This window comes from Actinomadura rudentiformis (genome assembly GCF_008923185.1).
Taxonomy (GTDB): domain Bacteria; phylum Actinomycetota; class Actinomycetes; order Streptosporangiales; family Streptosporangiaceae; genus Spirillospora; species Spirillospora rudentiformis.
In genome coordinates this window covers 1-56,757 of sequence record NZ_WBMT01000018.1, presented here as the reverse complement: position 1 = coordinate 56,757, position 56,757 = coordinate 1, and the positions used below count along the sequence as shown (strand labels likewise).

Below are 56,757 nucleotides of genomic sequence, written 5' to 3'. Positions count from 1 at the left end.
CTCAGGGAGGGATTGTCACCGACCTTCGTCGCCAGGGACCAGGGTTCCCCTCCGAACAAGAACCCCGGGTAATGGTCCAGCCCGCTGGGCAGCGTGAACCCGAGGTCCAGGCGCGTGAACACGGTGTCGACGACGTCGAGCTGCGCGGCGGTGAGGCAGCTGCCAGGCTGCGGCGCCCCCGTGCACTTCAGGGTGCGCACGGCCTTGAGAATCTTGTTCTGGCAGCCACGGTAGTCGCTGAGGACGGCGTCGGCGATGCCGTCGCGCGAGTCGCAGGCATGCGCGGACATGCGTCCCAGCAGATTGATGTCGGCGGTGGTGAAGCCACCCGCTTTTCCGTTGCGCTCGACGGCCTGGAGGGTGGCGATGAAATTGCCGAACAGCCCGGTCCATCCGATGACCGGCACGCGGACGAAGACACCGTCGATGTCGCCCGGGAACCGCTGGGCCATGAGCAGCCCCTCGCGTCCTCCCTCCGAGCCGCCGACCCAGAGCCGTTTGCGGGGCCGTTCACCGTAGTAGTCCTTGGCGATCTCCTCCGCCACGTCGTGGACCTTCTTGTAGGCGTCAGTGGCGAAGTTGCCGAACATCTCCGCATTGAGCGCGAAGTCGAACGTCGCGCCCGCCCGTTCGACGGGGTCGGGTGAGTTGTAGCGCGGGCTTGCGGTGATGAGGTGGCCGGAGTCGGTGCCCACGGTCATGTAGCCGCGCATCAGCGGGGTGAGAACATCGCCGGCGTTGGCGTCGATGCTGATGTACCCGGTCGCATCGGTCAGACGGCCGTTGAACCCGCCTCCACCGAACTGCGTGGACGAGCCGTTCCACTCGGTAGGCAGGTTCACCTCGAACCCGATCGGTTGCGCGCCCTTGGTCACCGGTGCGATGTTGCCGGTCAACCGGCAGAAGGCGGGCTTGGCCGGTGTCACGACCGCCGAGGAGTTGCCGGCGTTGCGCACAGGCTGCCTGCCGGCGGTCAGGACCGCGTCGGAAGCGGCATGGTGCACGGCTGAGGTCACTGTGGCGTCGGCCCGGAGCATCCCAGGCGTGCCGATCTTGTTGGCGGGAATGGTGGCGCCCCGCATGGCGGCGCAGGCCACTTGCGGATCGGCCACGGTCACCGTGTGAACTCCGTTCCGGGAGACCGCTCCTGCCGGGTCGGCGACGGCGGGAGCCGCCATCGCGGACGTCACCGAGATCGCTACTGCGAGGGCGCTGAAACGGGCTGCTCTCACGGGCACACTCCTTGGGCGAGGGCTCGGCGTACCCAGACCGCGCGGGCCACCGTCACGGCGGCACAGCCGACCTGGAATGTTGACGTCCACGCCGGACCGTGTGAGACACGAGCACCAGCCGAACGCACAGGATGGCCATATCCCTCGTGGGGACGAAGCCCGATCGTGCGACAATACTATGACGACACGCACGAATTGTGTCAATAATCACTCGGGTGCTCGTGCGCGACCCGGGCGGACGATTCCACCCCGATGCTGGTGGCGACACCTGCCAGCACGGCCTGGGTGACGCCGGCCCGCTGCAGTTCGGCGTGCAGGGAGATACCGCCGAAGGCACTCCCCGGGGACCTCACTTCGGTGCGCTCGGGGGCGTCGCCCAGGATGCCGACCAGCGCCACCGGCCCCGTCACTGGACGGCGTAGGGCTCCGCAGCGGTTTCCGGTTCTTCCCGGTCCTTCTTCTTCGGTTTCTTGGTGTGGCCTGGAGGCGTCTTGGTCTGGCCTGGGGGCGTCTTGCTCTGGCCTGGAGGTAGTTGCTCCGCGGACTCGGTCGGCGTAGGGCCGGCGGTTGGCGTGCCCGGGACGCCCGGTGACGCGCTGGGGGCGACCCGCGGAGATCGCCCGTCCGGCGGCCTGGTCGTGGTGGTGTTGGGCGTGGTGGAGACAGGTGCCCCGGCGGACTCGGCCGTGGACCAGACGGAGCCCGGGGACAACGGGGCCGTGCCGCCGGACGGGCCGTCGACGATGAGCCGGTCCGAACCGGGCGGCTCCTTGGTGCCGGAGCCGAAGTCGGTGGCGCCGACGACGGCGATGAGCAGGACGGCCACCACCGTGGAGCCAATGGCGGCGAGCCCGGGTCGCAAGCTCGGCAGACGGCGCGGCTCACCGCCCGGAACGCCGTCCGGCTCGGGCGGCGGGTCCCACAGTTCAGCGATCGCCGCGGCGGCCGCCATGCCGTCGTCACCGGCGGCGGCCCGCGCGGCCAGCAGGATGTTCAGCAGGTCGGCGGCGCGCGGCCGCACGGCGGGCTCCTTGGCCAGGGCGGCCGACACCAGACCGCCCAGCGGCTCGGGCAGGCCGTTCGGCTCCGGCGGCATGCTCATGATCCGCTCGGTCAGCACGGCGGCGTCGCGGCCACCGAACGGGTGCCGTCCGGTCGCCGCGTACGCGACCAGGCAGCCCCAGCCGAAGACGTCGCTGGCGGGGGTGGCCGGGCCGCCCGCCAGCCGCTCCGGCGCGATCCAGCCGGGACTGCCCATCACGATGCCGGTCTTGGTCGGGCCGCCGACCACGTCCATTTCGGAGGCGAGACCGAAGTCGATGACGCGGGGGCCCATCCGGGCGAGCAGGACGTTGGCGGGTTTGAGATCGCGGTGCACCAGCCCGGCCTGGTGGATGGCGACCAGGGCGGCGGCGACGCCGATGGCCACCGCCTCGACGCTGCGCTGCGGCATGGGCCCGTGCCGCTGGACGACCTCCGACAGCGGCGGGCCCGCGACGTACTCGGTGACGAGATAGGGACGGTCGCGGTCGCCGGCGTCCTCGATCACGCGTGCGGTACAGAACGAGGCGATCCGCTGCGCGTACAGCCCCTCCGCGCGGAACCGCCGCCGCGCGTCGGTGTCGTCTTCCTGCCCGGGGGTGAGGGTCTTGACGGCGACGAGCCGCCCGCCGGAGTCCCGGCCGAGGTACACGACGCCCATTCCACCCGCGCCCAGGCGGCCGAGCAGGCGATAGCGCCCGATCTTCCGGGGATCCTTGGGGCCCAGCGGCCGTGCACCTGCGGGCACGCCGCGGTCTCGTTCGCTCACGCACGCCCTCCTTCGACTGGTCGGCTCACCCTTCCATACGGCCCGTTCCGTACGGCGCGATCATCAGTCTTAACCACTAACTGAAGATAAATCAGTAAGTGGCCTTGGTTTGCCACGGCGTCCTTTCCAGGGAGACGCACGATTTAGCGACTGCGGGACGCATGGATTGTGTTTTTGGGTGGCTCCTCGTCTTTTTCGCCACGGATCGGCTGGAGGGAGTCGCGGTTCGCCGCGTTGTCGCCGCGGCGGAATCAGGTTGCGTTCAGCGCATTTCGGCGGGCAGGAGCAGCACGGTAGTCGCGGGGGCGCAGCCCGTAGCGGTTCTTGAACGTCCGGGTGAAATGCGAAGCATCCTTGAAACCGACGCTGAACGCGATGTTCGCCACGCTCCACCCGGCCTGGCGCGGATCGGCGAGCAGCCGCGCAGCCCGGTCGAGACGCTGCTCCAGAATCCAGCGGAACGGTGAGGTGTTCTCGTCCCGGAACAGCATGTGCAGGTAGCGGACCGACACCCCGAGGGCATGGGCCACCATCGCGGGCGACAAATCCGGGTCGGCGATGTTGTCGATGATGTAACGGCGGGCACGGGCGAGATGTGCCGCTCGCGGCAGGTCGAGCCCGGTGTCGAGCCGTTCAGCCAGCGCGGCGGCGACCAGGTCCAGCAAGATGCCGCCGACCCGCGACAGCACGTCCGGCGACAGGCCGGGCACCTGAACGGTCAGCGAACGGAAGAACGTCGACAGCAGCGCGCCCGCGCCGTGATCGCCGCGTACCGGCGTCGCCGTCGCGTTCCGGGGCAGGGGGCAGCGCGCCTCGAACAGCGTCCGGGGCACCTTCAGCACGAGCAGCTCGAACGGGTCGAGACCAGCGATCCGGCAGGGGCGGGCGCTGTCGTAGACGGCGAGGTCGCCCGGCCGCAGCAGCGCCTCACGCCCGTCCTGGGCCACGGTGATGCGGCCCCGGACGGCCAGGTTCACCAGGTAGTCGTCCTCGGAACTCCGGCGGACCAGCAGCGGCGGCCGGTCCACCGCATGCGGCTCGGAGACGACCTTCGCGACCCACATGCCGTCCAGCGCCTCGGCCGATACCTCGCCCCGGAAGCCCACGACGCGCCGCTCCGGCGTCTCCAGGTCGAACGGCACGAAGGTGGCGCAGACGACCTCGCGCCAGTACTCCAGCTGCTCGCGTTCATCGACCGTCGTGGTGGAGAAGGTGAGCGTCATGGTGGCCACCTCGCTGCGGATCCGTGACCGGGTGCGCTCAGGGTCGATTACCGGTGCAGCGGCAGTCAACCCCTGGCCACGGGCCCGGCCGTAGCGTCGAAGACCCTGAAACGGAAGAGGTGAGCGGACATGACCACCGCCGAAGAGCTCATGGCACAGACCGTGGCCAACGAGGCGCGGACCGACCGGATGCGCGACAAGTACGCCCTCGAGGAGGGCTACATCAGCGATGACAGCACCCCGTGGGTGCCGTTCGTCCCCAACGTGTTCATCAAGCATCTGACCTTCGACGTGCGCAGCAGCAGCGCCGCCAACGTGCTGTGGGTGCAGGCCGGCGGCATGCTCGGACGGCACCGCCACCGCGGCCCCGTCTCTGGCTACGTCCTGGAGGGCAGCTGGCGTTACCTGGAGTACGACTGGGTGGGACGCGCGGGCGACTTCGTCCGCGAGAGCCCCGGACGCACCCACACCCTCTACTCCGAGAACGGCATGAAGACGTTCTTCTGGCTCAACGGGCCGCTGGAGTTCCTGGACGAAGAGGATCGCGTCACCGAGGTGGTCGACGTGTTCTGGTTCATCGACCACTACGAGTCCCACTGCGAGAAACACGGCATCAAGATCAACGAAAGGCTCTACCTGTGACGGCGACCCTGGCCGACCGCCGCATGGACCTCGTCCGGCGGCACGTCCAGGTGGAGAACGCCCAGGACATCGACGGGCTGCTGGCGACGTTCAAGGCCCCTCGGAGGCCGCTTGGCCCCCGCCGTCCACTGACCGTTCAACCACCAAGACCAGCCGTTTCGTTGACACTCCCTCGGGCGTGGGCGGAACAAGCGAAGGAGGCGGCGCCACCGCTGGGCACTGCCTCCTCATTTACTTCTGACCATGTCGATCAGCGTGCGGCAGTACTGATCGTCACCGCCGTCGGCACTCAGATCTGACCGAGTCGGCCGCCTGTGCTGCTCGGCCGCCTGTGCTGCTCGGTCGCCTGGGGAGTGTCGATGAGCTCATCCCAGCTTGCGCCGCCCCGCTCTCCGTAAGGGCCAGTCCAGGTCAGCCGTAGAAGGTGACCAGGTCCCGCAGCGGTAGCGGCCCATCGGGGAACTCGCGTGCGAAGGTGTTGAAGTCGAGCGTCTCGTCCACCGCGGCCAGCAGGACCTTGACCAGTTCGGCCGCCACCACTCGGTCAACGATCGGGCCGTACACCTGCCGCATCTGCGGCACTCGCGCGGCCGTCACATGCCCGATGACCGGCGCGTGCCTGGCTTGCGGCGTGCCGGTGAACGGGTTGTCGTACATGAACCCCGTCGGCGTGAGCTCACGAGGCACGCCGAGCCTCTCGAACTCCTCGCTCGCCTCTTGCAGGTACTGCGCGCCCAGCCGCAGTGGCCCGAAATCGAAGCGGGTCGACTCGCCGTATTCGATGACGTCCTGCCAGACGCGGGCGTAGGCGTCGCCGGCCTCCGGGTCCTTGGGCCGACCGCCGAAGATGTCGTCGACGGCCTCGACCATCGTCCGAGACGCCTCCATCTCCCCACGCGCGTCAATGGCCGCGGCGCGCTGGCGGCTCGTTTCCACCGTGCCGGGTGCGGGATGCTGGATCCAGCTGCCCAGGTTCTGGATACTCACGCTGTAGATCGTGAGCTGCGTACTCATCGGTCTCCTCTGCCCCAGTGGTCCCGTCCCCTCGTAGACGCGATCAAGTGACCCGCGGTTCCCGGCACTCAGGTCAAGCGGGAGCCGACGGCACGGTCCATAAGGCCCGGATCCGGCCGTCGACCGCCGCGCGGCCAGAACGCAGCCACCGGAAGCTCACTCCCAGGAGAGCCGAACACAGTGCACCACCGCGCCGCAGTCGCCGGCCGCGTTCAGAGCCGGATGATCTGAACCGGCCCATTGGGCTGTCCGGTCCTTGCTGATCAGGGAAGGGCGGCTGCTCGAACGTCACTGTGGGACCCCTCGAAGAAAGCGGCGCTCTCCGCATCCGCCGGGTAGTACGACTCGATCGCGACCTCGTGCAGCGTGATGTCCATCGGGGTACCGAACGTGGTGATCGTCGAGAACAGGCGCAGTTCTCGCCCGTCGATGCGAATGATCATCGGGATCACGACATCGGATTCGGCCGATCGGCTCGACGCGTCCTCAGCGTTGGGCTCCAGCAGTTCCTCGTAGAGCGCTGCGAGTTCAGGGTCGGGGGCGACCGCGAGCTGGCGCCTGATTCGGGAGCGAAACACCGCGCGTACGTCGGCCAGGTTGACGACCAGAGAAGCGAACCCGCGCGGGTCCAGTCCCAGCCGCACCAGGTTGATCGGCGGCCGTAGGAGGTCGGGATCGACGTCGGCGAAGAACGGCTCGACCGCACGGTTGGTCATGACGATGTTCCACCGGCGATCGAAAGCCAGCGCCGGGTACGGCTCATGCGCGCGGAGCACCCTTGCGATGGCATGCCGTGCCGCCGACAACGCGTCGTCATCGAGAGGCCGCTCGGTGTACCGGGGTGCGAAGCCGGCCGCGAGCAACAGCCGGTTACGCTCCCGCAACGGCACATCGAGCTGGTCGGCAAGCCGAAGGATCATGTCGGCGCTCGGGTTGGACTTGCCCGTCTCGACCAGGCTGACGTGACGAGCCGAGACGTCGGCCGCGATCGCAAGATCGAGTTGGCTGAGTCGCCGGCGATGCCGCCACTGCCGCAAGAGCTCCCCGACCGTGTGCACGGTCATCGAGAGTACTCATCGTGGAGCCGTACGCCATGAAATGCGACTTCATCGACAACCGCTGCGACCGTGGAAACACTGCGTCCATGACCACAGACAACAAGAGCATCGTTCAACGGGCACTGGCGGAACTGATCGAGACGGGCAGCACCAACGCGCTTGAACCGCTGCTGAGCGACGACTTCGTCCACCACCGACCGGACTCCACCTCCTCGACCAAGGCGGAATGGCTCGCCGCCGTCCACGCGGCGCTCACCCCGCTCGCCGAGATGCAGGTCCAGGTCCACCACCTGCTGGCCGATGGTGATCATGTCGTGGTGCACTCGCGCCGGCAGCTGCCCGATGCCGGGCCGGAGATCGCGGTCGTCGATATCTGGCGCCTCGACAACGGGCTGATCGCCGAGGGCTGGGAGATCATCGAGCCGGTGGCCCACGCGGCCGCCAACCTGGCGTGGTGGCAGCCCGCTGAATCCCTCTAGAAGAGCCGCACCCATCCGAAACTGCGAACGGCACGCACGCCAGCACAACCATCGCCAACGCCGAGTTGCAAGTCACCTGCGACTACATGGCGAAGCAGGCTGTCAACGCGCACGTCCGATCTGACCGGTCGACCGCCATCATCGCCCGCTACCGGGCAGGCCATAGGTTCAATGCCTCTGGCGGGCGGCTGGTCGCACCGAAATGCCTCGTTCGCGTCTGACCCACTAGCGTTCGCGTCTGATCCTGCCTAGCAAAGGTCAACCAGCAGGCCAGGGGCGCACCCCTGGCCCGCACACCTTAAGAGCCGCATGCTTACGGAACGTGCACGGCAGAGCTGACGACCTTGAGCGGTCAGGGAGTCTTTCTGGTCGAGATGGTTGTGCAGGCTGACTTGGTGGACGGCTCCGGCTTGATGTCGGCGTCGACGCTGAGGGCGAGCGGGATGCCGAGGCCGTCGGTCAGGACATGATGCTCAGAGCCCGGCCGGCCACGGTCGACCGGGCTCGGCCCGGTTTGGGCCGCCTTTCAACGCCCGCACGTGCGAGCTGTCGATCACCGCCCCTCGACCAGTCCAGGTGACCAAGAACTCCCACCGGATCCCGGTACGCAGCACGAACAAGATCCCGCACAGCACCCTGCGATCGTCCAACCGCCTGCGGCCGTTGTGGCGCTTACCGCGCTCCACCTTTGGCAGCAGCGGCTCGATCCGCTCCCACAGGCTGTCGGGCACGATCCAGGGAGGTTGCTCGCCCTTACGCATGCCCCCACGAACAGCCAACTACTACCGCATGTCGTTTCATATACGCATTCTGTTATGACCTCTTAGGAGGTTTCCTCGTATTGGGTGCGTTCCACGACGCCGCCTGATGAGCGTGGGCGCGTCCGCATCACGCTGTCCAAGAAATGTGCGTGGTCATCACCCCGCGTGCCCGCTAGCGTTGCGGCATGGTGACGATCTCGGAGGTGGCCAAGGCGGCGGGCGTGTCACCGAGCACGGTGTCCTACGTGCTGTCCGGGAAGCGACGCATCTCCGAGCAGACGCAACGGCGGGTGCGGCAGGCGATCGACACGCTGGGCTACCACCCGAACGCAGGCGCCCGTGCCCTGGCCAGCCGCCGCACCCGCACGCTCGGCCTGCTGGCTCCCGCCTGCGACGACCTCACCGCCGGGGTCATCCGCCAGTTCATCAACGCGATGCTCACCGCGGCCCGCGGGCACGACCACGACCTCGTCCTGCTCAACCCGGCGGAAGGAACGCAAGGTATCCGGCGAGTCACCGTGTCCGCCCTGGTCGACGGCGTGATCGTGATGGACGTCGACAAGGCCGACTCGCGCGTGGGGCTTCTGGAGGAACTTCGAACGCCGACCGTCATCATCGGCGTGCCCGACTCGCCCGGCGGTTTGCCGTGCGTGGACCTGGACTTCCAGCACGCCGCCCGCCTGGCCGTGCAGCACCTCGCCCAGCATGGTCGACGGCATCTGGCCCTGCTGGAATCACCCGCCCACCGCAAGAGCTACGCCGTCCGCACCCGCACCGGCTTCACCACGATGGCACGTTCGCTGGACTTGAGCTTCACCGCCCACCGTTGCCATCCCACGCCAGACGACGTCCGCGCCTGGGTGGACGCGCTGGAACGCGACCACCCCCACACCACCGGCATCGTCGTCCAGAACGAGGCCGCCCTTCCCCATCTGCTGACCTGCCTGCGGCAACGCAACCGCCAGATCCCCAATGACATCTCCATCGTGGCGATCTGCCCCCGGGCCATCGCCGAACAGCAGGAACTGCCCCTGACCTACGTCGACATCCCCGCCGCCGACCTGGGCGCCGCCGCCGTCGACGCACTCCTTCAGACCACCCCACCCCCACCCGTTCAACTCCTGTCGCCCCGCCTGTACGAACACGCCAGCTGCTCCGACCTCCTCACCCCTTGACACCGCCACCCAAAGTTCGGCACCTTCCGCACGCCACAAACCCGGACAGCACCGCTCGGCCCGCCGAGCCTGAGCGGAAGGCCACCATGACGCTGAAAATGCGGCGATCCAGCACAGTGAAACGTTCCTGGCCGCTACCGCATTAGGTCGACGTGCCCGCCTTGAGTCACGATGGCGCGGCATCCCCACGCACCGATCGCCTCCGGCGGCACCGCGTCGGAAAGCCATATCTCAACCTGGGCAGCGGCATAAGGAACCGCCTCGCGAAGGGGCACGCACCTTTCGGAGATCCGTCTGATCAGGCGATCCGGTAGCCGACTCCTCGCGCCGTCGCGATGAGCGGCGGGTCGCCGAGCTTACGCCGCAGCCGGCCTACGGTGACCGTGACGGTGTTGGTGAAACCGTCGGCGTTTTCGTCCCATACCCGCTCGAGCAGGGTCTCGGTGCTCAGGAAGCCCGGGCTTGCCCGCAGCAGCGCCTGGAGCACGGCGAACTCCTTCACGGAGAGGTCGAGTTGCCGCCCGTCGCGGACGACTGTGCGGCGTAGCGGGTCCAGCGTGATCCCGGCCACGTGCAGCATGCGGGGACGCGCGTCCGGTTTGCGGCGGGCCAGCGCCTGGATGCGCAGGATGAGTTCCGGGAAGTGGAAGGGCTTGGCGAGGTAGTCGTCCGCGCCCAGGGTCAGTCCGCTGACCCGATCGCCGGGCGCGCCGGCCGCGGTCAGCATCAGCACCATCGGCCGGTCCGCCCGCTCGGTGATCATCTGGCAGAGGGTGTCGCCGTGCAGGCTGGGCAGGTCTCGGTCCAGGACCACCACGTCATAGTCCGTGAGGTCCAGCTTGGTGGCGGCGGTGAACCCGTCGTGGGCCAGGTCGACGGCCATCCCCTGGTCGCGTAGCCCTTCGGCGACGACCTCGGCGAGGGCGTCGTCGTCTTCGACCACCAGGATCCTCATGCCGCCCTCACCGGTGCCTTCGCGGGCGGGAGGGTGATCGACACGCGCAGGCCGCCCTCGGGCCGGGCGAGCAGGGCAAGCCGGCCGCCGTGGGCGGCGGCCACGGCCGCCACGATCGACAGGCCCAGCCCCGGGGAGCCGGTGCGGTCGCCGCCGAGCCGCTCGAAGGGCTGCGCCAGCCGCTCGACCTTCCGCTGGTCGAAGATGGGCCCGCCGGTCTCGACGATCAGCGCCGTCTCCACGTTCGCGGACCCGGTGATCTGGATCCATCCGCCGGTCTCGTTGTGGGTCACGGCGTTGTCAACGACGTTGCCCACCAGCCGCGCCAGCAGCGCCGGGCTGCCCACGGTCGCCGTTTCCGGCGGCACGTCCACCGTCACACTCAGCGCCTTGCGCCGTACGTCGGTGGATCTTTCCCGCAGCGCGGCGTCGATGAGGTCGCCGAGGTCGACCGGTGCGGCGTCGGCCAGCGCACCGTGCTGCGCCCGGGCCAGCACGAGGAACCCGTCGAGCAGGTGATCGACCCGGTCGAGTTGCCGGCGCAGGCGGGCCGCGAGCGCCACCGTCGAGGCGGCCGCGCCGGGCTTGGCGACCGCGACGTCCACCGATGCCCGCATCGTCGCCAGCGGCGTACGCAGCTCGTGGGAGGCGTTGGCGACGAACCGCCGCTGCGCGGTGAACGATGACTCAAGCCGTCCGAGCAACCCATCGATGGTGTCGGCGAGGTCCTTCACCTCGTCCGCCGGACCGGTGACGGCCAGCCGCTGATCAAGGCTGTCGGCGGAGATACGCCGGGTGACGGCCGCGATGCGCCGCAACGGCCGCAGTACACGCTTGGCCAGCACCCGACCGAGCAGCAACGAGACGATCGCCATCACGATCAGCGCCAGCAGCGAGCCGACCAGCAGCCGACGAGACTGCTGTGCATGTACCGCGGCCAGTTGGCCCTCCAACTCCTGGACGCGCTGTTGCGTCGCGGTGAGGCCGCCCTGGCCGGGGATGTCGCCGGCCGGGGCGACATCGCTGAGGCTGCTTCCGGACAGCAGGAAGGCCAGGCCGAGCAGCCCGACGCCCGACAGGAGGAACACAACGGCGTACAACATCGTGAACCGTGCTCCCACGGTCCCACTGCGCAGCCCGATCATGCTGCAAGCATGCCCTGCGAAACCTAACACCAGCATGACGGCGCCGGTTCGGGCCGGGTTACACACCGATCCGTATAACCGACGGCATGTCGACCACCGAACTCCTCCGGCGGGAATGGACCGCGTTCCGCCGCCCAGGCCGCCTGATCGCCCTGGCCGCCGCGGCCTTCGCCGTCATCGCACTCGGCCTGCTGTTCACGCTCAACGTCCGCTCGTCCTGCCCGGGTGGCTGCCCGGCCGCGCCCGTCGCCGGTGACGGCTCCGTCGTCAGTGACCAGTTCTGGTTTCAGCATCGTGACCTGGGCCGCGAGGGCGACATCACCGTCCGGATGACCTCGATGACCGGAACGATCACCTATCCACCGCCGAAACACGACCGGATCGTGTCCGGGCTGGTGCCGTGGGCGAAGGCCGGGATCATCGTCAAGGACGGCATGCGGCAGGGCTCGCAATACGCGGCACTCATGATGACCGGCGGCCACGGTGTTCGCTTCCAGCACGACTACCGGAACGACGTCGCCGGCAGGGCCGGCGACGTCTCGGCGCAGTCCCCCCGCTGGCTGCGCCTGACCCGATCCGGCAACACGATCACCGGCTCCGAGTCCGCCGACGGCCGCCAGTGGCACACCGTCGCGGCCGCGACCCTCCACGGGCTGCCGGACACCGTCCAGGTCGGCCTCTTCGCCACCTCCCCCGGCGACCTCACGCTCCGCAAGACCGGCCTCGGCGGCGCGATCGAGGAGGCGCGGTTCACCCAGGCCGTCGGCGTCTTCGACAACGTCACCGTCAACGGCGCCACCAGCAAGTGGGGCAGCGACCCGATCGGCCAGATGAACCACACCGACTGGGAGAAGCACCACAACGCATCGGGAGCCGTGGAGAAGGACGGCGTCATCACCGTCAGCGGCACCGGCGACATCGGGCCGCTCGGTGAGGGCGCGCGTATCGTCGACAAAACGCTGCCCGGCCTGCCGATCGCGCTGATCATCCTGGTGATCGTCGCGGCACGCTACGGCACCCGCACGGCCGGCGAGGCGGCATGCCGACAAGTGATCGTCGCCCGGGCGCTCGTCGTCGCGGGGGCCGGCTTCGTCACCGGTCTGGTCGCGGTCGGCATCGTCCTCCCGGCGGGCCTGGCGGGCCTGGAAAGCAACGGCACCGTGGTGCCGTCGCTGCCGGCACTGACCGGCGCCCGGGTGATCATCGGCCTCGCGGCAGTGCTCGCACTGTGCGCCGTTGTCGCCTTCGCACTCGGTGTGCGGCTGCACCGCGGCTGGTCAGCGATCCTCACCGGAGTGTCACTGATCGCCCTGCCCTATGCCGTCACCGCGTTCCCGCTGCTCTCCGACACGGTCTCCGACTGGCTGCTGCGGCTCACGCCCGCCGCCGGCTTCGCGGTCAAGCAGACGATGGTGGAATATCCGCAGGTGACGGCACACTACGCGCCATCGGCCGGGTACTTCCCGCTCCCCGGGTGGGCTGGGCTCACCCTGCTCTGCGCGTACGCGGCGGTCAGCATACTGATCGCCGTCGGCCGTGAGCAGGCCGAAAAGACCGACCGGCGATAGTGGACGGTGCCGGGCACGATCTCCCCACGGGCCACCAGCGACAGAACCTCGATCATTCGGCCCTCCCGATGGCGGCGGACGATGGGCGGCCGGCAGTGGTCAACGGTGGATAGAGGGTCTCCAGCGTCTCGGCCGGCACCATTCCCTGGCCACGTGGTGGTCGCCGAGGTCCTCCACGGTGGCAAAGCCGCGTTCGGCAACCAGGATGGGCCGTTGTGAACGCCCGTACGATCTCCGGAAACGCCGGACCACCGGCCGCGAAGTTCAGCAGGCTGACACGCAGCACGCCGGTGATCCCCGACGCGATCTCCCGTGCCTCCGCAAAGGCCAGGTGTATCTGTTCGAAACCCGGACGCAGCCGGCCGCCCACGCGAGTCTCCATGGCACGGATGGTCTGGCTGACGCGCGACTGGGACAGGTACATCCGCTCCGCCGCGCGGCCGAAATGCAGATCCTCGGCCAGCGTCAGAAAGATCTCGATCTCCCTGAGCTCCACTCGTTCCTCCACCGTGAGGAGGACAAGATTAGGGAGGGCCCGACGTCGTCCCCTTGACGAACGCTGTCATCCCCCTGCCCTAGGCTCCCTGGCCATGCAGATCGATGACTGGTGGGGCCTCATCGAGCGGGCACGCACTGCGGTCGGCGATCGGGCCGATGACAGGAACTCGCCCGATGACCCGCTGCCCGGTGCGCTGACAGATGTGCTCGCCGCACTGGAGCCGACGGAGATCATCGACTTCTCCCTGAAGGCGACCGAGGTGACCGACTCCGCGTACCGGCATCCACTGTGGAATGCCGCCTACCTCATCGAAGGAGGGTGCGGGGATGACGGCTTCATGGACTTCCGCGACGGGCTGATCTTGCTTGGAAGGGAGACGTTCACCCGTGCCGTGGCCGATCCCGACTCCCTGGCCGACCTGCCCGTGGTCGTCCGGATGAGCCGCGATGAGAGCGGCTGGATCGGCTTCGAATCGCTGGACCATCCGATCAGTGAGGCATACCGAAGGTCCCAGGGCGAGACCGAATCACTTGACGCGGCTTTGGAAACCGCGATACGCGCGATGACGCGTCCCCACCAGCCGGCCGGCGACAACTGGGATGTCGAAGACGACCACGAGATGCGGCGCCGCCTCCCCCGGCTCTCGGCGCTCTTCCTCGACTGACGTGTGATCGCCCACTGAGCCCCTACCGGGACGGCGTCACCATCTGGCTGAACGACATCGAGGGTGTAGAGAGCGATCCTTCTCAGCTCGTCACTGCGGGCACTGGACAGATCGAAGGGCGTTGTCTTCAGATGTCCGATCTGGCTTACGGCCCACCAGTTTCCTTCACCCGTGAGCTCCCCGCGAGGGACACCGAAACCTTAGAACCTGGGGGCCACGTGGTTAGTTCCTGGGGGCCTGTCTGCGGCCGAAACGGGTCACTACCTTGATCACGGGACACGTTTTCCGCAGGAAAGAAGGATTCGAATAGTGAAGTCAGCAATTCGCACTGCCGTCATCGCCGGGGCGCTCGTTTCGGCTGCGGGGCTTGCCGCTCCGGCCGCCTCCGCCGGCACAACGAGCGCGAAGGCGCCGACCGCTCGGGCGGCGGCCCAGACCGGGTCCGTCGAAGCCGCGGTCAAGTGGGGGCACTGCGAGCACAAGAAGCCTGAGGTCTGCAGCAAGCAGTGGACCTACAACGTGTTCCCCAACAAGGTGCGGAAATTCCAGGGCATCGCGGTGAACAAGGGCACGCGCACCATCAAGGGCCGGATGGGCGCGTACTTCGTGAATCCCAAGAACGGCAAAAAGTACTTCCACTGGAACGACGCCAAGACGACGACTCTCAAGCCGGCCAAGGCGGTCAAGTCGAAGGTCTACAACTGCCCGAAGGGCTGGACCGCGCAGGCTGTCTGGGACGCCAAGCCCGGCAGCAACTGGTTCAGCGCACCGATGAAGTGCAAGGGCGTGTAGCTCATCGCGCAGACCCGCCGGTCTCCAGGGCCATGATGTGATGGCTCAGCCGCCGAAGGCCCGGTCCTCCTGCACAGCAGGGCCGGGCCTTCGCTGATGTGGCCCCCTCGATGGCCGGCACCATGTCGAGCCGGCCGTTGCCAAGCCTCACGCTTTCGCCGTAGAGGTCGCTGCTCAGGTCGAGCACCGGCGAGGCGATCCCGGCCGCGCGCGCCCCAGGAGTTCCGCGCCTGCCTGCGCCGCTGGTTCGATCGCTTCCTCCTCGATGCCCGCCGGCCATCAACGACGAAGGATTGATTCGTGCCTAGCGCGGCGTTGCCGCACGCCTCAACGCATCCCGGCCAGGAACGTGCCCCGGCGCCTGGACTCGGCGCTGAACCTGCACCTCCCGAGCTGTCGAATCCCTGTATGGGAGGGGTGAGGTCGAGTGAGGCTCGACCGGAGGGAGAGCGGTCGCCGCGATGATCTGAGCATCCGAGCATGGAAGGGCGCCTCATGCATCGCGACATGCCAGGTCCGGGCCGCCTCAGAAGGGTTCTCAGCCGGGTCGTCCCGCACTTGCTCCGCGCTTTGGCCTATGCAGGCGCAAGCGCATGGATGTGCGGGCCTGTCGTCGACTATTTGAGGGGGACGGGCCAGGAGCCGGACGGCACCGATCCGGATCGCGTCACGCCCTACGCGGATCTCCCCGAGCAGGATCGGCGAATGCTCCAGGAACTCGACGCGATGGTCGAGGCTGAGGACGCCCCCTGAACGGGCGGATAAGAAGGAGCTGCCATTATGTCCACCGCTGTCACGCAGGATATCGCCATCTTCCTGGGGTTCGATGGGAACGCCGAAGAGGCGATGAACTTCTATACGTCGCTGTTCGAGGATGGCGAGGTCCTGCAGGTCATCCGTGCTCGCGCGGAAGACCCGGGGTGGGCCGAGGGAACGCTGCAGTACGGCATCTTCCAAATCGCGGGCCAGCAACTCGTCTGTATGAACACGCCGCCTCCGGACAGCCCGTTGCACCGCACGGCGCGCTGGCAGGATTTCACGGTGAATCCGGCCGTCACGCTGTACGCGCAGCGTCATTCGCGGGAAGACTTCGACAAGCTCTACGACGCGCTCAGCGAAGGCGGCGAGGTTTACATGCCGGCGCAGAACTACGGCTTCAGCCCGAGGTTCGCGTGGGTGAACGACCGTTTTGGGATCTCGTGGCGGATCGACCTGTCCTCATGAGCCGCAGCCGTAACGGCTGGGCTCTTTCAGTTCCAGTTGGTGGATCGTACGACGATGGCGGAGTTGAAGCCGCCGTGGCCGCGCGCCAGGACGAGAGCCGCGTTCACCGGCGCGCGCCGGGGCCGTGTGGTCACCAGGTCGATGGCGTACTCGGGTGAGGGAGTGACGTTCGTCGTCGGGGGGATCAGGCCCGACCGCATGGACAGAAAGGCGGCGGCGACGTCCAGCGGGGCGGCGCCCGAGCCGAGCCGGCCCGTCATGGTCTTGGGCGCGGTGACCGGGACCTTGTGCGGCTCGAAGACCTCGGTGATCGCCGTGGCCTCGACCCGGTCGAGTTCGGGGATGGCGGCGGCGTCGGCGAAGACGACATCGATCTCGTCCGGCGCCAGGCCCGCGTCGTCCAGCGCGACCTCGATCGCCCTGCGCAGGGTCGGCTCGCGGCCGCTGTCGGGCCTCGGGTCGAACGTGGATCCATAGCCGCAGATCTCGCCGTAGACACGGGTCGCGCCGCGCCGGCGCGCGGCCTCGGCGTTCTCCATGATCAACAGTGCGCCGCCCTCCCCCGGCACATGCCCGGCCGCGGCGGGGTCGAAGGGGAGGTACGCCCGTTCGGGATGGTCGACGGTGCTCAGCCGTCCGCCGGCGAGCTGGGCCGCCCATCCCCACGAGCAGATCGACGCGTCGACACCGCCGGACACGATCAGGTCGCTGCCGTCGTGGACGAGCCGGCGAGCCTGCGCGATGGCGTCGAGTCCGCCCGCCTGGTCGCTGACCAGCACGCCGCTGGGGCCCCGCATGCCGTGCCGGATCGAGATCTGGCCGCTGTTGACCGCGTAGAACCAGGCGAATGACTGGTACGCGCTGACGTACTGGCCGCCCTTGCTCCAGAGGTTCTGGAGCTCTCGCTGGCCGAACTCGAATCCGCCGCAGGTGCTGGCGGTCACCACGCCCATCCCGAATTCGGGCATGTCCGCGGTGCTCACCCCGGCGTCGGCGAACGCGTGTTCGGCGCTGACAAGGGCGAGCTGGGTCATCCGGTCGGTCTGCGGTATGAGCCTGCTCGGAAGGTGGTCCTCGGCGTTGAAGCCGGGCACCTCTCCGGCGAGCTCCGCCGGATACCGCCGCGGGTCGAATCGCGTGATACGGCCGATGCCGTTTCTTCCGCGGCAGGAGGCGGTCCAGTAGTCGTCCACGCCGAAGCCGTTGGGGGCGACAACGCCCATTCCGGTCACCACGTGTGAGGTCATGCCAGGTTCCTGTCGGGACGGGCCAGGACCATCGCGCTCTGGAATCCGCCGAACCCGCTGCCCACCGTCAGCACGGTGTCGGTTCGCCAGTCGCGCGCGGTCAGCGGGACATAGTCGAGGTCGCAGTCGGGATCGGGCTCGTGCAGGTTCGCCGTCGGGGGCACCACGTGGTTCTCCATGGCCAGGACGGAAGCGGCGATCTCTATCGAGCCGATCGCGCCGAGCGAATGGCCGACCATCGATTTGATCGAGCTGACGGGAGTGCGGCGGGCGTGTTCGCCGAGGCCGCGCTTGAAGGCGGCGGTCTCATGCCGGTCGTTCTGCTTGGTTCCCGAGCCGTGGGCGTTGATGTAGTCGACGTCCTGCGCGTTCGTCCTCGCGTCGGCCAGCGCGGCGCCGATGGCCTCCGCCATCTCCCGGCCGTCCGGACGCAGCCCGGTCATGTGGAAGGCGTTGCACCGGGACGCGTATCCGGCGACCTCGGCGTACAGGTGAGCGCCCCGGCGGCGCGCGGCTTCCAGCTCCTCCAGGACGAACATCGCGGAGCCCTCGCCGAGCACGAAGCCGTTGCGGGTGCGGTCGAAGGGCCGGGAGGCGTGCTCGGGATCGTCGTTGCGCGGCGAGGTCGCCTTGATCGCGTCGAAGCACGCCACGGTGATCGGCGAGATCGGTGCGTCGGTGGCGCCGGCGATCATCACGTCGGCCGAGCCGTCGCTAATCAGCCCGGCCGCGTAGCCGACCGAGTCCAGCCCCGAGGTGCAGCCGGTGGAGACCACGGTGGCCGGGCCCTCGGCGCCGACCGACCAGGCGACCTCGGCCGCGAAGGAGCTCGGCACGAAGTAGTCGTACAGGTGGGGGACGGCGTACTCATGGTCGACGAGATCGAGCCTGCCGCCGTCACTGACCACCCGGTACTCCTGGTCCAGGCCCATGGTGGCGCCCACGGCGGTGCCGACGGCCACCCCGGTGCGATGGGGCGTCACGGAGCCCTGGTCCAGGCCGCCGTCCTCTATCGCCTCCCTCGCCGTGACGACGGCGAACTGCGATGCCCGGTCCATGCGTCGTATCTCCTGCGGACCGAGGCCGTTCGCCCAGGGATCGAAATCCGCCTCCGCGGCGATCCTGGAACGGAACGGGGACGGATCGAAGAAAGTGATCCCCCTGGTCGCCGTCCTGCCTGCGCTGAGAAGCGCCCAGAAGCCTTTGACACCGATCCCGCCGGGCGCCAGCACTCCCATTCCGGTGATAACCACCCGTCGGCCGGTCATGCGGACTCCCAGCAATAGAGAACGTCTACGAGGATCACCATGATTCTTATGTGACCCCTATTTCCGCGTCTCGCGCAAGTATTCATCCGGGCTGCCGCCGTTGCGCTCGTGCCAGAGGAAAGGCCAGTACATCCAGCCCACCCAGATCAGCTCGTCACCGAAACGGCTCAGCATCGACCGCATTGCGTACCTGAACCATGAGACTTTCATCCGGGCCTTCCCTTCCTACCGCTACGCCGTCTCCTGTTTGTTCTTGAGCTGTTGGGCGAACAGGCTCCATTCTTGGCTGATGTCGTCGGCCACGGAGGCGACGATGTCCTGCCAGTGCGCCGGGACGGTGTTGAGGAATTCTCGCCACCGGTGCGGATCCGCGGCGTGCAGCGCCATCCACCGGAGGAACTCCTTGCCGCTGTCGGTGTAGCGGACGGCGGGGTCGCCGGCCATCTTGGACGCCACCTGGGGCCACGTGGGCGGTAGGTCAGTGTGGTTCCTGCGGAGCGATGACGTGCCGTTGGCCGTGGGCGCCGTGGGCGCCGTGGTGACGGTGCCGGCATCCTCCCTGGCCGGGTGAGCGGCGGGCCGGGCGTCGGCTGTCCGGGCAATGGCCGTCCGGGCATCGGAGATCCGGGTGGTGGGTCGCTGCTGCGCAGAGGGAGGTTGGACGGAGGGAGGCTGCGCAGAGGGTAGTTCGGAGGGAGGCTGCGCTGAGGATGCGCGGCGCCCGTTGCGCTCCGGGTTCGCGCCTCGGCGCAGGCGGGCGCGGACGTCATGGACCGTGCCGAGGGACACGTCGGTCGCCCTCGCGACCTGCCGGAGCGAGGCGTCGGGATGGGCGTTGATGTAGTCGGCGGTGCGGAGCCTGCCCTCACCGGGAGTGACCGGCCGCCGCTTCCCGTCACGGCCGAGGCGCTTGCCGCCGAGCTGGGTCCCGCCGGCCGACCGGTCGCGCAGCGACGCGATCGTCTTCGCGCTCAGCCCGGTGATGGAGGCGATGGCCCGGTCCGACCAGTCAGGGTGAGCGGCCAGGACGCTCTTGGCTCCGAACATGCGGTCGGTCTTCGACAGTGGCAGTCCGTGCGAGCTGTTGGCCTTCATGGCCAGCACGACCGCTTCGGAGTCGGTGCAGTCGACGAAACGTGCCTTCACGACGGTGTCGCCGCGCCGCTTGGCGGCCTCCAGCCGGTGCAGCCCGTCGATGACCCGCCAGCCCTCTTCCTGGACCAGAAGGGGCGGGAGTTCCACGGTGCCCGACGCGTCCATCAGCAGTTGAACGTGGGCGGCGTTCGTCCCGCTCTGGCGCAGGCCCAGCCCCGGCGACAACGCGCTCACCGCCACCTCGGACGCGGGCAGCTTCTCGAAATTGTTCAAATCCAGCGTGTCCCCGGCGACCGAATCCTCGACATCAGGACCGGCAAAACCGATGCTGTCTGCGACCAGGGCAGTCTGCCCATTGCCAACCGCCATGCTCGGCGCTCCTTCCTGCTACTGCCGTACGCGAACGACTGCCGTACCCGAACGACCTTGCCAAGGACACCTTTAACCACGGTCGACGGCGAATAGATCCTCTCTGGAAAGGCCGTTCAGCAACCATTGAGCGGGTGGTCACGAACACCAGGACATCAGCACTTCCAGCGGATGGTCACCGCCATCGGCGCGCGTTCATCTGGGTGTTCTCTTCAGTTGAACGATCGAGTTGATGACGATGGCCGACGAGTATTGTTCCCATAGGTTCTCAAACTGAGGCAACGAGGCTGGTCATGAACCAAGCGTTGAATGGCACGGCAGGTCGGGAACACCCGGGCCCGCGGCCGGTGATCGGGATATGCGCACGGACGGCTCCGGTCACATTGCAGGGCACCGACATGACCGTCAGCCTTGCGTTCCAGCCGCATATCGACATTCTCGACTCCGTGGGCTGCACTCCCCTGCTGATCCCGCTGCTGCCGGGGATCGAGCGGATCCTCGGGCAGCTGGACGGCTTGCTGATCCCGGGCGGCCCGGACGTGGACCCGGCGCTGTACGGAGGCACGGCGCACCCCAAGACCCGTGGAGCCAGTCCGGCCATGGACGCCGCCGAACTGGCGCTGGTCAAGGCGGCGCTCGACGCCGGCCTGCCCATCCTCGGCATCTGCCGCGGCATGCAGTTGCTCAACGTGCTCCGCGGAGGCACTCTGCACCAGCATCTGCCCGAGATCACAGGTGACGACGGCCACTGTCCCGAAAGCGAGACGTTCACCCTCGGCCGCCACCGCCTGGAGCTGAAGCCCGGCAGCCGGATCGCCCAGATCCTCGGCGACGGCACGGCCGAGGCCGTCTGCCACCACCATCAGGCGATCGATCGGATCGGCACGGATCTCACCGCCACCGCCTGGGCGCCGGACGGTGTGATCGAGGCGGTGGAAGCCATCGATCACCCCTTTGCGGTCGGCGTGCAATGGGAAGCCGGCCATACCGGAAATGAGTGGCTCTATCTCGCCCTCGCCCAGGCCGCCCGAGACGCTTTCGCCGTGCAACTGCCCAGCCGCTGACCACCGGCCGCGCCACCCGGTCCGCACACGTCCGTCCGTCACAACCGAAAGGAAAAGAGAATCGCCATGTTGAAGCTCATCAACACCGGCCTGGGCCGGACGGGCACGACCTCCCTCAAGGGAGCTCTGGAACAGCTGGGTTACGGGCCGTGCTTCCACATGTTCGACATCGTCGGCGACGAAGCACGCATTGCCGAGTGGGAAAAGGTCGTCTGCGAGGGACAGGATCCCGACTGGGAAGCGCTTTTCGCAGGCTACACGTCGGCGGTGGACGGGCCGCCCGCCGTCTACTACCGGGAGATGATGAAGGCGTTCCCCGAGGCGAAGATGGTGTTGACGGTACGCGACGCCGAGCGCTGGTATCAGAGCACCTACGACACCCTGTACCAGTTCGTTCTCATGAACGAGAAGAAGGCGCCGCCGCCCAATTCCCTGCCGGCTCGGATCTATCGCGTGACGAGCACCATGGTCTGGAACGGCCTCTTTGACGGACGGTTCTCCGACAAGGAGCACGCCATCGAGGTCTACCACCAGCACAACAAGGAAATCGCGCAGAACATCGATCCGGACCGGCTGCTCATCTACGACGTGACGCAGGGATGGGAGCCGCTGTGCGCCTTCCTGGGGGTGGATGTGCCGTCAGAGGACTTCCCTCACCTCAACGACACCGAGTCCATGCGCAGGCAGCTCGCGCGCATGGGCGGCGGACCCAGGTGATACGAGCATGGAAGCAATCGAGGTTCCGGTCCTGATCGTGGGCGGCGGGGGATGCGGCCTGTCCGCTTCCGTCTTCTGCTCCGACCACGGCATCGCCCACCTGCTGGTGGAGCGCCACGCGGGCACGTCGACGATTCCGAAGGCGCACTACCACAACCAGCGCACGATGGAGATCTTCCGCCAGCACGGGCTGGACCGGGAGGTGACCGAGCAGGCCGCGCCGGTGGAGACGTTCGGCAAGGTGCGCTGGCTGACCTCACTGGGCGGCGACCGGCCGCTGGACGCGCGGTTGATCCAGGAGCTGGACGGCTTCGGCGGGGGTGTGTCGCACGAGAGGTACGCGGCGGCCGGCCCCATCCTGCCTGCCAGGCTGCCGCAGATCCGGCTGGAGCCGATCCTGCGCCGCCACGCCGAACAGCACAATCCCGGGCGCATCCTGTTCGGCCACGAACTGGTCGCGTTCTCCGACGAGGGTGACCACGTGACCGCCGAGGTCCGCGACGTCGAGACCGGCGAGGCCACCAGGGTCATGGCGCAGTACGTCATCGCGGCCGACGGCGGCCGCACGGTCGGCCCCGCGCTCGGCGTGCGGATGCACGGGCTGCCTGAGATGCGGCGCATCACGACCGTCTACTTCTCCGCGGATCTGTCGGAGTGGTGGCGCGAGGGCGCGCACATGACCCACTTCCTCAACCCGTACAAGGCGGATCTCTTCAGCAACCTCTTCGAGATGGGACCGACCTGGGGAAGGGAGTGCGAGGAGTGGGTCATGCACTTCCACCTCACCGCCGGCGATCCGGCCCGGCTCGACGAGCAGTCGATCGTCCCCAGGATTCGTGAGGTCCTCGGACTGCCGAGCCTGGACGTGACCTTGCACGGGGTGACGAGCTGGACCGTGCAGGGGCTGCTCGCCGACCGCTACCGGAAGGGACGGGTGTTGTTCGCCGGCGACGCCGCGCACCGCCAGCCGCCCACCGTCGGCCTCGGCCTGAACACCGGCATCCAGGACGTGCACAACCTCGTCTGGAAGCTGGCCGCGGTGGTCACCGGCCGTGCTCCCGACCGCCTGCTCGACACATACGAGACGGAACGGCGGCCGGTGGGCGAGCACAACATCGACTGGGCGGTGTCGGCGGCCTCCCACAACCAGGCGATCCTCGGCGCCATCGGCCTCGGCCCGCGCACCCCGCCGGACCGCCGGGAGCAGATGTTCGCCAAGTACTTCGACCCGTCCCCCATCGGCGTGGCCGGGCGGGCGCGGGCTGCGGAGATGTTCGCCACCGCCCGCGGCGGATACCAGGCGCACGACGTGGAGATCGGCTACGCCTACGAGGAGGGCGCGGTCGTCCCCGATGGCGGCCCGCCGCCGCCCCGCGTGCCCTTGCGCGACGTCCACCACCCCACCACCCGCCCAGGGCATCTGCTGCCGCACGCCTGGCTCGAACGAGAAGGACGGCGCCTGTCCACCCATGACCTGACCGGCACCGCCGGTTTCGCGATGCTCACCGGCCCGGCGGGAACGCCGTGGTGCGAGGCGGCCGCGCAGGTGGCGGAGAAGCTCTCCATCCCGATCACCACGGCCCGCATCGGCGAGAACGCCGAGTTCGCCGACGTCGACGGCAGGTGGGAGGCATTCCGGCAGATCACCGATGAGGGCGCCGTCCTCGTACGTCCCGACAACCACGTGGCCTGGCGCAGCACGAGCGGCAGCGAGGATCCGGCAGGCGTCCTGGCCGATGCAGTCGCTCGCGTTCTGCACCACATTCGGTGACCCCGCCCAGACGGCCAACCCAGTCGACCAACCCAGCCGAGCGCGACGGATTCTCGACCGGCCGTCAACCGGCATGGCGGAGATTGTGCAGACAGAGATCGTGCAGGACAGAGCCATTAGGCATGAGGAGAACGTGATGCACAAGGTCGTTTCGCGGGACGGTACGACGATCGCTTTTGAGAGGGCGGGCGACGGCCCCCCGATCGTGCTCCTCAACGGAGCCTTCCGCGATCACACGATCTTCGACGCGTTGGTGCCGGAACTGACGCCGCACTGCACCACCTATGTCTACGACCGGCGGGGGCGCGGCGAGAGCGGTGACGCCCCCGTCTACAGCGTCGAGCGGGAGATCGAGGATCTGGAAGCGGTCATCAACGAGGCAGGGGGCCGGGCGGTGGTGTTCGCCGGGTCCTGCGGGGCGAACCTGGCGATCGAGGCGGCACTGGCCGGTGCTCCGATCACCAAGCTCGCGCTGCACGAACCGTACTTCCGGGTCGAGGGTCATCCGCGGCCCCCGGCCGACTTCATGGCCAACCTCAGCGCCCTGCTGGCGGAGGACAAGCGCGGCGAGGCCGCGGAGTACTTCCTCGCCGAGCTGATGGGGCTGGCCCCCGAGGTGATCGCGGACTGGCGGCGGACTCCGCTGTGGGCGACGAACGAGGCGAACGCCCACACGCTCCTCTACGACACGGCCCTCTGCGGCGACTTCACCGTCCCGGCACAGCGGCTGGCCACCTTGCGGACGCCTGCGCTGGTCGTCAACAGCGACAAGACCGGCGATTGGCTGCGCGCGGCGGCGCAGGCGACCGCCGCCGCGCTGCCCAACGGCCGGGGTGTGCAGTTGCCCGGTTCGTGGCACCGGGTGGAGATGGACGTTCTCGGCCGGGTCCTGGTGGAGTTCGCCACCACCTGACGTGCCGCCACCTCCTGACGTGCAGCCGAACCGTCAGCCGAGCGGCTCCCAGTGGTAGAAGCGGGTGGCCATGGCGTCGGTGGGCGAGCGCCAGGTCGCCGGGTCGTAGGCCTCGATATAGGCCTTCAGATCGTTGCTGATCTGGATGAAGCGGGGGTCGGTCCGCGCCTGAAGGATGCGCTGGCCCCCCTGCTCGTCGTCGAAGTCCTGCAGGTGGAAGTACAGGCCCCGGTAGCAGAAGAGCTCGCGGCGCCGGGTGCCCATCCGGTGCGGCATGTCGGTCTGGTCGAACGCGCTGAAGAGCTCGGCGACCTCCGCCTGCCCCTGCGGTTGGATACGCCCGACTATCAGAGTGCTGTGCATGTGTGCCTTACCGCCTTCACTGGTGATCGAGGATGGAGAACGGAGGATGGGGAACGTCAGTAGTTTCCGAGCCCTCCGCAGACGTTGATCGCCTGTGCCGTCATGGGCGCGGCCGCGTCGGTGGTCAGGTAATCGACGAGGCCGGCCACTTCTTCGGGGGTGGAATAGCGGCCAAGCGGAATCTTCGCCTGGAAGCGTTCGAGGATCGTTTCCTCGGTCGTGTCGAAATGCGCGGCATAGCCCTGCCTCACCCGCTGCGCCATCGGCGTTTCGACATATCCCGGGCAGACGGCGTTGACCGTGACACCGGTCTTTGCGAGTTCCAGGCCGAGCGCCTTGGTGAATCCGATGACGCCGTGCTTGGAGGCGGAATAGGGGGCGCCGAGCACCACACCCTGTTTGCCGCCGGTCGACGCGATGTTGATGATCCGTCCCCAGCCGCGGTCCAGCAGCCCGCCCGACCTGAGCGCCTCGCGGGTCACCAGGAAAACGCTGTTCAGATTGGTGTCGATGACGTCGTACCAGAGCTCGTCGGGGATGTCGGCCGTCACGCCGCCGCCGCTGCGCCCGGCGTTGTTCACCAGGACGTCGACCTGCCCGTACCGCTCCACGGCGGCGCCGACGAGACGCCTGACGTCCTCCGGACGCCGGACGTCCGCGGCCACGCCGTCGACCTCGTAGCCGTTCGACCTCAGCTTGTCCACCGTCTCCTGGACCGACTCGGGGGTCCGTGAGCAGATGAAGACCGTGAGACCGCGCCGCGCGAGGGTCTCGGCGACCGCCAGGCCGATTCCGCTGGTCCCGCCAGTGACCAGCGCGGTTCGCCGTCCATTGTCCGCCATTCTTCTTCCTCCTTCACGTCACTTTGTCAGAGCAGCCTGGCAGGGGTTGCATTAATTTCGGTCGAGCGCGGATAGACCCCGGCTCAGTTCAACTGTGCCGACTCTTCAGTTGAACGGAGCAAGGGAAAGTTGCCGGCAGAAAACGCACGAATCTAATATCGGGCACCAGAGGCTACGAACTCAGGAGGCAAACATGTCCGCATTGCCCATGGTGCGGGACCAGTCTGCCGCGTATTCGCTGCTCGACCTGATTCAGGGTTCAGTGATGACTCAGGCGATTTCTGTCGCGGCCAAGCTCGGCATCGCCGACGTCCTCAGTGACGGACCCTTGTCCGCGGAGGAGGTGGCCGGGCGGGTCGGCTCCGACCCCGAGGCGACGTACCGGCTGCTGCGCACGCTGTCCGGCTACTCGGTGTTCGCCGTCGAGCCGGACGGCCGGTTCGCGCTCACACCGATGGGCGACGCGCTCCGGGAGGACGCGCCGGACTCGATGCGCGGCATGGCCGTCCTGATGAGTCACCCCATGCTCTGGGAAGACTGGGGGCACCTGCTCAGCTCCGTGCGCACTGGCGAGGCCAACCTGCCGAAGCTCCGCGGCATGGGCGCGTACGAATTCCTCGGGGCTCATCCCGAATACGCCGCCGTGTTCTTCCAGGGAATGGGCAGCATCTCGGCCTCGGAGACCGACCCGGTCGTGGCGGCGTACGACTTCTCCCAGTTCCGCACGATCGTGGACATCGCCGGCGGGCGCGGCGGCCTGCTGGCGGGCATCCTCTCGCAGGCGCCGGACGCCCAGGGGGTGCTGGTCGACCGCGAGTTCGCGACCGCGGACGCGCCGCCGGTGCTCGAAGCCGCCGGTGTCGCGGGGCGGGTGACGATCGAGAACGGCACCTGCTTCGACAAGCTGCCGCAGGGCGCGGACGCCTACGTGCTCAAGCACGTCCTGCACGACTTCCCGGAGCCCGAATGCCTGGCGATCCTGCAGAACGTCCGGGACGCCATCGCCCCCGACGGCACGCTGCTCCTGATCGAGTACGTGCTCGGCGGGAACAACGAACGGCACATCGGCAACATCATCGATCTGTGGCTCCTGCTGCTCCTGGGCGCGAAGGAACGCACGCTGCCGGAGTACGAGGAGCTGTTCGCCAAGGCGAACCTGAAGATCTCCAGGGCGATTCCCACCACGTGCCCGGTCTCGATCATCGAGGCGGTGCCCGTCTAGGGCCCGGCGCACCGCGGCCGTCCAGGGCCCGGCGCACCGCGCGGCCGGTCCCTCAGGGCCCACTCCAAAGCTGAGGACTGAGAATGCATACAGACGTAATCATTGTCGGCGGCGGGCCGACAGGGTTGACGCTCGCCGGCGAGCTCCGCCTCGGCGGTGCCGAGGTCATCGTCCTTGAGCGGCTGACGGAGCGGGGCTGGCAGTCGCGCGGCATCGGCTTCACCGCACGCGCGACCGAGATGTTCCACCAGCGCGGCCTGCTCGACCGGCTGGAGAACCCCGAGATCAGCAGGCGCGGGCACTTCGGCGGCGTCCCCATCGACTACGGGGTGCTGGAGGGCGCGCACTTCGGCGTGCGCAACGCGCCCCAGTACAAGATCGAGGAGATGCTCGAGCAGTGGGCGCTGGAGCTGGGGGCGCAGGTGCGCCGCGGCTACACGCTCACCGGCCTGAAGGAGACCGCGGACGGCGTCACCGCGATCACCGAGGGGCCGGACGGGCCCGAGGAATGCTCCGCCCGCTACCTGGTGGGCTGTGACGGCGGGCGCAGCACCGTCCGGCGGCTCGCCGGCTTCGACTTCGCCGGCTCCGCCGCGACCCGCGAGATGTACCTGGCGGACGTCACGGGCTGCGACATCGAGGCGCGGCGGATCGGCCAGCTGCTGCCGAACGGCATGGTCATGGCGGCGCCGCTGGAGCAGGGCTACACCCGCATCATCGTGTGCGAGAACGGGTCGCGGCCGGACGCCGGCGACCAGGTGACCTTCACCGGCCGCCAGGTGAGATTCGCCGACCTCGCGGACGCCTGGCAGCGCCTCACCGGCGAGTCGATCCACCACGGCGAGGCGCGCTGGGTGAGCAGCTTCACCGACGCCACCCGGCAGGTCACCGAGTACCGCCGCGGCCGGGTCCTGCTGGCCGGGGACGCCGCGCACATCCATCTCCCGGCGGGAGGGCAGGGTCTGAGCGTCGGTGCGCAGGACGCCTTCAACCTCGGCTGGAAGCTCGCGGCGACGATCACCGGCCGGGCCCCCGAGGGCCTGCTCGGCACCTACCACACCGAGCGACACCCGGTGGGGGCGCGGGTCCTGCTCAACACCCTCGCCCAAGGGACGCTCAACCTGAACGACAAGTCGGTCGAGCCGCTGCGGACCATCCTGGCGGAGATCATCGAGATCCCGGCGGCGGCCCGGCATCTGATCGGCATGGTGAGCGGCTTCGACGTCCGTTACGACATGGGCGTGCAAGGAGGGCATCCACTGCTGGGCGGGCGGATGGCCGACCGCGAACTGGAGCTCGCCGGCGGCGGCCGCGGCCGTGTCGCGCGGCTGCTGCACCCGGCGCGAGGCGTCCTGATCACCGCCGACGCCTCCGGCGAGACGGCCCGGACCGCCGCCGGTTGGTCCGACCGCGTCGATCTGGTTCAGGTGCGGAACTTCCCCCCTGGACCGGAAGAGGGCGGCGCGGTGACGGAGTCGGTGCTGCTCCGCCCCGACGGATACGTCGCCTGGGCCGCGCCGGACGGGGGCGACCTCGCCGGCGCGCTGCGGCGCTGGTTCGGCGAACCCCGCACGAGCACGGTGCGTGAAACGGAACACGAGATCAACGTCGCGGCTCCCGCCGACCGGGTGTACGCGCTGATCGCGGATGTCGGAACGTGGCCTGAGATCTTCCCCCCGACCGTGCACGCTGAGTGCGTCGAACGGGACGGGAACTCGGAACTGATCCGGCTCTGGGCGACCGCCAACGGCACCGCCAAGACCTGGACGTCCAGGCGCCGGCACGACCCGGACCGCAGAAGCGTCTCGTTCCGTCAGGAGCGGTCCCAGCACCCGGTCGGCGGCATGGGCGGCGAATGGGTGGTGGAGCCGGTCTCCGGATCGGAATGCCGGGTGCGCCTGCTGCACGACTTCTTCGCCGCGAGCGACGACCCCGCCGATCTCGACTGGATCAGCCAGGCGGTCGACCGCAACAGCATGGCGGAACTGCAGGCGCTCAAGACGAGCGCGGAGCTCACCGGACCGGACGGGCTCATCACGTTCGACGACACGGTGACCATCGACGGCACCGCCAAAGACGTCTACGACTTCCTCAACGAGGCTCAGCTCTGGTCACAGCGGCTTCCGCACGTGGCCAAGGTGTCGCTGGAAGAGGAGACGCCCGGGCTGCAGATCCTTGAGATGGACACCAGGACCAAGGACGGGCACGTGCACACCACACGATCCGTACGCGTGTGCCAGCCGTACACCAGCATCGTGTACAAGCAGACCGTCCTCCCCGCGCTGCTCATGCTGCACACCGGCCGCTGGCTCATCGAGGAGCACGACGGCGGGGTGTCGGTGACGTCGCGGCACACGGTGCGGATCAATACCGAGCGCGTCACCGAGGTCCTCGGTGACGACGCGGACGCGCAGACCGCGCAGGAGTTCGTCCGCAACGCCCTGAGCGGCAACAGCATGGCCACCCTGCGCCTCGCCAAGGCCCATGCCGAAGCCTCGGAAGGTAGGAGGGAACATGCAACGCTTTGATGCGGATGTCATCGTCGTAGGGGCCGGCCCCACCGGTCTCATGCTCGCCGGGGAACTGCGCCTGGCCGGAGTCGAGACCCTCGTGCTGGACCGGCTGGCCGAGCCGATGCAGCAGTCACGCGCCCTCGGGTTCTCGGCACGCGCCATCGAGGAGTTCGACCAGCGAGGGCTGCTCCCCCGTTTCGGTGATGTGCAGACCATTCCTTTCGGCCATTTCGGCGGGCTGCCCCTCGACTATCAGGTGATCGAGGGCGGCTCCTACGGGGCCCGGGGGATACCTCAGTCGCGCACCGAGGGGGTGCTGGCCGAGTGGGCCGCCGAACTGGGTGCCGTGACCCGCCGGGATCACGAGGTCGTCGGGCTGACCGCCGGTGACGACGGGGTCGAGCTGGACGTCGTGGCTCCGGAGGGCCGCAAACGCCTGCGCGCTCGTTACGTGGCGGGCTGCGACGGCGCTCGCAGCACCGTCCGCAAGCTCGCCGGCGTCGATTTCCCCGGGACCGATCCGGCCGTCGAGCTGTGGTTCGCCGACGTGACCGGGTGCCCCCTGCGGCCGCGTTTCGCCGGCGAGCGCGTCCCCGGCGGAATGGTCATGGTGCTGCCGCTGGGCCCGGAGGCCCGGCGCGTCATCCTGTACGAGCGCGGCATGCAGCGGCAGGGCGACGGGCCACCGAGCTTCGCCGAGATGACCGCCGCGTGGAAGCGGCTGACCGGCGAGGACATCAGCGGTGCGCAGCCGCTGTGGACCAGTTACACCACCGACGCCAGCCGGCAGGCGGCGCAGTACCGGCAGGGACGGGTGTTCCTGCTCGGCGACGCCGCGCACATCCACCTGCCGATCGGCGCCCAGGGAATGAGCGCGGGCATCGGCGACGCCATGAACCTGGGGTGGAAGCTCGGCGCCGAGATCAACGGCCACGCGCCTGCGGACCTGCTGGACACCTACCACGCCGAGCGGCACCCCGTGGCGGCCCGCATCCTCACCAACACCCTGGCCCAGCGCCTGCTGTACCTCGGCGGCGACGAGATGAACCCCACGCGGGAGATCATGGCCGAGCTGCTGGCGCACGAGGAGGTCCAGCGGCTGCTGGTCGGCATGGTCACCGGCCTGGACATCCGGTACGACGTCGGACAGGGCGATCACCCGCTGCTCGGCCGGCGGCTGCCCGGCGTCGAGCTCGCGGGCGACTTCGCGCCGTCCGGCACGGTGAACGCCCTCCAGCTCCTGAACGCCGGGCGCGGCGTCCTCCTCGACCTTGGCGGGGGCGCCGAGGTGTGCGCCGCCGCCGCGCCGTGGACCGACCGGATCGACGTCATCACCGCGGCCTCGCCCACCGCGGGCGCGCTCGCCGATGTCGAGGCCGTGCTGGTCCGGCCGGACGGTTACATCGCGTGGGCCGGCTCTGGCGGCTCCGGCCCGGCCGGCCTGCCGGACGCCCTCCACCGCTGGTTCGGCATGCCACACGAGAGCCGCCGGACCGCCACTCACGCCACGGCGCCCGTCGCGGCGCCCGCCACGACGGCCGCCCAGTCGTAGCCAGCGCAACCAGAGGATGCGAGGACACCATGCCGTACATCAATCCCGAGGACGGGTACCTGACGGTCATCAATCTGTTCAAGACCGACACGTCGGAACGAGTCGACCGGCTGGTCAGCGAGATGCGGGCGATCGTCGACACCGCGGCGTTCCCCGGCTGGATCTCCAGCACCGTGCACCGGGGCCAGGACAGGCTGGGCACCGCGAACTTCATTCAGTGGCGCGGAAAGCAGAACCTGGAATCACGGTACGCGGGTGATGAGTTCAAGCACCGCACGGTGCCGGTCTTCCAGGAGATCACGACGTTCATCCGGCTGATGCAGACCGAGGTCGAGCTGAGCCGGCGACACCCGTCACAGGGCGACGCCACCGAGATCTCCCCCGACCGCGACGACTACACGGTACTGGAGATCATCGGGGTGGAGCCCGCCGACCAGACCGATCTGATCACCACGCTCGGGGCGGCCCACGAGTGGCTGGTGGACGTGCCGGGTTACCGGTCGCAGAGCGTGCTGCGGGGCATCCGCTCCCGGGGTCCCGGAGACGGCGGCCTCACGGCCATCGGCAGCGACAACGACTTCGTGGCGGTCTATTCGCAGTGGGACGGCAAGCAGTCGTACGACACGTTCCGCGCGATGGCCGGGGCCGAGCAGCCCGCCGCACGCCGCAAGTCCGAGGACAAGCGGAACTCGCTGACGACCGCGCTCGACTGGAACACCTATCGGGTCGTCCACAGCCGGTCCGCGCCACAACCCGTGGTGGCCTGACACCCGCTGCCCGGAAGGAGACGGGACCGGAAAGAGACGGGACATGGACGCATCCAACGGGGCGGGACCGCGCCTCGGCGAGGTCGCGGCCGAAGACTGGTCACGGCTGTCCGCGACGCTCCGCCGCCACGGCTGGCCGCTCACGCTGGAGAGCTACCGGCAGGCGGCGGGGCTCATCCACGAGCCGTGGCTGCCCCCGGTCGCCCACGACGATCCGGCGTACGAACTGCTGCATCTCGGTGAGGCCGGCGCGGCGGTGCCGGCCGACCTCCGCAAGGCGCTCGACGGACTCGGGCTCGGGCCCTCGGTCCCGTTCCACCTGACGTCCGCCCGGGACCTCTTCATGGTCGGCGACCACCATGACCGTCCCGAACGCTGCGGGGTCTATGTCGGGAAGGACGGCATGCAGATCGTCGACCGGCTGCTGAGCCACCGGGGCGGCGGGCGCGCGCTCGACGTCGGATCGGGCTCGGGGTTCACGAGCGTCGCCATGGCCGCCGGCGGCTTCCGGGTGACCGCGATCGACATCAGCCGGGCGTGCGTGGCCGCGACCCGCGCGGCCGCCGCCCTCAACGGCCTCGACGACCGGATCGACGTACAGTGCATGGACGCGGCCGACGCGCTGGAGGGCGGCGGCTACGAGATGATCGCCGCCAATCCGCCGGGTGCCCCCGTACCGCCGGGGCTGCGCTACTTCCCCGCCGGGAACGGCGGGCCCGACGGCAGGCAGGTCATCCGCGCCGTCTTCACCGCGAGCCGGCGCGCCCTGCTCCCGGACGGCGTGCTCGTCATGCGGTTCGAGAGCATCGGCGACGAGGCCGGACCGTTCGCGGTCGCCGAGATCGACGAGTGCGCGGCGGACGCCTCGGTGCTGGTCACCGTCGAGGAACGGCTGCCCATGCGAGTGCGCAGCGGCGTCTCGGCGCGGTGGTCCGCTCCGCACAACCCCGATCTGCAAGCGGACAGGCTGCTGGAGATCCTGGACGCGCACGCGGAGTCGCTCGGCGCCCGGTACTTCTACACCTGCTTTCTCGTGCTGCGCCGCGACGGGCTGGGCAGACGCGCCGTCATGCCGTTCACCCGGCCGGCGTCCCGGACCGCCGAGCCGAACCCGGGCCGGCCGCCGACCGGCTTGTCCGAGCTGCGATGGCAGCCGTACCAGCGGCTCTTCGCCGAACGGCGCGCGGAGGCGGCCGACGCGGCCCGGCGGCTGGGCGACCCGGTGGCCGCGGTCGCCGAGGTGTTCGCCGACGCGGTCGCCGCGGACTCGATCAACAGCCGCAGCCTCTTCCATTTCCTGGACGAACTGCAGCCGGTCGACCGGGTGTAGCTCTGCTGAACATGAAAGGACGACGTGATGGCACCGGAAAGAGTCGCTTCGAAACCTGCCGAGGACCGCCTTCTCTACGGTTCCGTGGACGTGATCCTTGCGCCGGTCCAGGGCAAGGACCGGCGCCGCGAACTGCCGAAGGAGATCTTCGTCAAGCGTCCCGGCGTCTTCAGCCTCAAGTTCGGCCTGGCCATGACGCTGGTGGTCGCCGGCTGGGTCGCGATGGCGCTGTTCCCCACCTGGCCGGTGATCGTCGTGGCCGGACTGGTGCTCGGTCTGGCCTACGCGCACCTGGTGGAGCTGCAGCACGAGTGCCTGCACGAGCACGCGTACGGCAGCCGCCGGCTGAACCGGCTCGTGGGCTTCCTCTGCGGCGTTCCGATGCTGAGCTCGTTCTGGCACTACAAGTACGAGCACCTGCGCCATCACGCCTACCTCGGCACCCCGCGGAACCAGGAGTTCTTCAACTACCGGTTCCATGATCTCGACAGCGTGCCCGGGTTCCTCCGCGGCTGCTTCCACCTCGGCCGCTACGGGGAGGTGTTCACCGACATCGGGCGCAGCCTACTGGGCCGCACCGTTTCCGGGGTGACCAAGACCTCCGCCGCGAAGAAGATCCGTACCGAGTACCTGCTGTTCGCGGTGGTCCTGGTGATCGCGGTGGCGTTCACCGTCGTCACCCGGAGCCCGCTGATCCTGTTCGCATGGGTGCTGCCGACGCTCCTGGTCGCCGAGCCGACGCATTTCCTGATCGAGTTGCCGGAGCACTTCGGCCTCAACACCCAGACCGATCCGAACGTGCTGACCAACACGCGTACGATCCGCGCGGGCCGGTTCGCCCGCTGGTTCACCAACGGCAACGACCTCCACACGGCCCACCACTTCCACCAAGGCGTGCCGATGGCGCGGATACCCGAACTGCACGGCCTCATCCAGGAGCGCATCGCGACGGTTGAATCGTCCTATTGGTCGTTCTACAGGAAGGTCCTGACCGGCGAACTGCGCTACCAGAACGCCGCGGAGAACTGCATGACCCGGTAGCGGCATGCGAAGTAGCGGCATGCGAAGGCTCGCGGCGCCCGGCCATGACGGGCCGGGCGCCGCGGCAGGCTCCTGCCGGGTGGCCAGGGTTCCTACCGAGTGATCGTCTCCCAGTGCCACTGGGAGTCGAAGGCCGTGATCTCGATGTCCGCGCCGCCGGCGACCAGCGCGGCGGCGAGGCCGGTGGCCTTCGCGATGAACCCCGAGACACGATGTGCGGCCAGCAGGTCCTGCTCGCCGAACGGCAGCCCTTCGCAGCGCAGCAGCCGCAGATCCACGAATCCGTCGAACATGCGTCCCAGAATCTCCACCGCCTGCGGGCTGCGGATGCTGAAGCGCACCCTGGCGGCGACGTGACCGTGATGGTGTTGATCGGAGTAGTACGCGACATCCGGGATCGAGGGCGGGACGAAGTAGTCACGGGCCACGATCTCCGGGGCCTTCGGGAGGTTGCCGACCAGGAAGTGCCATGAGTTGTACTGCATCCGCGCGGAGATGGACCACGCGGTGTCGGCCAGGTGCGTACGTGAATCGTCGAAGTAGCGCCGGGCGTGAGGCGCGGGCACGACGCAGCAGAAGAAGTGCGGCAGGTCCCAAGTAGCGATCTTGGGCCAGTCCTGCCCGCGCAGCGCCTCGACCAGCGCGGTGAGCGACCGCATCCCCCGGCTCATCGCGAAGTCGGCGTCGAAGGCCGCCGTCGCCGCGCGCACGGTCTCGTACACCAGGGACTCCAGGCCCGTCCGGAACTCGCCGTGCGGCTCGGCCAGCCATCCGGGCGACGCCTCGATGGCGGCGCCCAGCTCCGCGAGCGTGTCACCGGAGACCGGGAGCCGGTCGCGCACCCGCGCGCAGACCTCCGTCTCCTGCCGCATCGCGTCGCCGGCGGGGGCATCGGCGATCCGCTCGACCTTGTGCATCAACGGGCCGTGGATCTCGCGATAGAGCTGGACCTTCAGGGCGATCTCCCGCCGCCGCCGGGCGACGGCCTCCGCGAGGTCGCTGAGCTCCGCCACCCGGGTCGAGGGCGCGAGCGGCACCTGCTGCCCGCCGGGTACCTCGTTGTAGACCCGGCGCGTCCGTTCGAGAAGGTAGGCCAGGTGGTCGGTCGTGAGCTGGGTGCCGTTGGCCTCCTCGATCCGGGCGAACCCCGCCGACCGCACCAACAGCGTGAGGCAGACGACCATCAGGACGTCGCTGTCCGACCACAGCTCGAGCGGCACCGTCGTCAGGCTGCTGAGCGCGCAATCCGGGTGGCCCGGCCACAGCGTCTTGCCCGTCAGCGTGTTCCGATCGCGGAAGTTGGTGTACTGCCGGCCGCCGGAGTACAGCACGAACGGCGCCGTGCGAAGGGCCGCCTCCTTCAGGCCCTCCAGCATGTCCCGGCGACCGTCTGGACCGGCCGCCGCCAGCCACTCGCGGCAGTCTGCAGCCGAGGCGCACAGCCGTTCGGTGGCGGCGGCGAGCTCGGTCCGGTAGTCCGCCAGGTCGAGGGCGGACCACGGAACGCGCAGCACACCGCCCACGAGGTCCTCTTCGCCGGCCAGCGGCGGCCTCGACGGAACGCGGATGACGACGCGGCCGCTCGTGTTCAACCCGATCTCGCCGAGGAACGCCGCCGGAGCGCCGTCCCCCGTGGTGCGGTCAGGAGGGGCGCCACGGCCGGTCGTTCGCCATGACCTGCCGACGAGGACCTTCAGAGCGCACTCCTCCGGCGCGGGGAGCGCCCGCAGCTGGATGTCCGCCGGGACATGCCCGGCGAGCGTGAGCAGCGTGTCCACAGCCGAAGGCAGGTCTGGAGCGGCGGTCGCCTCCTGCCAGGCCCGTTTCAGCAGTCCCGGGAACCCGGCCTCCTCTGAAACCGGGTAGTCCGGCTCGGCCGTCGCTCCCGCCCGCCGGCCGAGCCTGCTCGGCCGGCGGCTCTGCCGCGCTTTCGCCAGCGCCGCCTTCCGGGAAAGCGTCGTGTCAGGCGTGGTGGGCAAGGTCATCACGCAGCCCCCTCCACTGTCAGGCCGACGTGATCCCAGAGGCCGGGCTCGGTGGGCGTCCATTCCTCGTCCACGTAAATGCAGTCGACGGGACACACCATCACGCACACCGGGCAACCGGAGCACAGTTCCGGAATTATCACGACGTCGAGCCCGCGATCGAAGATGGCCCCGAACTCGGGAGGGCAGTTACGCAGGCACAGGTCGCACGTTATGCACTCTGACGTCTCGATACGACGCGGCGGCTTCTTCCATTGTTCATTGCGAGACCGCTCCGCGATCCGATCCGCGCGCGCCTCGCTGGCCACGGCGGGTGTGTCCTTCCCCCACGGCATGTCTGTTCTCCTCTCTTCCGGGTGGCGCGGACTGCGGTGCACTCAGAAGACACCGAAATATTCGCGGTGCTCCCATTCGGTCACTTCGTCGGCGGCGGGCCGCTGCTCCGCGCGCCATGTGTCGAAGCGCGACACCTCGCTCTCCTTCAATTTCGTCAGGCATGTCTTGAGGGGCGTTCCGAGCAGGTCTGCGGCGGGGCCGCTCTCGCGGAACGCGTCCAGTGCCTCGCGCAGCGACCTTGGCAGCTCCGGGTAGGCGGGCCGGTCGGCGGGCGTGCCGGCGGTCAGTCCCTCCAGGCCCGCGTAGAGCTGGGATGCGATGACCAGGTAGGGGTTCGCGCACGGTTCCCCGATCCGGTTCTCGACGTGCGTCGAGCTGCCGCCGCTGAGCACCCGCACCATCGCGGTGCGGTCCTCGAAGCACCAGTTGACCGAGGTCGGGGACAGCGTGAACTCCGGGCCCAGGCGCCGGTAGCCGTTCACGGTCGGAACGCTGAGCAGGCACAGTTCACGCGCATGTGACAGCAGGCCCGCGACGTAGGCCTCTCCCTCAGGCGACATCGCGTCCTGCGCGTTGCCCTCTGGCGCGAACACGTTGCGGTTGGTCTTCGTGCTCGTCACGGACTGGTGCAGGTGCCACCCGCTGGAGTCGAAACTGTCCAGGCGCGGCAGCGTCATGAAGGACGCGTGCATGCCGCGACGCCTGCAGAACTGCTTGACCTGGGTGCGGAACAGCAGCATCGCGTCCGCCGCGTCCAAGGCCAGCATCGGGCCGAAGGTGGTCTCCAGCTGCCCGGGACCCGACTCGTGCTCCATCGAGCGCAGCGGCAGGCCGAGCACGCTGAGCATCGCGGTCAACGGATCCGCGATCTCGGCCACTGAGTCGTAGTGGCCGTCGAGGTTGAACTGGTACCCGGGGTTCACGGCCTCGACCGCAGGAGCGGGCCCCTGCTGGCCGAATCCGTTTCCCGCATTGCCCGGCGGCCCGCCGGTCAGCCGGGTGAGGTACCACTCGATCTCCAACCCGATGACCGGGTCCAGGTCGTGCTTGGCGTACCGGGCGCAAACGCGGCGCAGGACGTCGCGAGAGGCAAGCGGGTGCGGTGTGCCGTCGCGCAGGTACTCGTTCCCGAGCACCCAGGCGGTCCTCGGCTCGATCCCGGGCAGCACCTGGAACGTGCGCGGGTCCGGAACGAGCACGAAGTCGCCCGCGCCGAGCAGTTCGCCGATCCCCAGGCCGGGATCGGTCTGGAAGTCGACCGCGACGGCATGGCCGGTGTCGAAGAGGAACGGCCCGGCGCTGAAGTCCATGCCGTTGCTCAGCACCGTGCGGAAGACGTTCGCGGGCACGGTCTTCGACCGGGCCAGGCCGTGCGGGTCGCAGAACGCCACCCGGACGAGATCGACCTCGTCCAGCTCCGCCTCGATCCGCTCGGCCGCGGCTGCCTGCCGGTCGTCCCAGAGTCCGAACTCGGCCACGAACGACGGGCGCCCGACGGCCCCCTCCTCGCCGTGCAGGGACCATGGCCTGGAAATCATGATTCTTTCCCTTCCGTGTCAGTGCCCGGCGGCGCCATCGTCAGGTCGAGCCGCGCCTCGATGCGGCCGGCGGCCGCGAGCACCAGGTCGTCGTCGCCGACCCGGCCCACCAGCTGAAGCCCGACCGGCAGTCCACGGGCCGTCACGCCGGCGGGCAGGGACAGGGCCGGCTGGCCGGTGATGTTGAACGGGTAGGTGGCGGGCGACCACGCCAGCCACAGCAGGTCTTGGGGGTCGGCGGCCCAGGAGGGGGCGATCATCTCGGCGGCGAACGGCTCGACGGGGACGGTCGCCATGGCCAGCAGGTCGTAGTCGTCCATCACCGAGCCCAGCCGCGCTCGCAGGGTCAGCCGCGACTCCTCGGCGCGCATCACTGCCGCGCCGCTCAGGGAGCGCCCGTACCGGATGATCGCGGCCCGGCCCTCGTCGCACCACGGTTCGTCTTCCGGCTCGGTGCCGCTGGCCTCGGCTGCGGCGAGGACGTCCACCAGCGACGCGTACGGATCGGGAAACGGCACCTCGATGCGGTCGACGCGGTGTCCCAGCCCGGTCAGCACCGGCAGGATTCCCTCGGTGACCCGCCGGACCTCGCCGGACGTCCGAGGGAACTCGATCCAGCCGATCCGCAGCGAGCCGGGGGCCATGGCGCCCTCAGACAACGTGGCGCCCCCAGACAACGTGGCGCCCCCAGCCGAAATGGCGCCCAGAGACTGAGCGGTCACCGAATCCGGGTCTCGGTGGTCCGGACCGTCCAGCACCGGCATGAGCTCGGCGACATCGGCCACGTTCCGCGCGAGCGGCCCCACGTGCGCCAGCCGCTCGGCGCAGGGCGGCACGTAGGGAATCCGGGCGTAGGACGGCTTGAACCCGACCACGCCGCAGAAGGCCGCCGGGATACGGACCGATCCTGCCCCGTCGGTGCCGACCGCCGCGGTGCACAGCCCCGCCGACACCGCGGCCGCGGACCCGCCGCTGGAGCCCCCGGCGGACCTGTCGCGCGCCCAGGGGTTGCGGGTGGGGCCGGCCACCCTGCTCACCGTGCTCGCGCTCCAGCCGTGCTCCGACGTGGCCGTCTTCCCCACCACGATCGCTCCCGCCGCCCGGAGCCGGGCCACGGCGGGGGCGTCCGCGGCGGCGCGCCGGTTCGGCAGCAACGACCCTCTCCGCGTGGGCAGGTCGCGCGTCTGGATGAGGTCTTTGACCGACACCGTGACCCCGAGCAGCGGCCGGTCCTGGAAGGCCGCCTCGCCGAGATCGGCGAGGAGCCGGTCGGCCGCCTCCGCCTCCAGCAGCGCACCGGCGCCGGCGACCGCGACGAACGCGCCGAGCTCGGCGTCGGTTTCGTGGATGGCGTCGAGCACGGTCTGCACGTGCTCGGCGACCGTGACATTGCCCTGCAGAAACGACAGCTTTGTCTCACGAATGTCGCGGCAGATCTGCTGCCTATTTCTCGCTGCGGTGGAGACTGGCACAAGACCACTACATGGCACCGGCCGAATCTCGTGCAAGTGGCGGAGCACGAGAATCGAGGCCGGGGAAGCAACCTCGGATAAACACCTCCGCTCCAACCGGGCCGACGGCTCGTTCAACTGCGGAGAACCGCACTTGAACGAAGGCGGGGACGGAGAAGACAAGGTGTACGACAAGAGCCGTCTATACATCGCACCACGGCGATTCATATCCTGCGACTGCCGGTCACGCCAGCGGAAGGACCCCACAGAATGATTGCCCGCTATTCACTGCCGGAGATGGCGGAGATCTGGTCTGATCAGGCCCGCTACGACACCTGGGCCAAGGTGGAATGCCTTGCGTCTCAGGCACAGGCGATGCTCGGCCGGGTCCCGCCGGGCGCGGTGGCCGACATCCGGCGTGCCAAGGCGCCGTCCGCCGCGCGCGTGGCCGAGCTCGAACTCCAGCGCGACCACGAGATTCTTTCCTTCCTCGCGGCCTTCTGCGAGGACATCCCTGACGACTCCGCCCGGTGGGTTCACCTGGGCATGACGAGCTATGACCTCGTGGACACGGCGCTGGGACACCACCTCGCCCGTGCCTGCGACGTCCTGCTCCGCGCAGTGGCACGGCTTCGCGGCGTGCTGGCGGACAAGGCGGTCGAGCACTGGGACACGGCGTGCATCGGGCGTACCCACGGGATGCATGCCGAGCCGACGACGTTCGGCCACAAGCTCGCCGGGTTCGCCTTCGCGGTCGACCGCTCCATACGGCGCCTGGAGGCCGCGCGCACGGAGGTCGCGGTGGGCACGATCTCGGGGTCCGTCGGGACCTACGCCCTGATCGATCCCTTCGTCGAGAAGTACGTGTGCGGTGAACTCGGACTCGACGTGGAGCCCGCGCCGAGCCAGGTCGTGGCCCGCGACCGGCATGCTCAGCTCCTGCAGGCGATCGCGACGCTCGGCGCCTGCGTCGAGCAGATCGCCACCGAGGTGCGACTGCTGTCGCGTACCGAGGTCGGCGAGGTGGAGGAACACCGGACGGTCGCCTACCAGGGGTCGAGCGCCATGCCGCACAAGCGCAATCCGACCACCAGCGAGCGCCTGGTCGGGCTGGCCCGGCTGCTGCGCGGGTACGCGGGCACGATGCTGGAGAACGTCGCGCTCTGGCACGAGCGGGACCTGTCCCACTCGTCGGTGGAACGGGTCGTCCTCCCGGACGCGATGATCGTCGCGCACTATCAGTGCACCAGGGCGGCGGACCTGGTGGCGGCTCTCTCGGTGTTCCCGGAACGCATGCGGGGCGCCATCGACCAGACCAACGGCCTGGCGTACAGCTCGGCGGTGCTGGCCGATCTGCTGGAGGACGGCACCGAGCGGGAACGGGCCTACCGGGCGGTCCAGGCCGCAGCCGACGGCGCGACCTCCTCCGGAGAGGATTTCGGCGCCCGGCTCAGAGCCCAGGGAATCGAGACCGGGTCGCTGTCGCCGGAGCGTTTCCTGGTCCACCACGACGTGATCCTCAAGCGATTGGAAATCCTCCGTGACATGGGACGTTAAGCGCGAGAACGGCACGGACCTGGACCTGGACGAGGTGCTGGAGGTCTACCGGTCATCGGGACTGGGGCGACGCCGGCCGATCGCGGACACCGGACGCATGGCCGCGATGGTCCGAAACGCCAACCTGTTCATCACCTGCCGTATCGACGGTGAACTCGTGGGCATCGCACGGAGCATCTCCGATTTCTCCTACGTGACCTATCTCTCCGATATCGCCGTCAGCCGCGCGCACCAGCGGTCCGGTATCGGAAGGGCCCTCATGGACGCGACACAGAAAGAGGCGCCACAGGCCAAGATCGTGCTTCTGTCGGCGCCCGCCGCGGCGGATTACTATCCGCACCTCGGTTTCACCCGACACAATTCCGCCTGGGTGCTGAACCCATAACAAAACTGGACTGTCGGCCAAGCTCCATTCCACTGGTGTTCGACCGGGGTTATGGGTGCTGCTGCCAGGGTGCCATTACACGAGTTCGGCAAAGGACGAGGACAAGGGACGAGGGAGGGTGCGAAATGGCGGACACTGGTCAGCGGCCGGGAAGCGGCGCGCCGCACGTGGTGATCGTGGGAGGCGGTATAGCGGGCCTGGCGGCGGCGTTCCTGCTGCGAGACGAGCCGGTACGGGTGACGGTCCTTGAGGGAACGTCCAGGATCGGCGGGCAGTTGGCCGTGTCGGAGGTCGCGGGTGTCGCGGTGGACGAGGGCGCCGAAGCGGTGTGGCGCCCCAAGACCGAATGGATGATCGGCGAGGCGGGGTTGGGCGACCGGCTCGTCTCGGCGGACACCGCGGCCGTGGCGACGTGGACCAGGGGCGGGCTTTGGCCGCTGCCCAACGGTCATTTCATGAGCGTGCCCTCGGACATGGACGAGCTGGCAAAGTCGGGCGTGCTGTCCGATGAAGGAGTGGCCCGGGCACGGCAGGACCTCGTGCTGCCGCCGACGGACCGCGACGGGGACGTCTCGGTAGGGGAATACGTGGGCGCGCGGTTCGGACAGGAGGTCGTGGACCGCCTGGTCGACCCGTTCCTGCACGAGATGTGTGCCGGCCGTTCGAGCGAGTTGTCGTTCGAGGCGACGCTGCTGCCGCTCGCGAAGGCGTCGCGCAAGTTCGCGTCGCTGGCCAAGGCCGCGGGGGTACTCGTGCCGAAGCCGGGATCGGACGTTCCCGCGCTGCACAGCGGGCTCGGCACGCTGATCGGCGGGATGGGCTCGCTGCCCGGTGCGCTGGTCGCGGCCGTGCTGGACGCCTCCCCTGACGCCGCCGTGCGGACCGGGACCACGGTGACCGAACTCGCACGCGGCGAGCACGGCTGGCAGGTGACGGTGGATTCGGCCGCCGGCGGAGAGGACATCGCCGCGGACGCCGTCATCCTCGCCGTCCCCGCCGGTGCCGCGAGCAAGCTGCTGGCCGGAGTTCCCGGGACCGCACCGATCTGTGCCGGGCTGGCCGGCATCGCGTACGCGAGCGTCGCGATGATCACGCTCGCGTACCCCCGGAAGGCGTTCGCGGGCGGGCCGGCCGAGCAGGGGCTGGCCGGTTACCGGGTGCCGGTGGTGGACGGGCGGGCGGTCAGGTCGGTCACGTTCTCGACGGTGAAGTGGTCACACATGGCCGACCAGGCCGGCGGCGATGTGGAGATCGTGCGATGCCAGGCCGGCGGGATCGGCGAGGACGACCTGCTGCAACGCGACGACGCCGACCTCGTGGCGCTGGCGGCGGGTGAGCTGGCCGAGGCCACCGGCGTGACCGGTGACCCGGTGGCCACGCGAGTGACGCGATGGCACGACGCGCTGCCCCAGTACACCGTCGGGCACCCCGACCGGATCAGACAGATCCGCGCCCAGGTCGCCGACCACCCCGGTCTTGCCCTCTGCGGCTCCGCCTACGACGGTGTCGGCATCGGCCAGTGCATGAACGCGGCACGCAGAGCCGCCGACCAGGTCCTCGCCCACCTCGACACCGCCCAGCCGGGAAGGACATGACGATGGGTGCTCCACGAGCCGGTGGCATGCCGGGTGGCGGGGCGAACGCGGAGCCGGTGACCCGGCTGCGCGCGCTCTCCGACCTGGTGACGCCCCACGCCATCCGAGCCGCCGCGACATTGCGGCTGGCAGATCTGATCGAAGCCGGTGCGCGGCGCCCCGGCGAGCTCGCTGAGCGATGCGGGGCCGATCCGGCCGCCTTGGAACGGATGTTGCGGCACCTCGCCGCCAAAGGCGTCTTCGCGCAACCGGAGCCGGGTGTCTTCGCGCTGACCGACCTGTCCCGCCTGCTGCTGACCGGGCAGCGCGACGGGGGCATGACCCCCTGGCTGGACATCGACGGCGGGCTGGGCCGTTCGGACATGGCGCTCTCCGGAATGCTCCAGGTCGTGCGCACCGGACGGCCCGTGTACGAGGACATGTTCGGGCGGACGTTCTGGGACGATCTGGAGGCCGATCCCGAGCGCAGCCGGGCGTTCGACGCGCTGATGGCGGTGCAGGTCTCGTTCGTGGCGGACGAGGTCACCACGGCGTACGACTGGTCGGACGTGGGACACGTCGTGGACGTCGGAGGCGGAACGGGCACGCTCCTGGCCGCCCTGCTCACCAAGCACCCCGCCCTTCGGGGAACACTCGTCGACCTTCCTTCCGTCGTTGAGGCGGGACGGGAGCATCTCACCGCGGCGGGTCTCTCCGACCGGTGCACCCTCTTCCCTGGGAGCTTCTTCACTCCCCTGCCGGCCGATGGAGACGTCTACGTCCTGTCGAGGGTTCTCCACGACTGGGACGACGAGTCCGCGGAGACGATCCTGCGCCGCTGCGCCGAGGCCACGGGGTCCGGAGGCCGGGTGCTGGTCATCGAACAGCTCGTCACCGAACAGGAGACCTCGCCGGCGGCCACCGCCATGGACCTGCGGATGCTCGCCGTCATCGGCGGGCAGGAGCGTTCGCTCGACCAGTACCGCACGCTCGCGGCCACCGCGGGGCTCTCGCTGCGGGAGAACATCGTCACCGGCTCGGGACGCTCCATTCTGGAGTTCACCCGCTGAACACTCTGGAATTCACCCGCTGAGCGTTTCACCCGCTGACCGCGGCGTCGCGGTCGATCATCGCCGCGTAGCGGCCGCCGAGGCGGAGCAGCTCGCCGTGGGTGCCGCGTTCGACGATCTCCCCGGCGTCCAGCACGATGATCTCGTCGGCGTCCCGGATGGTGGACAGCCGGTGCGCGATCGTGATCGTGGTACGGCCCGCGCTCGCCGCGTCGATGGCCGCCAGCACGGCTCGCTCGGTGTGGGTGTCGAGGGCGCTGGTGGCCTCGTCCAGGACCAGGATGGGCGGGTCGCGCAGGATGGCGCGGGCGATGGCCAGGCGCTGCTTCTCCCCGCCGGACAGCCGGTGGCCGCGCTCGCCGATCACCGAGTGATAGCCGTCGGGCAGGGACTCGATGTGGTCGTGGATCTGTGCGGTCTTCGCGGCGGCGGCGAGTTCCTCATCGGTGGCGTCGGGCTTGGCGAACCGCAGGTTCGCGGCGACGGAGGCGTGGAACAGGTAGGTCTCCTGGGGCACCACTCCGACCGCGGCGGCGAGCGTGTCGAAGGACATGTCCCGCACGTCGACGCCGTCGATGGTCACCTGGCCGGACGTCACGTCGTACAGCCGGGGGATGAGATGGCTGAGGGTCGTCTTGCCGGCCCCGGTCTCCCCGACGATCCCGAGGCTGTGCCCGGCGGGAACGGTCACGTCGATGGCGTTGAGCGTGCGCCGTTCCGCGCCGGCGTAGGAGAAGCCGACGTCGCGCAGACGGAGATCTCCGCGCAGGGCCACCGGAGCGATGGGGTGCCTCGGCTCGACGATGTCGGTGGGCAGGTCGAGATACTCGAAGATGCGGGCGAACAGTTCGAGCGAGGCCTGGATCTCCACCCCGGCGCTCAGGAGCTGGACCATCGGCCGGAACAGGTTCATCTGCAGCGTGGTGAACGCCACCAGCGTGCCGACGGAGATCGCCATATGGTCGCCGGGCCCGGTCAGCCCGGCCACCCAGTAGATCACCGCCGGCATGGAGGACATGACGATCTGGATCCACGACTGGCTCCAGCGGCCCGCCATGCTGGAACGGATCTCCAGGTCGGCGAGCCTGTCGGATTCGGCCGCGAAGGTGTCGACCAGCGAGCGGGAGCGGCCCATCGTGCGGCTGAGCAGGATGCCGCTCACCGACAGCGACTCCTGCACGATCGAGGAGATCGCCGCGTGCTGGCGCTGCCGGTCGCGGGTGATGCGGCGGCGTTCGTTCCCGATGCGGCGGCTCAGCCAGCCGAAGAAGGGCGTCATCGCCAGCGACGCCATCGCCAGGCGCCAGTCGAGGACGAGCATGGCGATGGCCGTGGCGATCACGATGGTCAGGTTGGACGCCACCGTCGTCGCGGTGGTGGTCACGGTGGCCTGCATGCCGCCGATGTCGTTGGCGATGCGCGACTGCACCTCGCCGGTGCGGGTCCCGGTGAAGAAGGCCAGCGACATGCGCTCCAGGTGCGCGTAGACGGCGGCGCGCAGATCGTGCATGACCCGCTGGCCGACCTTGGTGGACACGTAGCTCTGCAGGACGCCGAACGAGCTGTTGGCGACCGACACGACGATCATGCCGAGTGCCAGCAGGGTCAGCAGGCCCGTGCGCCCCTGGGGCAGCGCCACGTCCAGCACCGCGCGGATCAGGAACGGGTTGACCAGGGACACGAGCGAGGTCGCGCCGACGAGGACGGCGACGAACAGCAGGTTCCACCGGTACGGGCGGAACAGCCCGACGACACGCCGCACCGGCGCCTCAGGGGTGGTGGCCGGTTCAGGGGTGCTCATGGTCGGCGGTGCTCATGATCGAGGTCGGCCGCGCGCGTGTTGAGGGCGGCCAGCAGGGTCCGTGCCTGCACGTTGACGTAATGGCTGTGCCCGGCCAGCCAGTTCAGCTGTCCCGGGGTGATCCAGTGGTAGCCCGGCGGGGGCTGGGCGGGGGTCGTCGACTCGTCGGTCTCGACGATGAGGTAGCGGCTCTCGGCGTTGAGGAACCGGCCGCCCTCCTCGGAGTGGACCGCCGCGTACCGGATGCGGTCGGGCGGAGCGTCCAGCATCAGGTCGAGGAAGGGCGGCCGGCGCACGGACGGCAGATGCGCGTGGTTCGCCGGAACGTACTGGACGGTCGGCCCGAGCTCGGCGGTGTCGAGGAGGCCGCCTTCGGCGAGTGCGTGCACGAGGACGTGCGGGACGCCGCCGAAGGTGCGGTACGCGAAGCCGACGACTCCGGGGCCGACCGGTTCGAAGAGCGGCTGGGTCCAGCTGGAGACCTCACGGGCGGCGCCCTCGACCGCGACCGCGACCACCCGGAAGAACCGGTGGTCGGCACGATGGATGGAGTGGGCGTCGCGCAGCCAACCGGACACCTGGCGCAGGGGTATGCGGCGTGCACGGACGTCGAGGCGGGTCCGTTCCCCGGTGAACCAGGACAGCAGCTCGGTGTCGGACAGCAGCGCCCGTGGTTCGGGATGGGTCATCGACGCGCTGGCCAGCACGGTGCGCGCGTCCATGTTCACCACGTTGTCCTGGTTGAGCAGCGCGCCGAGCTGTCCGAGGGTGAGCCAGCGGAAGTCGTCGTCGACGGGCACGTCCCCGTCCACTTCGACGATCATGTTGCGGTTGCGCTTCTGGAAGAACCACTCGCCGTGCTCGGACTGCAGGACGTCGGTGAGCACCTGGCCGCGATGAAGGAAGTACTCCAGGTACTTCACCTGCGCTCCGCCGTGCGCCTTGGTGTAGTTGCTGCGGGTGGCCTGCACGGTCGGGGAGAGCTGCACCAGATGGGGATTGCCGGGCTCCATCTTGGCCTGCATCAGGAAATGCAGCGTCCCGTCGAACTCCTTGGCCAGGATGCCGAGGATGCCGATCTCCGGTTGCATGATGATCGGCTGCTGCCAGTCCCCGTCCGGCCGGACGACGTGCAGGCCCTCGACGGAGAAGAACCGTCCGCTGTGATGTCTCAGGTCGCCGGTGTCGTCGGCGAACGACCAGCCGTCGAGCTCGGCGAACGGGATGCGCCGTACCCGGGCCGGACGGGCCCGCGTCCGGGCGGCCAGCCAGCCCGGCACGTCATCGGTCGCCATGCCGATGCCTTCGGTGGCCGCGGTGGAACGGGCCAGCCGCTCAGCGACCCCCGCGCCGGACCGCGGCCTCAGCGCCGGCAGTGCGGTCATGGCAGATCACCGTTCCTTCTGCTCGGCTTCACTTCTTCCGGCTCTGTCGCACCATTTGTTAGACGAATCAGGCTAACGTCCGCCGGCACCTTCGCGCATCTTTCAATTGCAGCACCGAGTGGGCCGTTCGACTGACGACTCGCCGCAGTTGAACACGCCCCGAAACGCGTAAATTAAGAATCGGTGGAATCCGCATGTGACCACGGGTTCCGCTCGGGACAGCGAGCCGCCACGAGAGGCATGCGAAGTGCCATGAAATTCTTGTTCACACCGGTCGGCAGCCAGGTGACGATCTATGCCGTCGCCCCTCTCGCAACGGCCGTACGGAATGCCGGGCACGAGGTGCTCCTAGCCGCCAACGAGCCGCTCATGGAGTTCGCCGAGGCCGTTCACATTCCGGCGGTCTCCATCATGGCCGAGCCGACCCGGCACTTTGTGATGAACGGCCCCACGAAGAATGCCCGGCAAGGTCCCGAGGATCTGCGGGAGGAGATGCTGGGCATGGGCCGGGGGTTCGCCACGATGGCCTCCGCCGCGCTGGGCGCACTGCTGAACCTGGCGGAGGACTGGCCCCCCGATCTGATCGTCGGCGGGCAGATGGGCTACGCGGCAGGACTGCTCGCCGCCCATCTCAAGATTCCGTACGTCCGCCATTCCGAGTACCTCGGGCTCCCGCCCGCCGACATCGACCGGGGAGCCGAGGAGGGACTCCGGCCCGAGCTGCGGCACCTGGGGCTGGCGGCGCTGCCGCGTCCGGCGCTGTTCATCGAGGCCTGCCCGCCGTCCCTGCGGCCGCCGGACGCCCCCGATGCGCAGCCGATGCGCTGGATCCCGAGCAACCCCCAGCGGCGCCTCGAACGGTGGATGTACACCCGTCCCAAGGGGCGCCGGCGTGTGCTGATCACCTCGGGCGGCCACTTCCGCATGCTCTCCGCCCGCTCGCTGCGGCGCCTGGTGGAGGAGTTGGCCGGGGAGGGGACCGAGGTGCTCGTCGCGGCGCCCGGGAAGGTCGCCGAAGAGTTCCGCGCGGAGCTGGGCACGAGTGCGGTCGACGGCGTCCGCATCGGCTGGATGCCGTTGGACGTGGTCGCCCCCACCTGCGATCTGGTGGTGAGTCACGGAGGCGCCACGACGGCCATGACCGTCATCGCCGCCGGGGCACCGCAATTGATCTTCCCGCCGAACACCCATACCAAGGCCATCGCTCAGGCTCTGACCGGCTTCGGCGCCGCCCGGACGGTGATGCCCGGGCAACAAAGGTCCGACGATGAGATCGCTGAGGTTTTCGCCGCGGGCTGCCGGGAAATCTTCTCCGAACCGCTGTACGCCCAGCGGGCGCGCGCCCTCGCCGGGGAAAACGCCGAACTTCCGGCACCCTCCGAGTTGGTGCGCAGGATGGAGGTGCTGGCCACCGCATAGATGGCATTGTGCGTAGCGAAAATGACCGCATCGATCAGGAATGGAGAAGCGCGGGCACCACGCCGCGCCTAACGTGACCATCATGGCTTCCGTCGAATTCGTCACACTTGAGGTGGCCGACGCCACGGCCGCCAAGCACTTCTACACAACCGCCCTCGATATGGGCACCCTGGTGCGCCTTGAGTCTTCGGACGCACCGACGAGCGGCTTCCGCGGATTCACGATGTCGCTCATCGTGTCCCAGCCCGCCAACGCCAACGCCGTCATCGACGCCGCCCTCGCGGCCGGCGCCACGTCCCTGCAGCCGGCCAAGAAGTCGCTCTGGGGCTACGGCGGCGTCTTCCAGGCCCCGGACGGGACCGTCTGGACGGTCGCGTCCTCCTCCAAGAAGGACTCCGGCCCGGCCAGCCGGGAGATCGACGAGGTCGTTCTCCAGCTGGGAGCCGAGGACGTCGGCGCGAGCAAGAAGTTCTACACCGAGCACGGTTTCGAGGTGGCAAAGAGCTACGGCAAGTACGTCGAGTTCGCGTCTCCGTCGAGCCCCATCAAGCTGTCCCTCTACAAGCGCAAGGCCCTCGCCAAGGTCGCCGGCGTCGACCCCGGGGGCACCGGATCGCACCGGCTCCTCATCGGCAGCGATGCCGGGCCCTTCACCGACCCGGACGGCTATCAGTGGGTGGCTTCCACGTAGGCCGTCCGACGAGAATCCACACCAGCACGGCACTTTCGAAGATGCCCCCGGGCCAGGCGGCTCAGCACAATGGAGCCATGGACAAGGTGGATCTCTGGACGCTGAGCGACTTGGCGACCCCCTGGTGCATACGTGTCGCGGTGACCCTCGGCGTCGCCGAGCACATGGCACGCGGGGTCACGAAGATCGACGAACTGGCCCGGGCGGCGGACTGCGATGCCGACTCGCTGGCCAGGGTCCTGCGTCACCTGGTGGACAAGGGCGTCTTCGAGGAACCCGCCGACGGGGAGTTCGCACTCAACGAGGCGGCCCGTGTCCTCGTGGAGCCGGGCCCGTTGCGCGGCAATCTCCATCTCGACGGCTGGGGCGGCAGGATCGCCGGTGCGTGGAGCGGCCTGCTCGCCGCCGTCCGCACGGGCCGCCCCAGCTACGAGAAGGTCTTCGGACTCCCCTACTGGGAGGACCTGGACGCCAATCCCGGCCTCTCAGCCAGCTACGACGCGCAGATGAAAGACGGCGGCCGCAGCGTTCCGGATCCGGCCGCGCTGGTCGACGACGACTGGGAGAACGTCCACCACGTCGTCGACGTCGGTGGTGGGACCGGTGCGCTGCTGGCCGAGACCCTGCGTGCCCATCCCCACGTTCGCGGCACGCTCGTGGACCTTCCCCGCACGGTGGCCCGGTCGGACGAGGTCTTCACGTCCGCGGGGGTGGCCGACCGGGTCGCCGTCAGCGGGCAGAGCTTCTTCGATCCGCTCCCCGCCGGAGCCGACGTCTACCTGCTCACGCGCCTGCTCCTGGACTGGCCCGACGAGCCGGCGACCACGCTGCTGGCCCGGTGCGCCGAAGCCGCCGCTCCGCACGGCCGCGTCGTCGTGGACGGCGGCGTCTCCCCCGGGCACACGCCCGCCAGGGGCGGTCTGATGGTGATGATTCTGACCGGTGGCAGGACGCGGAACCTCGACCAGTTCGGCGCCCTGGCGGCGAAGGCGGGTCTGAGGGTGGCGGCGTCCGGCAACGCGCCGTCCGGCCGCTTCATCGTCGAATGCCGTCCGGCCTGACCCGTAGAGGAGTCAGGCTCCACGACCGGACGACCTGGAGGCGGCGACCGCATGCGATCCGTGATCCGGATGGGAGTCCTCGGGTGCGCGAGCATCGCGCTCCGCAAGGTCATGCCGGCCATGAAAGAGGCCGGGAACATAGAGCTGAACGCCGTCGCAAGCCGCGATCCCGCCAAGGCGCGCGACGTCGCCCGGCAATTCGGCTGCGCCGCGGCCGACGGGTACGACGACCTGCTCGGACGGGCGGACATCGACGCGGTGTACATCCCGCTGCCGGCCGGCCTTCACGCGCACTGGGCCGGCCGAGCGCTGGCCGCGGGAAAGCACGTGCTCGCGGAGAAGCCTCTCACCTGCGACCACGCCACCGCTCTCGCCCTGGTGAACCAGGCAAGGAAGGCCGGGCTGTGGCTGATGGAGAACTTCATGTTCCTCCACCACAGCCAGCACAGAAGGGTCAGCGGCCTCGTCGCGGACGGCCGGATCGGTGAGCTCCGCGTGTTCACCGCACGCTTCGGCATCCCCCCACGGGATGCGGCCGACATCCGTTACCGGCCCGAGCTGGGCGGTGGCGCCCTGCTGGACGTGGGGGTCTACCCGATCCGCGCCGCCTCCCATTTCCTCGGCAGCGGCCTTGAGGTCGTCGGCTCGGTGCTGCGCCTGCACCCGGCGCACGGCATCGACGTGGCCGGCCACGCGCTGCTGTGCACGCCTTCAGGCGTCACTGCCGAGCTGTCCTTCGGCTTCGAGCACGCCTACCGGTCCTGCTACTCGCTCTGGGGCGATCGGGCCCGGCTCACTCTGGACCGGGCGTTCACCCCGCCCCCGACCTCGGCTCCGGTGATCCGCATCGAGTCCTCGGGCCAGACCGAGGAGCTCTCCCTTCCCCCCGACCACCAGTTCAGGAACATCACCGAAGCCTTCGCCCGGTCGATCCTCCAGGACGCGGACTACGGCCCCCACGCCGACGCGATCACACGCCAGGCCGCACTGGTCGACCAGGTGCGGGCCAAGGCGGACCGGCGAACGAGGACACAAGATCTCCCCTATGCCGGAGCCGGTCGGTCACCTGCCGGCCCGAGGTGAGAGCGCACCGCACGATCTCGCAGATTCGGCGGACGTCCTCACCGGAGACAGCGGGCCCGGTCGGCAGGACGAGCACCTGCTCCGCCAGGCGCTCGGTGCGCGGCAGCTCGACGGGACGCTCCGAGCGGTACGGCTCCAGCTGGTGGCAGGCGGGTGAGAAATAGCGTTGCGCGACGACGTTCTCCGCTTCGAGCACCTGCATCAGCAGGTCCCGGTGGACACCGGTGCCCGCTTCGTCGATCGTGACCACGACGTACTGGTAGTTGGGGCTCTCGTCCTCGTCGAAGGGGACGACCGAGACACCCTCCAGCCCGGACAGCTCGGAGCGGTAGAGGGCGTGGTTCGCGCGGTTGTGCCGTACGGTCTCGTCGAACGCCTCAAGGGAGGTCAGCCCCATCGCCGCGGCGGCCTCGTTCATCTTGGCGTTGGTGCCGACGCGCTCGATGCGGGCGCCGGGTCCGGATCCGAAGGTGCGCAGCGATCGAAGGTGCTGCGCGAGGCCGTCGTCGTCGGTGACGATGGCGCCGCCCTCGAAGCTGTTCACCACCTTCGTCGCGTGAAAGCTGAACACCTCCGCGGCCCCGAAGCCGCCGATGCGCCGGCCCCGGTAGGCGCAGCCCAGCGCGTGCGCCGCGTCGAAGACCACCCGCAGGCCGTGCCTGGCCCCCGTCTTCTCCAGCTCGTCGATGGCACTGGGCCGCCCCCACAGGTGAACGCCGACCACGCCGGAGGTTCGGGAGGTCACCGCGGCCTCCGCCTCCCGTGGGTCGAGGCATCCGGTCGCGGGATCGATGTCGCAGAACACCGGCGTGAGCCCCAGCATCCGGGCGGCGTGCACCGTGGCCACATAGGTCATCGAAGGCATGATGACTTCGCCGGACAATTCCGTGGCCATATAGAGCAGCTGTAGGGCCACAGTCGCGTTGCAGGTGGCCACGCAATTGCGCACCTGGGCCAGTTCCGCCACACGTTCCTCGAACTCCCGGACCAACGCGCCGTTGGTGAGCCACCTGTCGTCCAGCGCCTGGTTCAGCCGCTCGAAGAAACGGGACCGGTCACCTGTGCTCGGCCGGCCCACGCAGAGCGGCTGTCCGAATGTCACGGGCCCGCCGAAAACGGCGAGGTCGTCGATTTTCTGCTTCACGCCGGAGCTCCATTCGCTACCACGGAACGTCCCCGTCCTCGGACAGATACGCCCCCGACGGCCCGGCATCGTCCAGCAGGGCCAGCCGGACCGCGATCACGGCGCCCTCCGCAGGAGTGCGTTGACCACGGTGGTGGTTGATGTCGGTGGCCACCGATCCGGGGTTGGCCGCGTTCACCTTGATCGGCGTCCCCCGCAACTCCTTGGCGTAGGCGATGGTGACGGCGTTCAACGCCGTCTTCGAGGACTGGTAGGCGATCATGTTGAGATTCGCGAACGGGGAACGCGGATCGGAGTTCAAGGTCAGCGACCCCACGTGGCTGGACATGTTGACGATCCGTCCGGCGACCGAGCGGCGCAGCAGCGGCAGCATCGCGCTGGTGACGGACACCACGCCGAAGACGTTGGTCTCGTACACCTCCCGCAGGTCGGCGGCGGTCGCCTCGCTGGGCGCCCCGGTGAAGCCGCCGGCGATGCCCGCGTTGTTCACCAGGATGTCCAGACGGCCGTAGCGCTGCTCGATCTGGACCGCGGCGTCGGCGACCGAGGCCGGATCCGTCACGTCGATTCGCACCGGCACCGCGGCGATGCCCAGGCCCGCCAGCGTGTCGGCCGCGGTCTTGCCGCGCACCTCGTCCCGGGCGCCGACGAGCACCACGCTCCCCTGTTCGCCCAACTGCCGGGCTATCTCGAATCCAATGCCTTTGTTGGCGCCCGTGATCAGCGCGATCTTCTCCACCGGCACGTCGGGAGGCCCCTTTCCTGCACGCGAGGGATAACAGACCAATGAGCCATTGTTTCACCTCGCACCATAAATCCCCAGGGCGTTCAACTGCGCGAAACCTGCCGCCGATCAGCGGTCACTCACGAAGCACACAATTCATCATATTGAAGCTGAACACGAGGGAGCGTAGCTTGACGATGCAATTCGCATGGCGCAGCTCCTGAAAGGTCCAGAGGATGAATAGTGACGTGGTGGTCGTCGGCGCAGGACCCGTCGGTTTGATGTTGGCCGGTGAATTGCGCCTGGGCGGGGTGGAGGTCACCGTCCTGGACAGGCTGGCCGCCCCCACTGGGGAATCGCGCGCCCTCGGCTTCAACAGGCGGGCGGCCGAGTCTCTGGACCAGCGTGGGCTGCTTCCCCGGCTGGGCGACTTCATGTGGGGCCGGATGGGACACTTCGGCGGCGTCCGCTTCGACCTCGACCTGCTGGACGAGGATCACAGCGGTGTGCTGGGCCTCTCGCAGGCAAGGACCGAGAAGATGCTCGGAGACTGGCTGGCCGAGCTCGGGGTGCCGGTGCGGCGCGGCCACCAGGTGACCGGCTTCCACGAGACGCTGGACGGCGTCACGGTGGCCTTCGACGGGCCGGAGGGCCGCGGCGAGGAGCGCACCGGATACCTGGTCGGCTGCGACGGCCCGCAGAGCACCGTCCGTGAGCTGGCCGGCATTCGCGCTCCCGGCTGGGAATCCACGCGAGGCATGTACACCGCGGAGATCACTGGGGTGAAGCTACGGCCCCGTCCCATCGGCGAACGCCTTCCCGGCGGGAACATGGTGCTCTGCACCCCCCAGGGCGAAGGCCGCTACCGCATCGTCATCCACGACAAGAGCCTGCCCGCTCACCCAGATCCCGGCGCGCTGACGTTCGAGCAGGTCGCCGGCGCGTGGCAGCGGCTCACCGGGGAGTCCGTCCACCACGCGCAACCGCTGTGGTTGTGGGCGTGCGGCAACGCGGCCGGGCTGGCTGAGGAGTACCGGCGCGGTCGGGTGTTCCTGGCCGGTGACGCCGCGCACCCGATACCGCCGCTGGCCGCATGGGGACTCAGCGCGGGCCTGCTGGACGCGGTGAACCTCGGCTGGAAGCTCGCCGCGACCATCAACGGCTGGGCGCCCGACGGCCTGCTCGACACCTACCACGCCGAACGCCACCCCATCGGACGGCAGCTGATGAGCAACGTGCAGGCGGCGTCCATGCTCTACCTCGGCGACGCTGAGATGGACCCTGTCCGCGAACTGATCGGCGAACTGGTCTCCCACAAGGACGCCGCAGGCCATCTGGCCGGAATGCTCAGCGGACTGGGCATCCGCTACGACATGGGCCCCGGCGACCACCCCCACCTCGGCAAACGCATCCCACCCAACCACCGACTCACCCTCCCCAACGGCACCCACACCAGAATCGCCGACCTCCTCCACACCGCCCGAGGCCTCCTCATCACCACCACGCCCGAAACACACCACCTCAACGAACACGCCCAAAACTGGACCGACCGAATCAACACCATCACCGCCACCTGGCACCCCCACCAACACCCCACACCCGACGCCACCCTCATCCGCCCCGACGGCTACATCGCCTGGACCACCCCACAAACCCACCACCACCTCACCCACGCCCTCAACCACTGGTTCGGCACCGCACGAACCCCGGCAACCGCCCAGCCCGCCGGCCGCTGACCGGCCGAATCGACCGAACAGGAGCGCAGGCATGACAACGGACGTGATAGTGGTCGGCGCGGGTCCGGTCGGGCTGATGCTGGCCGGTGAGCTACGCCTGGGCGGCGTGGACGTGGTGGTCTACGACAAGCTGCCCGTCCCGCCCCGGGAGTCGCGCGGCGCCAGCTTCACCCGGCGCACGGCCGAGTGCTTCGATCAGCGAGGGCTGCTGGGCAGGCTCGGCGAGGTGGAACCCGCCGACAGCCATCTCGGCGGTGTGCGGATCGACCTCACCCAGGCCGAGGAAGACCATTCCGGTGTCCGGGGAGTCTCCCAGTTCCGCACCGAGCGGATGCTGGAAGGCTGGGTGGGCGAGCTCGGGGTGCCGGTGCGGCGCGGTCACGAGGTGACCGGCTTTCGCGAGACCCCGGACGGCGTCACGGTCACCTTCGACGGGCCGGAGGGCCCCGGTGAGGACACCGCCGAGTACCTGGCCGGCTGCGACGGGGGACGCAGTGCCGTCCGCAAGCTGGCCGGCATCGATTTCACAGGCTCGGCGCCCAGGCGGGGTTTCTACACGGCCGACGTGACCGGGATCGAAACGCGCCGCCGGCTCACCCCCGAGGACCTGCCGGGCGGCAGCATGGTCCTGTCGATGGACCTGGAGAACGGCGTCACCAGGGTGGTCGTGCACGAGAAAGGCATGGCGCCGCGGGACCGGGACTCGCTCAGCTATACCGAGCTCGCGGACGCGTGGCAGCGGCTCACCGGCGAATCCATCCACCACGCCCGGTGCCGCTGGCTGAGCTGCTTCACCGATGCCTCCAGGGTGGCCGCCGAATACCGGCGCGGCCGGGTGTTCCTCGCCGGCGACGCCGCGCACGTGCAGCCCCCCGCCATGGCTCAGGGGCTGAGTGTGGGCGTGCAAGACGCGGTGAACCTCGGCTGGAAGCTCGCCGCGACCATCAACGGCTGGGCGCCCGACGGCCTGCTCGACACCTACCACGCCGAACGCCACCCCATCGGACGGCAGCTGGCGCGCAACGCCCGCGCCGCGATCGAGCTGCGCCTCACCGGCGAGGAGATGGACCCTGTCCGCGACCTGATCGGCGAACTGGTCTCCCACAAGGACGCCGCAGGCCATCTGGCCGGAATGCTCAGCGGACTGGGCATCCGCTACGACATGGGCCCCGGCGACCACCCCCACCTCGGCAAACGCATCCCACCCAACCACCGACTCACCCTCCCCAACGGCACCCACACCAGAATCGCCGACCTCCTCCACACCGCCCGAGGCCTCCTCATCACCACCACGCCCGAAACACACCACCTCAACGAACACGCCCAAAACTGGACCGACCGAATCAACACCATCACCGCCACCTGGCACCCCCACCAACACCCCACACCCGACGCCACCCTCATCCGCCCCGACGGCTACATCGCCTGGACCACCCCACAAACCCACCACCACCTCACCCACGCCCTCAACCACTGGTTCGGCACCGCACGAACCCCGGCAA

51 protein-coding genes (1 of these 51 only partly in view) are annotated in these 56,757 nt (G+C 69.1%); 28 read left to right on the top strand and 23 right to left on the bottom strand.

Annotation, left to right across the window (positions count from 1 at the left end):
* From F8566_RS33345 to F8566_RS33330, 4 genes are all read right to left on the bottom strand, one after another.
* On the bottom strand, positions 1–1,232 hold the 5' portion of the coding sequence (locus F8566_RS33345; protein ID WP_151565850.1) for a tannase/feruloyl esterase family alpha/beta hydrolase. Its footprint begins 634 nt before the window's first position; 1,232 of the gene's 1,866 nt are visible here — the first part of the coding sequence; it begins with the start codon at positions 1,230–1,232; the stop codon falls past the left edge of the window.
* A 200-nt stretch (positions 1,233–1,432) separates the two neighbouring features.
* On the bottom strand, positions 1,433–1,642 hold the full coding sequence (locus tag F8566_RS33340) for an isochorismatase family protein (protein ID WP_151565849.1): 210 nt from the start codon (positions 1,640–1,642) through the stop codon (positions 1,433–1,435).
* Entirely contained in the window at positions 1,639–3,042 is a 1,404-nt protein-coding gene (locus tag F8566_RS33335) for a serine/threonine-protein kinase (protein ID WP_151565848.1), read from the bottom strand. The genes F8566_RS33340 and F8566_RS33335 overlap by 4 nt, the downstream gene beginning before the upstream one ends.
* A 251-nt stretch (positions 3,043–3,293) precedes the next feature.
* Entirely contained in the window at positions 3,294–4,265 is a 972-nt protein-coding gene (locus tag F8566_RS33330) for an AraC-like ligand-binding domain-containing protein (protein ID WP_151565847.1), read from the bottom strand.
* 129 nt (positions 4,266–4,394) lie between these two features.
* Between F8566_RS33330 and F8566_RS33325 the strand changes: the two genes are divergently transcribed.
* Positions 4,395–4,907: a 2,4'-dihydroxyacetophenone dioxygenase family protein gene (locus F8566_RS33325; RefSeq protein WP_151565846.1), complete on the top strand. Its 513-nt coding sequence runs from the start codon at positions 4,395–4,397 to the stop codon at positions 4,905–4,907.
* Positions 4,908–5,318: 411 nt separating this feature from the next.
* Here F8566_RS33325 and F8566_RS33320 read toward each other — a convergent pair whose 3' ends face one another.
* Positions 5,319–5,921, bottom strand: a complete 603-nt coding sequence (locus tag F8566_RS33320) for a DUF7691 family protein (RefSeq protein ID WP_151565845.1) — start codon at positions 5,919–5,921, stop codon at positions 5,319–5,321.
* A 263-nt stretch (positions 5,922–6,184) separates the two neighbouring features.
* The gene (locus F8566_RS33315; RefSeq protein WP_192809987.1) at positions 6,185–6,985 is read right to left on the bottom strand and encodes a helix-turn-helix domain-containing protein; all 801 of its coding nucleotides are present in this window, start codon (positions 6,983–6,985) and stop codon (positions 6,185–6,187) included.
* Positions 6,986–7,065: 80 nt separating this feature from the next.
* Between F8566_RS33315 and F8566_RS33310 the strand changes: the two genes are divergently transcribed.
* On the top strand, positions 7,066–7,458 hold the full coding sequence (locus tag F8566_RS33310; protein ID WP_151565844.1) for a nuclear transport factor 2 family protein: 393 nt from the start codon (positions 7,066–7,068) through the stop codon (positions 7,456–7,458).
* A gap of 473 nt (positions 7,459–7,931) precedes the next feature.
* On the opposite strand, the gene F8566_RS33305 is transcribed toward F8566_RS33310, so the two are convergent.
* Positions 7,932–8,219, bottom strand: coding sequence for a transposase (locus F8566_RS33305; RefSeq protein WP_151565843.1), 288 nt, complete (start codon positions 8,217–8,219; stop codon positions 7,932–7,934).
* Positions 8,220–8,404: 185 nt separating this feature from the next.
* On the opposite strand from F8566_RS33305, the gene F8566_RS33300 reads away from it, so the two are divergent.
* Complete coding sequence (locus F8566_RS33300; protein ID WP_151565842.1) at positions 8,405–9,394, top strand: LacI family DNA-binding transcriptional regulator; 990 nt, start codon at positions 8,405–8,407, stop codon at positions 9,392–9,394.
* A 298-nt stretch (positions 9,395–9,692) separates the two neighbouring features.
* Here the strand turns inward: F8566_RS33300 and F8566_RS33295 are convergent, their stop codons facing one another.
* Together F8566_RS33295 and F8566_RS33290 are read right to left on the bottom strand one after the other, a co-directional pair.
* The gene (locus F8566_RS33295; protein ID WP_192809986.1) at positions 9,693–10,349 is read right to left on the bottom strand and encodes a response regulator transcription factor; all 657 of its coding nucleotides are present in this window, start codon (positions 10,347–10,349) and stop codon (positions 9,693–9,695) included.
* Positions 10,346–11,494 carry a sensor histidine kinase gene (locus tag F8566_RS33290; protein ID WP_225993732.1) on the bottom strand — a complete coding sequence of 383 codons (1,149 nt, stop codon included), beginning with the start codon at positions 11,492–11,494 and terminating at the stop codon, positions 10,346–10,348. Before F8566_RS33290 ends, F8566_RS33295 begins: the two co-directional genes overlap by 4 nt.
* 86 nt (positions 11,495–11,580) lie before the next feature.
* Here F8566_RS33290 and F8566_RS33285 point away from each other — a divergent pair, with 86 nt between their 5' ends.
* On the top strand, positions 11,581–13,062 hold the full coding sequence (locus F8566_RS33285; protein WP_151565840.1) for a DUF1349 domain-containing protein: 1,482 nt from the start codon (positions 11,581–11,583) through the stop codon (positions 13,060–13,062).
* A gap of 52 nt (positions 13,063–13,114) precedes the next feature.
* Here the strand turns inward: F8566_RS33285 and F8566_RS33280 are convergent, their stop codons facing one another.
* Positions 13,115–13,558: a LysR family transcriptional regulator gene (locus tag F8566_RS33280; RefSeq protein ID WP_151565839.1), complete on the bottom strand. Its 444-nt coding sequence runs from the start codon at positions 13,556–13,558 to the stop codon at positions 13,115–13,117.
* Positions 13,559–13,652: 94 nt separating this feature from the next.
* Here F8566_RS33280 and F8566_RS33275 point away from each other — a divergent pair, with 94 nt between their 5' ends.
* From F8566_RS33275 to F8566_RS33260, 4 genes are all read left to right on the top strand, one after another.
* The gene (locus F8566_RS33275; RefSeq protein ID WP_151565838.1) at positions 13,653–14,225 is read left to right on the top strand and encodes a DUF4240 domain-containing protein; all 573 of its coding nucleotides are present in this window, start codon (positions 13,653–13,655) and stop codon (positions 14,223–14,225) included.
* A gap of 309 nt (positions 14,226–14,534) precedes the next feature.
* Complete coding sequence (locus tag F8566_RS33270; RefSeq protein ID WP_151565837.1) at positions 14,535–15,017, top strand: hypothetical protein; 483 nt, start codon at positions 14,535–14,537, stop codon at positions 15,015–15,017.
* A 597-nt stretch (positions 15,018–15,614) separates the two neighbouring features.
* Positions 15,615–15,770, top strand: coding sequence for a hypothetical protein (locus F8566_RS50295; RefSeq protein ID WP_192809985.1), 156 nt, complete (start codon positions 15,615–15,617; stop codon positions 15,768–15,770).
* A 27-nt stretch (positions 15,771–15,797) separates the two neighbouring features.
* On the top strand, positions 15,798–16,241 hold the full coding sequence (locus tag F8566_RS33260; RefSeq protein ID WP_151565836.1) for a VOC family protein: 444 nt from the start codon (positions 15,798–15,800) through the stop codon (positions 16,239–16,241).
* 26 nt (positions 16,242–16,267) lie between these two features.
* Here the strand turns inward: F8566_RS33260 and F8566_RS33255 are convergent, their stop codons facing one another.
* From F8566_RS33255 to F8566_RS33245, 3 genes are all read right to left on the bottom strand, one after another.
* Positions 16,268–17,488, bottom strand: coding sequence for a ketosynthase chain-length factor (locus F8566_RS33255; protein ID WP_151565835.1), 1,221 nt, complete (start codon positions 17,486–17,488; stop codon positions 16,268–16,270).
* Positions 17,485–18,756, bottom strand: coding sequence for a beta-ketoacyl-[acyl-carrier-protein] synthase family protein (locus tag F8566_RS33250; RefSeq protein WP_151565834.1), 1,272 nt, complete (start codon positions 18,754–18,756; stop codon positions 17,485–17,487). The genes F8566_RS33255 and F8566_RS33250 overlap by 4 nt, the downstream gene beginning before the upstream one ends.
* A gap of 231 nt (positions 18,757–18,987) precedes the next feature.
* Entirely contained in the window at positions 18,988–20,220 is a 1,233-nt protein-coding gene (locus F8566_RS33245) for a ParB/RepB/Spo0J family partition protein (RefSeq protein ID WP_151565833.1), read from the bottom strand.
* Between the two features lie 293 nt (positions 20,221–20,513).
* Between F8566_RS33245 and F8566_RS33240 the strand changes: the two genes are divergently transcribed.
* The 4 genes from F8566_RS33240 (at position 20,514) to F8566_RS33225 (ending at position 24,685) form a co-directional block, all read left to right on the top strand.
* Positions 20,514–21,284 (top strand): gamma-glutamyl-gamma-aminobutyrate hydrolase family protein, encoded by a 771-nt coding sequence (locus F8566_RS33240; RefSeq protein WP_151565832.1) that lies wholly within the window; start codon positions 20,514–20,516, stop codon positions 21,282–21,284.
* A gap of 66 nt (positions 21,285–21,350) precedes the next feature.
* A complete protein-coding gene (locus tag F8566_RS33235) occupies positions 21,351–22,001 on the top strand; it encodes a sulfotransferase family protein (protein ID WP_151565831.1) in 651 nt (216 codons plus the stop codon).
* Between the two features lie 7 nt (positions 22,002–22,008).
* Positions 22,009–23,772 carry an FAD-dependent monooxygenase gene (locus tag F8566_RS33230; RefSeq protein ID WP_151565830.1) on the top strand — a complete coding sequence of 588 codons (1,764 nt, stop codon included), beginning with the start codon at positions 22,009–22,011 and terminating at the stop codon, positions 23,770–23,772.
* Positions 23,773–23,908: 136 nt separating this feature from the next.
* The gene (locus F8566_RS33225; RefSeq protein WP_151565829.1) at positions 23,909–24,685 is read left to right on the top strand and encodes an alpha/beta fold hydrolase; all 777 of its coding nucleotides are present in this window, start codon (positions 23,909–23,911) and stop codon (positions 24,683–24,685) included.
* A gap of 33 nt (positions 24,686–24,718) precedes the next feature.
* Here F8566_RS33225 and F8566_RS33220 read toward each other — a convergent pair whose 3' ends face one another.
* Positions 24,719–25,048: a TcmI family type II polyketide cyclase gene (locus F8566_RS33220; RefSeq protein ID WP_151565828.1), complete on the bottom strand. Its 330-nt coding sequence runs from the start codon at positions 25,046–25,048 to the stop codon at positions 24,719–24,721.
* A gap of 56 nt (positions 25,049–25,104) precedes the next feature.
* Positions 25,105–25,890, bottom strand: coding sequence for a 3-oxoacyl-ACP reductase FabG (gene fabG, locus F8566_RS33215; RefSeq protein ID WP_151565827.1), 786 nt, complete (start codon positions 25,888–25,890; stop codon positions 25,105–25,107).
* A gap of 193 nt (positions 25,891–26,083) precedes the next feature.
* Between fabG and F8566_RS33210 the strand changes: the two genes are divergently transcribed.
* From F8566_RS33210 to F8566_RS33185, 6 genes are all read left to right on the top strand, one after another.
* Positions 26,084–27,112, top strand: coding sequence for an acetylserotonin O-methyltransferase (locus tag F8566_RS33210; protein WP_225993731.1), 1,029 nt, complete (start codon positions 26,084–26,086; stop codon positions 27,110–27,112).
* An 83-nt stretch (positions 27,113–27,195) separates the two neighbouring features.
* On the top strand, positions 27,196–29,640 hold the full coding sequence (locus tag F8566_RS51725; protein WP_151565826.1) for an FAD-dependent monooxygenase: 2,445 nt from the start codon (positions 27,196–27,198) through the stop codon (positions 29,638–29,640).
* Positions 29,627–31,177, top strand: coding sequence for an FAD-dependent monooxygenase (locus F8566_RS33200; RefSeq protein WP_151565825.1), 1,551 nt, complete (start codon positions 29,627–29,629; stop codon positions 31,175–31,177). The genes F8566_RS51725 and F8566_RS33200 overlap by 14 nt, the downstream gene beginning before the upstream one ends.
* A 29-nt stretch (positions 31,178–31,206) precedes the next feature.
* Positions 31,207–31,944 carry an antibiotic biosynthesis monooxygenase gene (locus F8566_RS33195; protein WP_151565824.1) on the top strand — a complete coding sequence of 246 codons (738 nt, stop codon included), beginning with the start codon at positions 31,207–31,209 and terminating at the stop codon, positions 31,942–31,944.
* 43 nt (positions 31,945–31,987) lie between these two features.
* Complete coding sequence (locus tag F8566_RS33190; RefSeq protein WP_151565823.1) at positions 31,988–33,274, top strand: methyltransferase; 1,287 nt, start codon at positions 31,988–31,990, stop codon at positions 33,272–33,274.
* A gap of 27 nt (positions 33,275–33,301) precedes the next feature.
* On the top strand, positions 33,302–34,315 hold the full coding sequence (locus F8566_RS33185) for a fatty acid desaturase family protein (protein ID WP_151565822.1): 1,014 nt from the start codon (positions 33,302–33,304) through the stop codon (positions 34,313–34,315).
* A 92-nt stretch (positions 34,316–34,407) separates the two neighbouring features.
* Here the strand turns inward: F8566_RS33185 and F8566_RS33180 are convergent, their stop codons facing one another.
* From F8566_RS33180 to F8566_RS33165, 4 genes are read right to left on the bottom strand one after another with little or no spacing between them, the layout of a single operon-like run.
* On the bottom strand, positions 34,408–36,300 hold the full coding sequence (locus F8566_RS33180) for a hypothetical protein (RefSeq protein ID WP_151565821.1): 1,893 nt from the start codon (positions 36,298–36,300) through the stop codon (positions 34,408–34,410).
* Positions 36,300–36,635 carry a 4Fe-4S dicluster-binding protein gene (locus tag F8566_RS33175; protein ID WP_151565820.1) on the bottom strand — a complete coding sequence of 112 codons (336 nt, stop codon included), beginning with the start codon at positions 36,633–36,635 and terminating at the stop codon, positions 36,300–36,302. The genes F8566_RS33180 and F8566_RS33175 overlap by 1 nt, the downstream gene beginning before the upstream one ends.
* 42 nt (positions 36,636–36,677) lie before the next feature.
* A complete protein-coding gene (locus tag F8566_RS33170; RefSeq protein WP_192809984.1) occupies positions 36,678–38,174 on the bottom strand; it encodes a glutamine synthetase family protein in 1,497 nt (498 codons plus the stop codon).
* Positions 38,171–39,646: an amidase gene (locus tag F8566_RS33165; RefSeq protein ID WP_318836455.1), complete on the bottom strand. Its 1,476-nt coding sequence runs from the start codon at positions 39,644–39,646 to the stop codon at positions 38,171–38,173. The genes F8566_RS33170 and F8566_RS33165 overlap by 4 nt, the downstream gene beginning before the upstream one ends.
* 249 nt (positions 39,647–39,895) lie before the next feature.
* Here F8566_RS33165 and purB point away from each other — a divergent pair, with 249 nt between their 5' ends.
* The 4 genes from purB to F8566_RS33145 all read left to right on the top strand — a co-directional run bounded on the left by purB (position 39,896) and on the right by F8566_RS33145 (position 44,211).
* Positions 39,896–41,182 carry an adenylosuccinate lyase gene (gene purB / locus F8566_RS33160; protein WP_151565817.1) on the top strand — a complete coding sequence of 429 codons (1,287 nt, stop codon included), beginning with the start codon at positions 39,896–39,898 and terminating at the stop codon, positions 41,180–41,182.
* A 34-nt stretch (positions 41,183–41,216) separates the two neighbouring features.
* Positions 41,217–41,567, top strand: a complete 351-nt coding sequence (locus tag F8566_RS33155; RefSeq protein ID WP_225993730.1) for a GNAT family N-acetyltransferase — start codon at positions 41,217–41,219, stop codon at positions 41,565–41,567.
* Positions 41,568–41,692: 125 nt separating this feature from the next.
* A complete protein-coding gene (gene hemG, locus F8566_RS33150; RefSeq protein WP_151565815.1) occupies positions 41,693–43,162 on the top strand; it encodes a protoporphyrinogen oxidase in 1,470 nt (489 codons plus the stop codon).
* A gap of 2 nt (positions 43,163–43,164) precedes the next feature.
* Positions 43,165–44,211 carry a methyltransferase gene (locus tag F8566_RS33145; protein ID WP_225993729.1) on the top strand — a complete coding sequence of 349 codons (1,047 nt, stop codon included), beginning with the start codon at positions 43,165–43,167 and terminating at the stop codon, positions 44,209–44,211.
* A gap of 28 nt (positions 44,212–44,239) precedes the next feature.
* On the opposite strand, the gene F8566_RS33140 is transcribed toward F8566_RS33145, so the two are convergent.
* Positions 44,240–46,012: an ABC transporter ATP-binding protein gene (locus F8566_RS33140; RefSeq protein WP_151565814.1), complete on the bottom strand. Its 1,773-nt coding sequence runs from the start codon at positions 46,010–46,012 to the stop codon at positions 44,240–44,242.
* On the bottom strand, positions 46,009–47,397 hold the full coding sequence (locus F8566_RS33135; protein ID WP_151565813.1) for an NDP-hexose 2,3-dehydratase family protein: 1,389 nt from the start codon (positions 47,395–47,397) through the stop codon (positions 46,009–46,011). The genes F8566_RS33140 and F8566_RS33135 overlap by 4 nt, the downstream gene beginning before the upstream one ends.
* Before the next feature lie 252 nt (positions 47,398–47,649).
* Between F8566_RS33135 and F8566_RS33130 the strand changes: the two genes are divergently transcribed.
* From F8566_RS33130 to F8566_RS33115, 4 genes are all read left to right on the top strand, one after another.
* Complete coding sequence (locus F8566_RS33130) at positions 47,650–48,816, top strand: glycosyltransferase (protein WP_151565812.1); 1,167 nt, start codon at positions 47,650–47,652, stop codon at positions 48,814–48,816.
* 82 nt (positions 48,817–48,898) lie between these two features.
* On the top strand, positions 48,899–49,507 hold the full coding sequence (locus tag F8566_RS33125; protein ID WP_151565811.1) for a VOC family protein: 609 nt from the start codon (positions 48,899–48,901) through the stop codon (positions 49,505–49,507).
* Positions 49,508–49,584: 77 nt separating this feature from the next.
* Positions 49,585–50,568, top strand: coding sequence for a methyltransferase (locus F8566_RS33120; RefSeq protein ID WP_151565810.1), 984 nt, complete (start codon positions 49,585–49,587; stop codon positions 50,566–50,568).
* A 51-nt stretch (positions 50,569–50,619) separates the two neighbouring features.
* Entirely contained in the window at positions 50,620–51,651 is a 1,032-nt protein-coding gene (locus F8566_RS33115) for a Gfo/Idh/MocA family protein (protein ID WP_151565809.1), read from the top strand.
* On the opposite strand, the gene F8566_RS33110 is transcribed toward F8566_RS33115, so the two are convergent.
* Positions 51,539–52,795, bottom strand: coding sequence for a DegT/DnrJ/EryC1/StrS family aminotransferase (locus F8566_RS33110; RefSeq protein ID WP_151565808.1), 1,257 nt, complete (start codon positions 52,793–52,795; stop codon positions 51,539–51,541). The genes F8566_RS33115 and F8566_RS33110 overlap by 113 nt on opposite strands.
* Positions 52,796–52,811: 16 nt before the next feature.
* The gene (locus F8566_RS33105) at positions 52,812–53,540 is read right to left on the bottom strand and encodes an SDR family oxidoreductase (protein ID WP_151565807.1); all 729 of its coding nucleotides are present in this window, start codon (positions 53,538–53,540) and stop codon (positions 52,812–52,814) included.
* Positions 53,541–53,755: 215 nt separating this feature from the next.
* Here F8566_RS33105 and F8566_RS33100 point away from each other — a divergent pair, with 215 nt between their 5' ends.
* Both F8566_RS33100 and F8566_RS33095 read left to right on the top strand, forming a co-directional pair.
* Complete coding sequence (locus tag F8566_RS33100; RefSeq protein WP_151565806.1) at positions 53,756–55,255, top strand: FAD-dependent monooxygenase; 1,500 nt, start codon at positions 53,756–53,758, stop codon at positions 55,253–55,255.
* 31 nt (positions 55,256–55,286) lie between these two features.
* Positions 55,287–56,757 (top strand): FAD-dependent monooxygenase (locus F8566_RS33095; protein WP_151565805.1); only part of this gene is annotated, 1,471 nt, incomplete at its 3' end.

Bases quoted from the DNA above. Each gene is read 5' to 3' on its own strand.
- F8566_RS51725 (WP_151565826.1), top strand. From the start codon at position 27,196: ATGCATACAGACGTAATCATTGTCGGCGGCGGGCCGACAGGGTTGACG.
- F8566_RS33310 (WP_151565844.1), top strand. From the start codon at position 7,066: ATGACCACAGACAACAAGAGCATCGTTCAACGGGCACTGGCGGAACTG.
- F8566_RS50295 (WP_192809985.1), top strand. From the start codon at position 15,615: ATGTGCGGGCCTGTCGTCGACTATTTGAGGGGGACGGGCCAGGAGCCG.
- hemG (WP_151565815.1), top strand. From the start codon at position 41,693: ATGGCGGACACTGGTCAGCGGCCGGGAAGCGGCGCGCCGCACGTGGTG.
- F8566_RS33115 (WP_151565809.1), top strand. From the start codon at position 50,620: ATGCGATCCGTGATCCGGATGGGAGTCCTCGGGTGCGCGAGCATCGCG.
- F8566_RS33175 (WP_151565820.1), bottom strand. From the start codon at position 36,635: ATGCCGTGGGGGAAGGACACACCCGCCGTGGCCAGCGAGGCGCGCGCG.
- F8566_RS33300 (WP_151565842.1), top strand. From the start codon at position 8,405: ATGGTGACGATCTCGGAGGTGGCCAAGGCGGCGGGCGTGTCACCGAGC.
- F8566_RS33180 (WP_151565821.1), bottom strand. From the start codon at position 36,300: ATGACCTTGCCCACCACGCCTGACACGACGCTTTCCCGGAAGGCGGCG.
- F8566_RS33135 (WP_151565813.1), bottom strand. From the start codon at position 47,397: ATGACCGCACTGCCGGCGCTGAGGCCGCGGTCCGGCGCGGGGGTCGCT.
- F8566_RS33325 (WP_151565846.1), top strand. From the start codon at position 4,395: ATGACCACCGCCGAAGAGCTCATGGCACAGACCGTGGCCAACGAGGCG.
- purB (WP_151565817.1), top strand. From the start codon at position 39,896: ATGATTGCCCGCTATTCACTGCCGGAGATGGCGGAGATCTGGTCTGAT.
- F8566_RS33330 (WP_151565847.1), bottom strand. From the start codon at position 4,265: ATGACGCTCACCTTCTCCACCACGACGGTCGATGAACGCGAGCAGCTG.
- F8566_RS33220 (WP_151565828.1), bottom strand. From the start codon at position 25,048: ATGCACAGCACTCTGATAGTCGGGCGTATCCAACCGCAGGGGCAGGCG.
- F8566_RS33275 (WP_151565838.1), top strand. From the start codon at position 13,653: ATGCAGATCGATGACTGGTGGGGCCTCATCGAGCGGGCACGCACTGCG.
- F8566_RS33295 (WP_192809986.1), bottom strand. From the start codon at position 10,349: ATGAGGATCCTGGTGGTCGAAGACGACGACGCCCTCGCCGAGGTCGTC.
- F8566_RS33320 (WP_151565845.1), bottom strand. From the start codon at position 5,921: ATGAGTACGCAGCTCACGATCTACAGCGTGAGTATCCAGAACCTGGGC.
- F8566_RS33100 (WP_151565806.1), top strand. From the start codon at position 53,756: ATGAATAGTGACGTGGTGGTCGTCGGCGCAGGACCCGTCGGTTTGATG.
- F8566_RS33120 (WP_151565810.1), top strand. From the start codon at position 49,585: ATGGACAAGGTGGATCTCTGGACGCTGAGCGACTTGGCGACCCCCTGG.
- F8566_RS33200 (WP_151565825.1), top strand. From the start codon at position 29,627: ATGCAACGCTTTGATGCGGATGTCATCGTCGTAGGGGCCGGCCCCACC.
- F8566_RS33130 (WP_151565812.1), top strand. From the start codon at position 47,650: ATGAAATTCTTGTTCACACCGGTCGGCAGCCAGGTGACGATCTATGCC.
- F8566_RS33140 (WP_151565814.1), bottom strand. From the start codon at position 46,012: ATGAGCACCCCTGAACCGGCCACCACCCCTGAGGCGCCGGTGCGGCGT.
- F8566_RS33145 (WP_225993729.1), top strand. From the start codon at position 43,165: ATGGGTGCTCCACGAGCCGGTGGCATGCCGGGTGGCGGGGCGAACGCG.
- F8566_RS33210 (WP_225993731.1), top strand. From the start codon at position 26,084: ATGTCCGCATTGCCCATGGTGCGGGACCAGTCTGCCGCGTATTCGCTG.
- F8566_RS33195 (WP_151565824.1), top strand. From the start codon at position 31,207: ATGCCGTACATCAATCCCGAGGACGGGTACCTGACGGTCATCAATCTG.
- F8566_RS33285 (WP_151565840.1), top strand. From the start codon at position 11,581: ATGTCGACCACCGAACTCCTCCGGCGGGAATGGACCGCGTTCCGCCGC.
- F8566_RS33185 (WP_151565822.1), top strand. From the start codon at position 33,302: ATGGCACCGGAAAGAGTCGCTTCGAAACCTGCCGAGGACCGCCTTCTC.
- F8566_RS33230 (WP_151565830.1), top strand. From the start codon at position 22,009: ATGGAAGCAATCGAGGTTCCGGTCCTGATCGTGGGCGGCGGGGGATGC.
- F8566_RS33260 (WP_151565836.1), top strand. From the start codon at position 15,798: ATGTCCACCGCTGTCACGCAGGATATCGCCATCTTCCTGGGGTTCGAT.
- F8566_RS33190 (WP_151565823.1), top strand. From the start codon at position 31,988: ATGGACGCATCCAACGGGGCGGGACCGCGCCTCGGCGAGGTCGCGGCC.
- F8566_RS33245 (WP_151565833.1), bottom strand. From the start codon at position 20,220: ATGGCGGTTGGCAATGGGCAGACTGCCCTGGTCGCAGACAGCATCGGT.
- F8566_RS33170 (WP_192809984.1), bottom strand. From the start codon at position 38,174: ATGATTTCCAGGCCATGGTCCCTGCACGGCGAGGAGGGGGCCGTCGGG.
- F8566_RS33235 (WP_151565831.1), top strand. From the start codon at position 21,351: ATGTTGAAGCTCATCAACACCGGCCTGGGCCGGACGGGCACGACCTCC.
- F8566_RS33305 (WP_151565843.1), bottom strand. From the start codon at position 8,219: ATGCGTAAGGGCGAGCAACCTCCCTGGATCGTGCCCGACAGCCTGTGG.
- fabG (WP_151565827.1), bottom strand. From the start codon at position 25,890: ATGGCGGACAATGGACGGCGAACCGCGCTGGTCACTGGCGGGACCAGC.
- F8566_RS33290 (WP_225993732.1), bottom strand. From the start codon at position 11,494: ATGATCGGGCTGCGCAGTGGGACCGTGGGAGCACGGTTCACGATGTTG.
- F8566_RS33125 (WP_151565811.1), top strand. From the start codon at position 48,899: ATGGCTTCCGTCGAATTCGTCACACTTGAGGTGGCCGACGCCACGGCC.
- F8566_RS33225 (WP_151565829.1), top strand. From the start codon at position 23,909: ATGCACAAGGTCGTTTCGCGGGACGGTACGACGATCGCTTTTGAGAGG.
- F8566_RS33315 (WP_192809987.1), bottom strand. From the start codon at position 6,985: ATGACCGTGCACACGGTCGGGGAGCTCTTGCGGCAGTGGCGGCATCGC.
- F8566_RS33255 (WP_151565835.1), bottom strand. From the start codon at position 17,488: ATGACCTCACACGTGGTGACCGGAATGGGCGTTGTCGCCCCCAACGGC.
- F8566_RS33240 (WP_151565832.1), top strand. From the start codon at position 20,514: ATGAACCAAGCGTTGAATGGCACGGCAGGTCGGGAACACCCGGGCCCG.
- F8566_RS33250 (WP_151565834.1), bottom strand. From the start codon at position 18,756: ATGACCGGCCGACGGGTGGTTATCACCGGAATGGGAGTGCTGGCGCCC.